Here is a 57,671-nt window from a genome sequence, read left to right on the forward strand (position 1 = left end):
AATCAGGAAAATCTCTTCCTATTTTAGAAAGAAAAGACGCATAAGGTTCACTTACAGCAGGACCTTTTAAGACCAGATCTACTCCGTCTGGATTAACAATTGGAACCGCAGAAAGCGTAATTTGATTAAAAAGAGCTCTTGCTTCCTGCCCGTTCAACGCCTGATCGTAATGAAGAGCAGCTAAATAATCTTCAACAAACTGTAGAAGAACATTTGTCGTAATCCATTCATTGGCATGAAAAGACGCATTAATATGAACTTTTCTTTCTCCGTTTCCAATTAAAATATGAGGAATCGGCTTTCCAAGCACGCTGCACCCTATCCATTCAAGAGAACCATAGGGATAGTACGTTAAAAGTGTTTGGATATCTTGTATTGTTCGCGTGTAATCGTAGGGCTTTTGGATATCTACAATTTGCATAATCTTCACTCCTTTACACTATGTATATGTAAAGATTGAAAAGATGCATGATAAAAAAGCACTTTGACTAAATGTCAAAGCGCTTTTTTATCTCAGTTAGATTCTTGCTTATTATTCAAAATAAGATTTAACTAACCAAGCTCCTCCAATAATTCCCGCATCGTTTCCTAAAGTAGCGATTGCTAGTTCAGCACCTTGCGCTACGCGAGGAAATGCAAAACGTTTGAAATAATCTCTTACCGGTGCAAGTAATACCTCGCCTGCACGAGACACACCGCCGCCTAGAACGATCTTCTCAGGGTTTAATGCATTAGCAGAGTTTGCTAGTGCTAGACCTAAATGAAAAGCAACTTTATCTACAACATGCATAGCTAACTCGTCTTTTGAACGAGCTGCATCAAATACATCTTTAGAGGTAACTTGTCCATTTTGTTCTAACACTGTGCGAAGCTCACTTGGTTTGTCCGTTTCCGTTAATTCTTCCATTGTTAAACGTACAATTCCAGTTGCTGAAGCAATTGTTTCTAAACAGCCGGTTTTGCCGCAGTTACACGGTGCCCCGCCTTCAGGAATAGAAGTAATGTGCCCGATCTCACCAGCGGCTCCATTTACGCCTTGTACAATTTCACCGTTTGCAATGACGCCACCGCCAACGCCTGTGCCAAGCGTAACGCAAAGTAAATCTTTTGCTCCGTCTCCAGCACCCTTCCACATTTCTCCAATCGCTGCAATGTTTGCATCATTGTCTACTACAACAGGAAGAGAAGTTTCTACTTCCAAGATATCTTTGATAGGGAATTTTTCCCAACCTAAATTGACAGCTACTTCAATCGAACCGTTTGCAAAGTTGACAGGCCCCGGTGCACCAATACCAATTCCTACTAACCTTGATTTTACTTCTCCAAGATCGTTTAACTTTTTATCAATTGCTTTTGCAATATCCGTTGGAATTTTACGGCCTTGCTCGCTCACATCCGTATTAATTTCCCACTTGTGAATGATTTCTCCATAATGATTAATAAAGGCCATTTTTATTGTTGTACCGCCTAAATCAACTCCAACTAACCATTTGTCATCCATGTTCATTCATCCTTTTTCTCTTTTTGTTGTTTTAACTCTCGACGAAGCAAAAGAATTGCCATTTGGTAATCACGTACATCAATCAAGTTAGACTGATATAACTCTTTTACTTCCGCTTCCATCAGCTCTAAATCAGCAATACGATTGCCCACGTATATAAAAATGCCGAAGGACTTTAATAATTGTTGTACATCATATAACGTATTCATTCTGTCACCTTTATCCTATTTTCTAGGTGATATGATTCATTTATTTTGAGATAACTCAACAGTCATTCAGTCATAAACAGCGGCCGTATTTAACGCCCACTGCTAGGTCTACATATTAATATTCTAGTAAACGTTCTCACAATAGTAAAGTATAAAATATTAAATTCGTCATTCAACAGTTTTAATTTCCTAGCTCTCGCTTCAGCTTTTCGTATTTTTCATTTTGCGGTTCAAGCGCAATTGCTTTATCGATATTTTGTGTGGCCGCTGGAATATCATTCAGTTTCATATTCACCAGAGCTAAATTGTAATACGCCTCATGAAAAGTTGAATCATACTTTACAGCCTGATTCAATTGCTGTTTAGCTTCTTTATAATTTTCAAGATAAAATTCTGCGTTAGCACTGACGAAATACACGTTACTATTTCCTGTTCCTTTTTCAACAAAAAGCTTAATGGCATCTTTTGCTTCTTCATACTGCTTCTGCTGAAGATACGTAGCCGCTACGCTGAGTGCATAGGGCTCATCTTGATAAACAGAACGCTCATGATATCCATAAAAAAGCAGACTTCCTACTAATAAAAGCGTGCAAATGAAAGCCGGAATCTGAATATACAGCTTTTTTTGTTTCGGTAAACTGACGATGCTCGCAGCTAAAAATCCGCCAACCAAACCGCCAATATGCCCTGCATTATCGACGTTCGGCGCAACAAATCCAAAAATCAAGTTAATCACAATGATTACAATGAAACTCGATCCTATTGTTCGAAAAAAGAAACGTGGATTTGTTCTTGCTAAAAACAGTAAAGCTCCAAAGCAACCGAAAATGGCCCCTGAGGCTCCTGCGGAAATAGACGTATTCCATATAAAACTTCCTAGAGATCCTGCAAACCCGGCAAATATATAAATAAAGACAAAACGCCCGCTGCCATATATCCTCTCTACAAGCGTTCCTAAATAATACAGGGCTACACTATTCATAAGCAAATGCAGAAATCCTATATGCAAAATTATAGGTGTAAAAAAACGCCACCATTCGCCTTCAATAATTAAGGGGTTGTATTTAGCTCCGTATTGAATCAGAGTGAGCGTATTTTGTGTACTGCTCTTCCACTCCAGAAACAGAAACATTAAGATTTGCAGCGCCAAAAATATATATGTAAAAATAGGCTTCCCGTATCCAGCTATTTGCTGTTCTTCGCTTTGTTTTTTCTGTACAAAAAGCACAATTTTATGTTTCCACTGTTCTATTCGCTGTGCTTCTTCTTGGGAAGAGAAATTGTCTGCGCTTTCTAATGTAAGACCCAACCGTTCGAATAGAGGTTCATAAGCGCTTGCTTTCTCTGCCGTTAATTGTTCAACGTAACTATTCACTTTAGAGGGACTTGGCGCACTTTCTAAGGACTGCTCTGTATAAAAAGGATCAAAATCAGCAAAGTAAATCGTGTTAAGAGTAAGCGTTGATTTACCTCTCTGCTTTCGCACATTTTCAGCTCTTTGTAATGCATACAATACATCTTTTTGCTGCTCAACGGCTGATTTAAAATTCCGGCGGACTATGCGGACAATTGACTTATCTTTGCGATGCGAAGATTGAAACCATAGCTCTGAAGCATCAGCTTTCATCGAAATCAACTCATATGAAGAATGGCCAAGCAATTGCTGTGCCAGCTGCAAATAATAAAAATCTTGCCTAGACAAATAGTCACCTCCTCATGCTCTCTATATGTAAAGATGGCAGAAAGCCAGGAAAAAAGCAACGATTTTCCCTTTTTCTTTTTCTACAAAAAAACACCTTACGGGTCGGGACTGACCCCATGGAGTGAGACAAATAAAAAACACCTTTAAGTTAAAAAACGGGTATGTAGTACCTAACAATAACTTGGAGGTGTTTTTTCTATGGGGACAAGAGTAAGCTATCCAGTAGAAGTTAAATTACAAGCAATTGAAATGAGATTGGCAGGAATCCCCGTCAAAGAAGTGATGGAAACGTTACAGATTCGCAATCGTACGCAGCTTCAAACATGGATGAGATGGCATAAAAATGGAGAAGCCTATCGTTTAGCACAGCCCGTTGGGCAAAGCTACACCCATCAAAAGGGGTCCCATTCTCAAGATGCTTTATCAACGTTAAAAGCTGAAAATCAATATTTAAAGCAACAGAATGACGTGTTAAAAAAGTACAAAGAATTGGAAAGGGAGTGGTACGAGAAGTTGTATTGAATGTAGTGGAAGAATTAAAAAAGCAGTTGCCGATCTCTCAAATCTGTCAGTGCCTAGGGGTTCCTCGATCTACTTATTATCGTTGGCAGAAAAATGAGCAACGAGAAGAAATGAAGAGAAAAAAACGAATCGAACGAAAAATTGGTGAACAGTGCCGCAACCATAAATTTCGATATGGATATCGAAAAATTACAGCGTTACTCAATCAAACCATGCATATCAACCATAAAACCGTGCAGCGTGTTATGCAGAAATACAGTTGGCAATGCCGAGTAAAAAGAAAAAAACGGAAACAAACAGGACAACCTTATCAGGTTGTAGAAAACGTGTTAAACCGTAATTTCCGAGCAGAGCGCCCTCTTCAAAAGCTGGTTACGGATATTACCTACTTGCCTTTTGGACCCAAACAGTTGTATCTTTCAAGTGTTCAAGATTTATTTAATGGAGAAATTATTGCGTATTCCATTGGTGATTGCCAAAACGTAGAATTTGTTTTAGATACATTAAGTCAACTCCCTCCTTTGCCTGAAGGATGTACGTTGCATAGCGACCAAGGTTCGGTTTACACGTCCTATGCGTATCAACAAAAAGTCAAAGAAAGAGGCATCATCATGAGTATGTCCCGTAAAGGGACACCAGCTGATAATGCCTCCATTGAATCGTTTCATTCCATCCTAAAGTCTGAAACGTTTTACCTCGACGAGTTAACATGTACTACGACTGCCATCGTAGAACAAACCGTCGAAAACTATATTACTTATTATAACCATATCCGTATTCAAACAAAACTAAACAACCAGTCACCGGTACAATACCGAAAACTGGCTGTTTAAAAGGTGTTTTGATCCCTGTCTCGAAATCAGGGGTCAGTCCCGTCTGTAAGGTGTTTTTTTATGTATCTTTCGCTCTCAGCGGAAGACCTGCTTCATTAAACGATCCCGAACAAATGGCAAATTAAAAAATGAACGAACAGCTAGACTGCGGATAAATGAATTTCCAAACAGCGAATTTAAAACACGGTATCTCATTTGATAGCCCAGCGTTCCAACAACTAAAAGCGTAAGTACCAATACAATATGTCTCATTTTCAAGCCTCCTTACGTTTACTTTGCTCCTATGACGAACATTTTATGCTCTTATATAGGTAAAAGCAGGATAAGGGTTCCGCCTGTAAAAGCAGCAAGCAAAATAGCGGCAAGATTTACAACATCATTGTTAAAGAAAGTTATTCCTTTCTCTTTTATCGTTGGCTTACGGCAATGATCTTTCCGTTCCGTTTCAATACCGCAGCTTTGACAGCGAAAGCGAACTTGCACACTTGCTCCAAGAAGAGTGTCTATAGCGTTTCCAATAAAACCAAAGCACCCGACTAGCAATATACTACTTAGCGATACGGATGGAAAAGCAAAATAACAAGCGGCAGCAATAAGAAAAGCTCCGGCTGCTCCGGCTGCTGTACCTAAAAGTGAAACGGCTCCTGAGGTACCCGCTTCTACTCTCTTTAATGTCCAAAGGTAAAACGGCTGCTTCTTACTAAGAGACCCTATTTCAGATGCCCATGTGTCCGCATTAGCAGCTGAGATACTGATCATAAACATCCACATGTAAACAGGAAAAGCTGTTGCAGCATATAACAAACCGCAAGCAGCAGCTACACCTCCATTAGCAAGGACTTGAATATAATCTCGCCTGTCGTGCTTCTCTAGCTTTTCTTCTAATGCGCGTTTTTTTTCTTTTTTGTACTTACTACACAACGTAGAAGTGCTAAAAAATAAGAGTAAGAGTAAAAAACCTTGCAGCGAAAAACCGATATAAACGCTCGCTCCTACGATAAAAGACATGCAGGCTCCCGATACTGTCAGTGCTTTTGCTATGTAGCCTGCTCCTGCCATGAGTAATATTACAATTATCATGACAGCATCAAACGGATTCACAGCAAATAAGCTCCTTCTCTGTCAAAATATATTCAACGGGAATATCATGAGATTCATATGGGACCTCTGAAACGACTTGACAATCAAACGCAAGGCTTAGCTTCTGTCCGCTATAATCTGTTAGATAACGATCGTAATAGCCGCCTCCATAGCCGATACGATATCCATTTTTGCTATATACCACGCCAGGCACAAGGAGTAAATCAATTGAAGATTTTGAAACGGGAACAGTTTCTTCAACAATTGGCTCCGCTAACCCGTAGTACACTGTTTCAAGCTGTGAAAAATTCATGATCTCGTAGAAAACCATTTGAGATGTTGTGGGGTTGCATTTTGGAACAGCTACTTTCTTTCCATCTTTCCAAGCACGTTCAATGATGGCTTTCGTATTAACTTCTTTATTTCTTGAAACCGTAGCTGCAATGACTCTAGCTTCTTTCCATAAACAAGTTTCATACAGTGCATTTGCTATGCTTGTTGAATGTGCCTCGTGCTGATCTTCAGAAATTAAATTAAGAACGCGCTTCATCTCTTTGCGCAGATGAGATTTCATTTGAATTCCCCCTATAAAAAAAACAGCAGGATTGTACTCCTACTGCTTACTTTGTTTCGCGATGAAGTGTAACTTTTTTAAGTCTTGGGCTGTATTTTTTTAACTCAAGACGATCTGGGTTATTACGCTTGTTTTTAGTTGTAATGTAATTACGGTCACCAGTTTCAGTGCAAGCTAATGTAACGTTTACGCGCATCTATTTTCCCTCCAAACATTATAAACATAAATCAGACTTTAATATAATATCATTTTTCGAAAGGAAATGCCAGTCTGTTTTTTTGAAGAAAGTCATTTAATTTCATTTCTTCACTTTTTCTTTCCTCTTAGAGCCCTGAGCTCCTTCTCTCCTACGCCTTATCTATAGATGAAGTGTCTTGAAATAAGCGGAACTCTTTTTACGAGAGGCGCACTTCCTTTCTTTTAAATAAAATCCATTATTTACACTCTTTGATACTCTTGTATTTTTTCTACAAAATATGCCGACAGCTTCTTGGCAGTCTGAGTGTTTAACGCCTCTGAATAAATATTTAATACAGGCAAGTGACCATCGGGCAAAATAAGCGTCCATTCATGGGGATCATGGTAAATCTTTAAGCCATCAATGACATACACTTGTTTACCGATTGCTTCTTCTAATAGTTTCTTCATGACTTGTTCTTGAATTTCTAGCGGACATGAAATATACCGCCAGTTCATATAAGCGTGCGGGACATATTGAATCATTTCAGAAATTTTTCGCTGTTGCACCATAATTAATTCGATCAGCTGACATAAAGCATACATGGCATCTAACTGAAATTGAACGGGCCCCAAAAGACTAAGTAAATCACGTTTTTTTGCTTTTGTCCTCATAAATGATTGATTGAGAGATTGAGCAAATGTTTCTAGTGTGGATGAATAGTGTATAGGAATAGGAACGAATGCTACTTTTTTTGTCATGTATACGCTATAAATATAAAGCGACATAATTTCTGAGTCATTTACGCTGCAGCCTTTTTCATCATATAGAGCAAATGTTTCTCCATCTTCTTTAATCTGAATACAAAAAGACAGCTTATTTCGTTTAATTATTCGTTTGATTTCTTCTGCTTTCTCCCATTTGTTTAAAAATAAAACATGGACACGAAGACGCTTACATAATAGTTCGACAACTTCCTGTATAAGCGGCGAACAAATCACGCCAATCCGCATATTGTCTTCTAATAAAGCATACTGATTAATTGATTTTACTAAAGCAGCACAATATTCTCCCCTGATATTTCCTATGCTTGTTTCTTTAAATGAAACAGAAGTCGTTACGTTTGCTTTTTTAGCTTGAAGGTACATCCGCTCAATCTTTTTTTCAATAAGCTGATTAACTAATTGCCCTTTATTATCATATATTTCTAAAAACAGGCCGCTGTTTTTGCTATCCACACCAATATAAATACCAATGCTCGCTTGTGAAGTCATCATGTAATATCGAAATACCGGAAGAGCTTCTTTTTTAATATCATACACAGCTGAATGATTACTTCGTAAAAAAGAAAAGCATTCTTTGCGAAGCTGAGTGGCTTCTCCGTCATCATCGCTTGCTAGACAGAACGACCCTTGATGTTTGCATACAAGTAATAACGCATTGTATAGTCTTTCTCGATCAACAGATGAATGTACATACAGGCGACCGTTTTTGAAGATAGAAACATCTGGCTTTACAGAAAGTTGGGGTAGCACTTGATTTCCAGCTACTGTATCTTGGACATACGTAGTCATTGCTTGAACATTTACATAGGGACCTATCGTAGCGTTGTATAAAAACGATTCTGCCCCCACCGTTACGTTTTGAAGCAAAATCGTTTTATCGATTGCAGCATGTGCTTCTATGATGCTATTGGTTCCAATAATCGTGTAAGGACCAATTGAAGCACCTTTTTTAATCACCACATTTTCTCCTACGTAAACCGGATCGTAAACAGTCACCCCTTCTTCTATGAGCGCGTCATCTGAGACAATACTTTCCTGTCTATTGCCAAACCACTTGCTCCACAAATCATAGTGTGCTTGACGATAATGGTGGATTTGCCCAATATCAATCCAATAATCTTCCGTTACAAAGCTGCACACAGTATGATTATATTCCAAAAGAAGCGGGATAATGTCAAAGCTAAAATCTGTAGGACCATAAGAATTCACGTAATCAAGAACGGATTTTTTGATCACATACACTCCCGTATTAATCAATCGGCTATTGGCCTGTTCGTAGGTCGGTTTCTCTACAAACCCAGTGACTCGATACCCTTCATCTATCGTCACCACTCCATAGCCCCGCACGTCGTTTACTTCTTTTGTAACAATGGTCATTTCGCTTTTTTGTTCATAATGAAAATGAATAACGTCTTGAAGATTAATTTCTGTTAAGGCATCTCCACTAATAATAATACAGTCTTCCTCAATAAAGGCCTCTGCTCGCTTAATTCCGCCCGCCGTTCCAAGAGGCTCTTTTTCGATAAAATAAGTAAGCGTCACTCCCCACTGAGAGCCATCCCCAAAGTATTCAATAATTTGTTCATGCCTATACTGCAGCGTAATCCCAATCTCTGTAATTCCATGTTTCTTAAGCAGTTCAATGCTATATTCCATCACAGGTTTATCGTAAAGCGGTAGCATAGGCTTTGGAATCGTATAGGTCAAGGGCTGCAGTCTTGTTCCTTTACCGCCAGCAAGTATAATGGCTTTCAATTTTTTGCCTCCCTTCTTTTTTTATCCTGGCAAATCTGATGTTGAAACAGCTTACTTGTATCAATAGCGATTTTTTCCCAGCTAAACATAGTTGTTGCTTTTCTATACCCATTTTCGCTGATTTTTGCAGCCGTTTTTTCATTTTTTAACAAAAATTCAATACAGTTGATTAATTCGAGCGTATCTCCTCGGGCAAACGTCAGGCCCGTGTCAAAATGTGAAACAATATCGCTTAGACCTCCTGTATCGGCAACGATAGTTGGCTTCTTGGCTACCATCCCCTCTAAAGCCACAATTCCAAAAGGTTCATATAAACTTGGAAAAACAACCATTTTGCAAGCTTGAAGAAGCTGATTTCGTTCGTTATCGGTAATGTATCCAATAAAATACACGTATTTGTCTAGTTGCTTTTCACTTACCTGTGTTCGAAACTCATGAAGTAAAGGCCCTTTTCCTGCTACAACGAATTGAACATCTATTTGTTTTTTCTTAAATAGTTCCGCTGCTTCAATAAATAGCTGAAATCCTTTTTCATATACAATTCGTCCAATTGAAAAAATAATAGGGGCCTTTCTAAAATTATATTTCTTTTGTAAACTTTCTTTTAACCGCTCATTTACTGCGTCGACTACCAGCTGCTTGTCAATTCCATTTGGAAATATAGCAATTTTATCTTGCTCTACGTGAAATAAAGTGATTAATTCCTTCTTCATATAGTCGCTGCAGACAATGATTGAGCTTGATTGTCGAATCAGCTCCTCTTCTTGCAAGTGAATTTTTTGCTGCATGTCATTATGAATACCATTATTGCGCCCATGTTCTGTCGCATGAATGGTCGTAATTAGCGGTCTATCCGTTTTATCTGCTAAACATTTTGCAGCGGATGCAACAAGCCAGTCATGAGCATGAATAACGTCAAAAGACAGCTTGTAGCCTAATTGCAGTCCTCTAAGAGCCATAGCCACGTTCAAGCTGTTTACCCATGTCAAAAAATCCGGATGATGAGGCTGCAGGCTTTTAACTCGGTAAACGTGAACACCGTATAAACGCTCATATTCCGGCAGCCCCTCTACATACGTTGTTAATACACTAACGTGATGGCCTGCCTTTGCTAACGCTCTGGATAAATCAAATACATGTCGTGCAAGTCCTCCGATAACTAGAGGAGGGAATTCCCATGCAAGCATTAAAATGGAGAGACCGCCTTTATATTGATTTACTGATAAAGCCGCTGGCTCTATCTCTTTTGTAGGGTATAAAAAAGAACTGCCTGAAAGAAAACTGTTTTCGCTATCCATCCTTGGATTCTCTTCGTGACAGAGAAAATCAAATAGTTTTACTTGCCTTTCGTATTCATCTTTGACTTTTTCAAAATTATAAAGCCAATCGCTGCTACTTAAAAGAAGCCACTGTCGGTAGATAGTATTCACCACGCTAGGATGTTTAGAATCGATAACATCTAGCATCGCCTCTGACTTCTGTACGGTTGAAATAAACAATTGATTGTTCTCACTGACAAATTCGGCGCTTTTTGTTGCACCGTAGAGTGCAAGAGTTTCGTTTTGATGAAACTCTATATCCCTCGCGTAATCTAAAGGATATTGAAATGTACCGCTTGCTGCTTGCATTCGCTGAAAGCCAAGCGTGTCCTTAGCCTTCAAATCCAAAAAAACGCTCGCTTTATTGATTGTTCCTTCCTCAACTTGTTTTCCTTGCTTAGGATATGGAAACAAGATAATGCCAGCAGGCGACTTTTTTAGTTCATCTGTTGATGACTTCACAAAGGTATAGCGCATTTCATGAGAATTTAGGAGCATATCTACTTGATGAGTATACTCTCCTTGCTGTATAAAAAAACCGACGGGCTTTTTTTCAAAAAACTGTTGAAAAACACGTATTGCTTCTGTAATTTGGAGATTTAATGTTTGTTCGGTTTTAAGGGTGGAAACGAACGCGTTCGTTACGGTAGTAGGAATACACTCCATCATGTCATGCTGAAAAAAATATTTGCAGGCTGAGAACAAGCTCCCGTTCCACTTTTTAAAAAAAGTGAGTGCTCTCTGATGCTGCCGGCTTGAAAACTGGTGTAAATACCGCGCGTAACGAGTGTTAAACTCCTCGTCGTTTAATGCGTTCAAAAACACACAAGACATCACAGCTGTTGCACCTATCAATTTCTTAGACTCAATTTGATCTAAAAAAGGGATGAACTCGTTCGTTACTTGTTCAAACAGCAGATACTCACTCTCTGTTTGAAGTACATGTAGCAAGGGATAATGCATATAAGTTAAAAGAATACAGTCATCACTATTCATATTGCTTCTTCACCTGCTCCAAGTCATTTGAATATAAGGAATATGTGCTAAATTCATTTTGAACACCCTGGTGAACTTTTACAGGTTCGTACATCCAGCTCAACGAAGTTACATTCACTTGTTCATATTTTTCTTTCATCAAATAAACCGGATTGGAACGAAGAAGGGAAAAAAAACTTCCTTCTTTATCTTGAATACCAATATCTATTACATACGTGCGCTCACTTTCCAAGCTGTTCATAAACATGAAGTCTTGCTTAGGAGTAAGACCCTTCATATAATAGCGGTTTGATTCATGGCCGTTAAAATGAAGACCTGTTATATCATACGTACACATAGCTAGGTTCAATTCTTCCCACCGTGTCGAAAACATACTTTCTACCATCTCTCGAATATGCTCAGAAAACGACCAGTGAACATAAATACGAGATGAGTCAAGCTGAGTAGCTATACACACATTTAAGTTTTGAATAAGATTAGCAGCCACTGTTTTATCACTTCGTTTCTTAGAATGTTTTTTCTACATATAAATGCCGTATAAACTTATTAACATCTTACCATTCAGAAAAAGTTGCCACAATAAACGCAATTTGTCGATTTGTGTTAAAAATTCAGGTTAACATAGTAATTATAATTTACTAACAAAAAAACCTCTTCGCTTATTAGAAGAGGTTTTTCTACTATTCGTTTAAGTCGTAGCGTTTGCCTTTTACAAGGTAAAATACGCTTTCTGCTACGTTAGTGGTATGATCAGCCATACGCTCTAAATAGCGGGCTACAAATAAAAGCTGCGTAATTTGGTTCATAGCCTCCTGCTTTTCTTTAGCAAGACTTAAAAGTTCTTTGATTGTTATTCCGTAGAGCTCATCCACTTGATCGTCCATTTCCGCTACTTTTTTAGCCAGCACAAGATCTTCCTCGTGATAAGCTTTTAACGAAAGGCTCAACATTTCAATCGAAATATCGTGCATTTTCTTTACGTGTTCTAACGGCTTAATTAATTCTTCGTTTCCAATTCGTATAGCTGATTTTGCTACGTTAACCGCAAAATCTGCCATACGCTCAACATCCGAAGCAATTTTAATTGCCACAATGATACGTCTTAAATCGATAGCCACGGGCTGCTGCTTTGCAATCAGTAAGATAGCTAGGTCATTAATTTCTTCTTCTAAGTCATCCACGTATGAATCGCCGTCGATAATTTCTAGCGCCAGCTCAACGTTGCTTGTTTGCAACGCTTCAATTGATTTTGATAGCGCCTCATGCGTTAAACGCCCTATTTCTAATAATTTTTCACGTAATATCTTTAAATCACCATGAAACTTTTCGCGTACAACCACTCATCCCATCTCCTTGTATGTCTTAACCGAAACGACCTGTAATATAATCTTCTGTGCGTTTATCAGATGGCATTGAGAAGATTTTATCTGTTTCTGCGTACTCTACCACTTCTCCATTTAAGAAAAATGCTGTTTTATCTGAAATACGTGCCGCTTGCTGCATATTATGTGTAACAATAATAATGCTGAAGTCTTTCTTTAATTCTTGTACTAACTCTTCTACTTTTAATGTTGAAATTGGATCGAGTGCAGAAGTAGGCTCATCCATTAAAATAACGTCGGGTTCAATAGCCAAGCAGCGCGCAATACAGATACGCTGCTGTTGTCCACCTGACAACCCATTCGCATTTTGATTCAAACGATCTTTAACTTCGTCCCAAATAGCTGCTCCTCGTAAACTTTTTTCAACAATTTCATCTAGTTTTTTCTTATTGCGAACGCCATGAATTCTTGGGCCGTACGCAATATTATCATAAATAGATTTTGGGAACGGATTTGGCTTTTGAAAAACCATTCCTACTTGCGTGCGCAGCTCTTCCACGTGGTACGATTTATCAAAAATATTTTTCCCTCTATACTCAATTTCACCTGATGTACGGACAATTGGAGTCATTTCTACCATACGATTTAACGTTTTAATATATGTTGATTTTCCGCAGCCTGATGGACCGATGATCGCAGTAACTTCGTTAGCATGAATGTCTAAATCAATATTTTTTAAGGCATGTGTGTTGCCATACCATAAATTCAAACCTTTTGTTTTATATACAATTTCTTTTGTTTGCGGAGTATTTACTTTTTCTTTGTTAGTCAATTCCATTGTTATTGCCATTGGATAATCCTCCTTCATCGTCTTTAACCGTTTTGAGCACAATAAAAGTCTCTCTATGTCTATTTAATATCTATTGTTTACTATCAGTGTAAATAAATACGAGAAGCCGAAACGCTTCCCCTTATTTTGATCATTTCTATTAACCCTTACACTTACAGAATAATAGCCGACTATTAATTGTGTTTTAACTCAATGTAAAGCTTTTGTAAACGAAGGTCTATCTGCGTGTTTTTTAGGTAAAAAACTAGTTCTTACGACCCTTAAATTCAATAAAAAACCATATATGTAAAGATTTCTAATAAAAAAAGAAGAGGTAGAGACATAACTAAATTAATTCAATCTAAAGATGGGTAAATTGGATAAATAAGCTAGTAAGAACCACTTCCGACCCCGCTGTTGATTTTCGTGAAAGGCTTCGCTTTTCCTGGAGGAGTCTTCACCTTGCTCTCCAATCAACCGCTAAAAGGGCCTATCTACACGAAATCTACGTTCACTCTACCAATAAAAAAATCCGAACGAAGCTGATTCTTAATCAACTTCGTTCGGATCTTACTTTAACTAATATGCTTTTATTCCAGCCTCTTTAATTGGCGTCGTTTGCAATGACAGCCTGTTGATTCTCTTCTTGGTCTTTTACTTCTTGTTCACCTTTTTTCTTTAAATCAAAATACGTATCGAGCGCAGAACGAGCAAGCTCTTTTGTAATGGTATTTGGTGCACTTGGCACAAATGCCGATGGTACCACGACAGCTACTGCAATTTCAGGATCATTCGCCGGAGCAAAGGCCACAAAGTTTGAATTATTAACTTTAATCGGGTCCTTTCCGCTTGGGTTTTTCTCATAGGCTTGTGCCGTTCCTGATTTACCAGCAGGATTATAGTTCGCTGTATGGAAAGCTGCATACCCTGTACCGCCTTGTTCTTGCGTAACGCGTTTAAAACCATTTTGAACATCTTTAATGTATTCTTCTTTCATCGTGATACGATTTAACACATCAGGTTCAAATGAATGCTGCGTACCGCCAATTTCATCGGTTTTAATCGTTGGTTTTCGGATTTCTTTTACTAGCTGCGGCTTAATGCGATACCCTCCATTAGCTATTGCAGAAGTATATTGAACAAGCTGCAGCGGCGTGTACGTATCATACTGACCAATTCCTAAATCAAGCGCCGTACCTGGAACATCGCTTCCGCCTTGGACACCTGTTGATTCGTTATCAAGGTCTATGCCTGTTGATACGCCTAAGCCGAACTGACTGTAGTAAGAACGCAGTTCGCTGAATGTATCAGGTTTAATCGGTAAAGTCATGTTTTTATGATACTGTAACCCAGCCATAGCCATTACCGTTTTAAACATAAATACGTTGGATGAATATTTTAACGCAGCTGAATACGTTAAGGGTCCTAGCCCTTCAGCCTCAGCTGATTTTTTAACCGGTGTTCCTTTAATTTTTAAGGGTTCATCAACGAACACTGTGTTTGGCTTAATAGCTCCTGAATCTAAGCCGGCTAAAACCGTTGCTCCTTTTACAACAGAGCCCATTGTATAAGATGTTGAAATATTTCCTAATGCAAAATCTTCTATTTTAGGCGCTCCAGTCTTCTTATCAATGGTGTATTTTTTACCTGCCATTGTTAAAATTTCTCCCGTGTGAGGATCCATCATAATAACAAAAGCACGGTCTAAAAATTGCGTTCCTTTCATTTGCTTTTTGGCTAAAAGTTGGTCCGTAATTTGTTTTTCTACCGCTTTTTGAAGCTCCATATCAATAGTTAAAACCAAATCACTGCCGCGTTCACCTTTAGACACTTGAATTGTATCAAGGAGATTTCCTTTTTTATCTGTTACATATTGAACTTTTTCTTTTTGACCGCTGAGCTGAGCTTCGTATTGCTTCTCTAAATAGCTCGTCCCAACTTGGTCATTTCGGCTATAGCCTCTTGACAAGTAATACTGTACTTTATCTTTAGGCAGTCCTTCGTTGGCAGATGATACATTTCCAAGCAAAGTACGGAGAGTACTGTTTTCTGGGTATGAGCGATCCCAATACGTTGTTGTATCAACACCTGGAAGCTCATCTAAGTGCTCACTTACAACGGCATACTCTTCATTTGTCACACCGCTCTTAACAATTTGCGGGGTGTTAGAGTAACCTGCCTCCATTTGGCGCTTAATAGCCAGAACTTCTAAATCACTCTTTAGAGTTTCTAAATCTTTTTTAGAGATGCGGTCTAACTGACGTTGATACAGTTCGTCATCAGTCATTTCACCATCTTGAACTTTTTTGCGATCAGCTTGCGTAATTTTCTGTTCCGCTTCTTTAGGATGAAGCATAATCCAATAATCCTTCATATCGCGTTCTGTAATTTTTACCACATTTTTAGCATCTTTATTCTTTTTATTTTCTGGAATATCAATCACATTTGTGGTGTAAGGAACATCGATCATAGTGGCTAACTTTTTAGCGATGCGCAGCCTTTCTTCAGCTGTATTTCCTTGAAAACGAGTATATGTAATCGTATTTAAAGAGGTATTATCTACAATTACGCGGTTATAACGGTCGTACATTTTCCCTCGAGGAACAGGCGTACTGACCGTAACGTCCTGTGTTTTTTCGACTTCTCGTTCGTAATTCTCACCGTATACAATTTGAACAAGTCCCAACCGCAAAATTAATACGGAAAATAGGGCAAATACGGTCAAGAAAAGTAAGTTCACACGAAAAGGCACGTGACTTTTTCTTCTTTTTTTCTTTTTCATACCAACACCTACACTTTATAAAACATATATACCATAACACCATAAAATCAGCCATTTAGCAAATAAATAGACACCTGGCAGGTGCCTATTTACACAACGTATTTATTCTAAAAGAAAAGCGCAGCATTTTCCATAGTACAAATGAAGGAGCTGACAACACTCTAAGCTGGAGACTCTCCGTCTCCTTCATTTAATACCGGAGGCGTAACAGTCGTTTCTTTTTTGTGAAGAGGCTGTGAGATATGTCTCACACAAAAATAAATGATCGTATGCCCTGCTCCAACAATAGCTAATAAAATGGGAATACTTTTTGCTTCATCAAAAAATAGTACAGCTATTAAAAATAAAGATATGGAAACGACGCGCCCGATATTCAGAAATACTTCTCTGACAACAATGTATTCAATTCTTTTTGAAACAACGTCTTTTGCTCGTCCAATCACATCGTATGTTAGAGAAATAAATGGAACCAACAAAATAGGATAGGCAATGGCAATACAAACAGCATATATAATTAACTTTGGATACGATAAGTTAAAGATAAGCAAAAAGACTGCTCCATAGAGAAGGAGGCCTCCTGTGAAGATAAACCGAAGGCGATTTTTTTGCTTAATAAACCTTGAGGCAACATAGTATCCTACAAACGCAACCGCTGAATTCACCAGTCCATATGTTCCTAAAGCTAATTCACTTCCCGTCGTAATAAACACCATGACGGATACAACAAAAATGAACGTACCTTCACGCAACCCTTGAAAGAAATGAGCCTGCAATATTCGATTCCAGTCTTTATTGACTTTTCGTTCAGCCCATACTTCTTTAAATTTGTATACTCCTTCCGCTGCGCGTCTTGTAATAAAAAAACTAAGCACAACGGCACCGATAAACAATAGCAACGATACACCAAACACAATTTTATACCCAAGTGATTCATACAAAGCGGAGATAACGAAGCCCGCTCCTAAAGGACCAATCATCCCTGCAAAAGAGTTTAAAATCCCTAAAAATCCGTTAAAAAAGTCTCTTGTATCAGGTTCTGTAATTTCAAAAGTTAGCACATTAAAAGCTAGCCAATAAAAGCCGTATCCTATACCCAGCAGTCCACCAAGCAATACTAAATACTCCGCTGCGTTAGCTCCACTGATTAATACAGCGATATAAAAAACAGCTAAAAAAGATACACCTAACCTTAAAACCACAACCCGGTCAATTCGTTTGGCCCATTTACCTGCTAAAATAAACGTAAGCGGCTGAAGCACCACTACCGCTAAATTATAAATAGCGAGATCCGAAAATTCGCCTGATTGTTTCCACAAATAAATGTTAACAAACGAATTGGAAATTGAAATAGCCAAGGCATAAAGACCGCCTATAATTAAAAGCAAAAGTAAATCTTTACTAACTTCTACATCTCCAACTACTTTTTTTAATAAAGGCATATCAAAAAACTCCTTTTCTCTTCTACACCTAGTGTGTGAAAAAGAAAAGGAGATATGTAAAAGAATTGGAAAACAAAAAAGCCAGTAAAGGTAATAATTACTTTACTGGCTCTTAAATACGTCTTCAGCTTATTTTGCAGCGTCGTAACGTTTAGCAACTTCGTCCCATTTTACAACATTAAAGAATGCTGAAATGTAATCTGGACGGCGGTTTTGGTAATTTAGGTAGTAAGCATGCTCCCAAACGTCTAGACCAAGAATTGGCGTTTTGCCTTCCATTAATGGGCTATCTTGGTTTGGTGTGCTTGTTACTTCTAATTCACCGTTGTTTACAACTAACCAAGCCCAGCCAGAACCGAAGCGAGTTTTAGCTGCATTTGCAAATTCTTCTTTGAATTGATCAAAGCTTCCGAATTTGCTAGCGATAGCGTCTGCTAATTCACCAGTTGGAGCACCGCCGCCGTTAGGGCAAAGGATTGTCCAAAATAATGAGTGGTTCGCATGACCGCCGCCGTTATTGCGTACTGCTGTACGGATATCTTCAGGAACAGCATCTAAATTTGAAATTAACTCTTCAATACTTTTGCTTTCTAGATCCGCTTTGCCTTCAACAGCAGCGTTTAGATTTGTAACATATGTGTTGTGATGTTTTGTGTGGTGAATATTCATTGTTTCTTTGTCGATATGTGGTTCCAGTGCATCGTATGCATAAGGTAGTTCTGGTAATGTGTAAGCCATGAATAATTCCTCCTTCAAAATATGTAAGCATTTTGGCGCAAAAGCACCATATACGTTTAGATTAGCAAATTTACCCTACTGTTTCAAATAAAAAGTTCCTAATCCATGATTTATATTTACCTAATTCCCATTCGCTATTCTTTTAAACATAAAAAAAGCTTCTTTTTCTCAAAAGAAGCTTTGAATAGACAATAGTATGGCGGAGGAAGAGGGATTCGAACCCCCGCGGGCTTTAACACCCCTGTCGGTTTTCAAGACCGATCCCTTCAGCCGGACTTGGGTATTCCTCCAACCCTATAAATGGTGGACCCTGCAGGACTCGAACCTGCGACCGGACGGTTATGAGCCGTCTGCTCTAACCAGCTGAGCTAAGGGTCCACATGGCTCCACAGGTAGGACTCGAACCTACGACCGATCGGTTAACAGCCGATAGCTCTACCACTGAGCTACTGTGGAACAATATGAGTTATGTATGTCACAAACGTAAATTGGAAAATAGCGGCGGAGGGGATCGAACCCCCGACCTCACGGGTATGAACCGTACGCTCTAGCCAGCTGAGCTACACCGCCATGGCTCCACAGGTAGGACTCGAACCTACGACCGATCGGTTAACAGCCGATAGCTCTACCACTGAGCTACTGTGGAACAATATAACATTTACTAGCGACATTAAAAATTTAACATGTTTCTAGCCTAAAGTCAATATATTATTTTAAAACAGCGTATAAAAAATAGGCAATCATCAGAAGTTGAATAAATCCTTTTGAAATAGCGCCACTAAAAAAGCCAATAACCGAACCTACTCCAATTTTTACTGCGTTACTAATTGTGGTCCGATGAACAATCAGTTCTCCTACAATCGCTCCGATAAACGGACCTAAAATAATTCCAAATCCCGGAATAACAAACGGACCCACAAGCAGCCCAACTGTACTTCCCCAAACACCTGCTTTAGTGCCTCCGAATTTTTTCACACCAATAATATTAGCTATATAGTCTGCTAAAAAAAGTGCGACAACTAACAATCCTTGTATCACCCAAAATAACCAGCTATAGGAGCTAAAATCATAAAATAAACCGTATATAACAAATCCTAGAGCTACAAATAGCACGCTTGGAATGATGGGATAAACCAACCCAACAAACGATACAACAAAGCTAATGATAATTAATGCCCAACATAAAATAGCCATGCCTGCACCTATCCTTTTTATTATTACTATTTATCATACAATAACCACTCCTATAAAGAAAGACCTTGCACCACTAGACCTTCCTTTATTTTACTTTCAAATACGATTTTCGAGTGTACCTCTGCAATATTAACAGCACGGTCCAGCTGCCCGTAATATCCCCAAAAACAATGACGGCAAAACCTGTACATACACGCATAAGATGTGCTTGTGACAAAACGCTCCACCGCATCATTGTAATTGGTAACGATTTCTAAAATCTATTGTAAACCTTAAATTTTCGCTATAAAATAAGATATAATTAGAATCTTCACTAAAAGGAGGCTTTACAATGAGCATGCTGAAAAAGATGGCATGGAGTTTTACTTCCTTCAAAAAAATAAGGTCGCTTCGTTTTGAGCATACGAATAAAACAATTGGCTTTGTGCTGTTTTTAACATTTATTTCTTTGCTGCCTACATTTTTCTTTATGACTTTGACGATTGTAAACGGCTATCATATCGCTACTACAGATCTTCCGAAATCTGTTTCTTCTTTTTCTATTTCAAACTCACAGCTTACGTCAAGTCAACCTTTCACAAAAAAAGTAAACGGTACCGCTTTTATCTTAAACCCCTCACAGTCTATTGAACGGTTTCATTCCCCTGCTCATGCCATTGGTTTTTTAAAGGATGGAATTTACATCACGACTAATTCACAAACACAAACTTATTCATATGAGTTGCTAAACTGGCATCATAAAGATAAAAATGAACTGCTAAACTTGCTGCACGAACAAAAATTTTCTTTATACATACTTGTCCCTATCGCTATGCTTTTACTGTACGTATTAACATCTGGACTAAACTTCCTTTCTATTACCTGCCTTGCTTATCTTGGAAAACTGATTGGACTCATTGCTAAAAAGCAGCTTCCTTTCAAGCAGCTATGGGCACTGAGCGCTTATAGTACGGTAGCCTTCACGCTGCTGTATACGCTTTTTGAAGCTTTTTCTTTGTCTCTAGCAACACATAGCTCTCTTTACTGGATAGGAACATTCTTTATTTACTTGTTGCTCGTCACAAGGGTTCCTATAAGAAAAAAGGTAAAACCTAATAAAGATGCTGGGACCCACGTATTTTAGTTGATAGAAAATCCAACTCGATCGGATTTTTTTATTGATATGGTGAACGCAGTTTTCATGTATGCGGCTGCTTATATATGGTGATTTTTGAAAAAACCACAGGCTCCTGAGGGGGAAACGGAACAGGTAAGACCCAGCAGGAGCGTATGCGACGAGGAAGATCACCGCCCGTGGAAAGCGACGTCTGGCACAGAAATCAACAGCGATATCAACAACGATCCATACTAAATCATTTATTTCATTTGCTCGCCTTTGGATTGGCGTGATGTAGTTAAGTCTCAGCCTCTTTATTTCGGTACAACTTTTCTTCTTCCCATTGCACAAGGAAGAATTTTCAACTGATACAAAACCCATAAACCTCCTGCTGTGAGCAGAATAAAGCTGTAAACAAACATCAGCCTTTCAGTATGCATCCATACTTCAAAAACAACAGGTCCCAACGCTACCCCTAAAAATCTCACCGTTCCATAAATGGATACAATAAACCCTCTTTCTTCGTCTGAAGCCGCTGAAGTAATCATCATATTAATACACGGAAGAACAAATCCTAAGCCGCCAAAGGCGACTGTCAAACAAAACATCAGCACAGGAAGCGTATAAATAATCGTTAATACTCCAAACATCAGGAATAAAAGAGTTATCCCTACTATCATTAATTTTTTCATGAGCTCTACATCTGTTTTGATGCGTTGCCCGGTCCAATAAGAAACGAGCGTCATCGCACCAAGAGGAAATAAAAAAGCGGTTCCTTTAAAAAAACCGTCTATATGATACGTTTCCTCTATTAGAAAAGATAAGTAATATAAAATGCCAAATAATAAAAACAACCCCAATCCCCCGACAAAGAATAAAGGAAAAAGCGATTTTCTTTTATCATAGACAATCCCAATGGCTCTCTTTAAATATTCTTGAACAGATACTGAATCCGAACCTGTTTTCCCTTCTCTCACATACATTAATATACCTACTAAAGCAGCACCTGCAGCTAAAGGATAGACAAAAAACGCGGCATACCATACGACGAGTGCTGCCGATGCTCCAATTATCGGCGCAACCACTTTTCCAACTCCGTTATACACTTCTAAAATCCCGAGGACTTTTGCTCTTTTTTCCCCTGTAAATACATCTCCAGTTAATGCCATTGCCAACGTTGTAGTACCTGCAGCTCCAATCCCTTGAATGACTCTGCCTGCCATCAACACAGCAAAGCTTCCAGAAGAGAATGAAGCACTACTAGCAGCGATGACACTACCTATTATCATCATGACGAGTGAATATATGATTAACTTTTTACGCCCATACCGGTCTGATAAAATCCCTACAGCAGGAATACACAATGCGGCTGGAATCGAAAATGCACTCAGTATCAAACTGGTTTTAACTCCGCTTAAGTGAAGTGACTTTTGAATGCTTGGCAGCAGAGGAATGAGCATGGAATTTCCCAGCACCATGATTAAAGGCAATAAGCCTAATGAAACAATCATTAATTTTTCTTTCAATTTTCGTTCTCCAATCATATTTAAGTAAGACAAGCATAGGCTTTACACATAAGCAAAAGAATGAAGGAGGAGCATAATGAAAAAGCTATGTGCATTAGCCGCTTTCGCTTTTATCGGATATATTTGTCACTACGACATTAAATACGGGACCATTCCCACTGCTACTGAAGCAGTTCAAGTCAGCAAAGCGCAGCCTGCAGAAACAAAAGCCGCCAGCTCTTCTTCCACCTATACAAAAATAAAAATTAAGCCAGGCGATACAGTTTTGTCCGTCATTGAGGAGCTTACAAAAAAATCGATACCGGTTTCTATGAACCAAATGATTAGAGACTTCAAAAAGTTAAATAACGGTACAGCGCCTGAGGATATTCAAATTGGAAAAACGTATAAGTTCCCTATTTACAAGTAATGACAGCATTCTTCTTGTCAAGATGGGATAGTCATTGTTAAAATAGCTAAGGTAGTACTTTCTACTAGTTATTTTGTTCATAAAGAGTTATTCTATTAATGAATTCAAATTCTTGATTTCATTTTGAAGGAGAGATTATCACGTGAGTGAAATTATACATCGTACAAAAACACGCCCGGTTAAAGTTGGAGATTTAACAATCGGAGGCAGCAACGAGTTAGTTATTCAAAGTATGACAACCACTAAGACACATGATGTTGAAGCAACGGTTGCAGAAATTAAACGTTTAGAAGAAGCAGGATGCCAAGTTGTTCGTGTTGCTTGTCCAGACGAGCGCGCAGCAGATGCAATCCCTGAAATCAAAAAACGCATTAACATTCCATTAGTTGTGGATATTCATTTTGACTACCGCTTAGCATTAAAAGCAATTGAAGGCGGAGCGGATAAAATCCGTATCAACCCTGGTAATATCGGTCGCCGTGAAAAAGTGGAAGCTGTTGTAAATGCTGCAAAAGCTAAAAATATTCCAATTCGTATTGGAGTTAACGCTGGTTCACTTGAAAAACGTATTTTAGATAAATACGGCTATCCGACAGCAGATGGCATGGTAGAAAGTGCACTTCATCACATTAAAATTTTAGAAGACCTTGATTTCCATGACATCATCGTTTCAATGAAAGCATCGGATGTTAACTTAGCAATTGAAGCTTATGAAAAAGCTGCTCAAGCATTTGACTACCCTCTTCACTTAGGAATTACAGAATCGGGTACATTATTTGCAGGAACTGTAAAAAGTGCAGCAGGTCTTGGCGCTATTTTATCTAAAGGAATCGGAAATACATTACGTATTTCTTTAAGTGCGGATCCTGTAGAAGAAGTAAAAGTTGCGCGCGAATTGCTAAAATCATTCGGTTTAGCTTCCAATGCTGCCACTCTTATTTCTTGCCCAACTTGCGGACGTATTGAAATTGATTTAATCAGCATTGCTAATGAAGTTGAAGAGTATATTTCAACTGTAAAAGCACCGATTAAAGTAGCGGTACTTGGCTGCGCTGTAAACGGTCCTGGTGAAGCTCGTGAAGCTGATATCGGGATTGCGGGAGCACGCGGTGAAGGTCTGCTATTCCGCAAAGGTGAAATCGTACGCAAAGTTCCTGAAGAAACAATGGTTGAGGAACTAAAAAAAGAAATTGATAAAATTGCTGCTGAATATCACGCAAAGCAACAAGCTGAAAAAGCTGCGGCTAAATCATAACTAAAAAAAGCGAGGCGCATATGCGCCTCGCTTTTTTTTATGAAAAGAACGGTAATATAAACGTACCGACAATAATCGATACAACTCCGATCCCTATTGCCCATGCTCCTAGCGTAAGTGCTCCTTTTCGGCGTGCGATAAACCCTAGAATAATCCCAGCGGCACCAAGAATAATTGGTAAAAAGAATAGTGAAAGAATCGAAAGCACGAGTGCGAAACGACCGTATCCCGTTCCTTCTCCTCGTCCAGCGACTTCATGATTGCGATCGCGATCAATATCTATAACTTCACGCTCTGCATGAGGCTCTCCTACTCGGTAAGGAACGCCCACTTCAGCTGCAGTTTCTTCCATGAAATCAGCTTCATATACATCTTTTCTACGCCTTTGTTCTTCATTCTCCATGCTTAATCCCTCGCTTTCGTAAATAAGGAGCATTTATAGTATCTGAATGCGAGAAAAAATTATAAGTGTCAATCTTATACAGCTACTCATTCTCTTATAAGAAATAGGTACAGACGCAATCACCAGGCCGCGCAGTGATCATTACGTTTTGTCAAAGGCATATAAAAAGTATTACTGTTTCTCTTTGGGCTTTATGTTACACTAGACAAGAATAATCAAGCACCTAGGTAGAATAAACGTATTAAAGGAGTGCACGTAGTTGACGAAAAAGTTTGGAATTGACATTGATGGAACTGTTACTTCTCCTGAAACTTTTGTTCCTCATTTAAATAAAGCCTTTAACTTAAATTTAACACTTGAAGACATTACAGAATATGATTTCAGCCCTTTTGTAAATGTATCACCTGCAGAACTGGGGAAATGGTTTAAAGCAAATGAACGCTCTATTTACGAAACCTCTCCACTTGCAGACGATGCAAAAGCGGTTTTGCAAAAATGGCATCAAAAGCACGAATTATTCTTTATTAGTGCAAGGCACGATAAGCTATTGGACGTCACGGAAGAATGGTTTCAAAAAAATGAACTATCGTTTCATCACATTGAGTTAGTCGGTTCTCATTTTAAAGTTGAGACAGCAAAACGATATGATGTTGATATCTTTTTTGAAGACAAACATGATAATGCTTGTGAAATCAGTGAAGAATGCAATATCCCTGTTATCTTATTTGATACTCCTTATAATCGCTTACCTGTTCCAAAAGGAGTGGTTCGCGTATACAATTGGCTAGAAGCAGATCAGTGGGTAGCCAGCTGGTTAAAAGAACAGCAAAAATAAAAAAGAGAGGTGCATAACGCCCTCTCTTTTTTATTGATTACATTCTATACATTGACCGTAAATTTCAAATTTATGGCCTGTAATATTGTACCCTCGCAAATCCTCGTCTACATACTCCATCGGACAAGCTTCAATTTCTTTTGTTTTCCCACAATCTAAACAAATGAAGTGGTGATGATGATGGGCGGTCGCACATTTAAATCGAAAGTGCTTTTCGCTCGAAAGCTCCGTCATTTCAAGTACGCCTAACTCCACAAACAATGATAAATTACGGTAAATTGTATCAAAACTCAGACCAGGATAATCAGGCTTCATGTATTCTAATACATCTTTTGCCGTTAAGTACTTATTTGATTTTGAAAACAGGGCAAGCATTTCTTCACGCTTTCCTGTATGTTTATATCCTTGATCTTTTAATAAATGAATGGCTTCAGTTAAATTCATTTTTGTTTCCCCTTCCGTCCTTTATTAATCATAATAGATATGATTAAAATAACAACAGCAATGACAACAATTGTACCGCCTGGTGCTAAATCCAAGTAGTACGCTGAAAATAATCCGCCTAAAACAGATATTTCACCAAAAATCACCGAAAGCAAAATCGTTTGTTTAAAGCCTCTAGCTAAGCGAATGCTTGCTGCTACAGGAAGAGTCATAAGAGATGACACTAATAAGATACCGACGATACGCATCGATACAGCAATGACAAGAGCAACCATCACAATAAATAAAAAGTGCATCCACTTCGATTTAATCCCAGAAGCAGAAGCGTGCTCCTCGTCAAAAGATAAAATAAACAATTCTTTATATAAGAAAAAGACAATAGCTATAACAAATACGGCTATGACAACAACTGTCCAAAGATCCGAACGACTCACCGCACTTACGCTTCCAAACAAATAGTTCATTAAATCATTATTAAAACCGTCCGCCAGCGAGATACAAATTGCACTAATACCAATTCCGCCCGATAAAATAATCGGAATGGCCAGCTCTTGGTAATGCTTGTAGACGCTTCGAAGTTTTTCAATAAAAAGAGCGCCTGTAACGGAAGATACCATCCCTAAATAGACGGGGTTCACTCCTTGCATAAACCCTATTTTCTGACTAAGAAGCAAGCTCGCAGAAATCCCCGCTAGCGTTACATGACTTAACGCGTCTGCAATTAAAGAAAGACGTCTTACTACGATGAACGTGCCCAATAAAGGAGCTAAGACGCCAATAATCATACCGGTTAAAAATGCATTTCGTAAAAACTCAAATTGAAATAAACTGCTTATCATACGTGCTGCCCTCCATGATGATGATCATGGGTTAACACATGAACATTATGACCATAAAACATAGATACGTCATGTTCACAAAGCTGTTCGAATTCTTTGGCATCCCCATGAAAGTGTAGAAATTTATTTAAACAAGCAACGTGGGTTACTTTTTCTGAGACAGTGCCAATATCGTGAGTAACAAGCACAAGCGTAATGCCTTTTTCTTTATTTAACTTTTCAAGAAGCTCATAAAAGGTGTACACATTTTGTGCATCCACTCCGACTGTTGGCTCATCTAAAATTAACAGCTCGGGTTCACTTACAAGCGCGCGCGCAATAAAAATTCGCTGCTGCTGACCACCGGATAGTTCTCCTATGTTTCGATTTAAAAATTCGCTCATCCCCACTGCTTCTACCGCTTCTTTCACTTTTTGTTTATGAGAAGCATTCATAAAGCGAAACAAACCTAATTTTGAAGTAAGACCCGTGGAAACCACTTCAAAAACGGTAGCAGGAAAGCCGCTGTTGAAACTATTCGCTTTTTGCGATACATATCCAATTTTACTTCGTTCTTTAAACCTTCTCTGATCTTTTCCAAATAAACGAATTGCCCCTTGAGATGGTTTTTGCAAACCAAGCAAACATTTGATTAGCGTTGATTTCCCAGAACCATTTGGACCAACGAGACCCAAAAAAGCTCCTTTTGGAATTGAAAAACTTATATCTTCTAATACATTCACTCCATCATATTGAAATGATAAATGATCAATTTCAATGATATCAGGTGTATTCATATGCGCCTCACCATTCTTTTTTTATATTTCTCCATACAAAAGAGGGCACGGTTTCTATCGTATACTCCGTTACCCATTTACTTTCTCAGAATCATTACGATTTAGTCATTAATGTAGTATACAGGATTGTCTTTTATTTGTAAACTAAGCCGGTTCACTCTTTCGCTTTCTTGCCTCCGTAAGTTCATCCGACTCGAAATGTTGTTTTATTACACAATATAGTCACATCTTTCTTTTTTATTCATAAACTATATATGACGAGGAGGTAATCATATGAAAATTGTACAGCAGATTGTCAATAAGAAAGTAAACAACATTACCCCGAAAGAGCTTTTAAAGTATAGCAAACAATACAACATCCCCATTACAGATCAGCAGGCACAAACCCTTGTATCCGTCATTAGACAGCAGCCCGTAAATATTTATAACCTTGAAGAGCGCCGAAATTTAATCAAACAAATTGCTCAAGTAACAGACCGTGAAACTGCTAGACGAGTGAATGAATTATTTCAGCAGTTAATGTAAAAGAAGAGGTCATGTCTATAGACATGACCTCTTTCAACCACATATGAAATTACATAAGCTTTTGTTTTAGCTCTGAATCAAAGCTTTGTGCACGAATCATATCAATTTCCAACTGATATGGCGCTTTTTTATTTTTCTTATCTTCTCCTACATAAGGAGTTTCTAGAATTTTAGGAACTTCTGTAAACGCTGGGTGATGAACAATATAATTCAGTGCACCAAATCCGATTTCACCAAATCCAATATTTTCATGGCGGTCTTTTCGAGCGCCGCATACATTTTTACTATCATTGATGTGAAGCACTTTAATTCGCTGTATTCCTACGGTTTTGTCAAATTCATTTAATACACCGTCAAAGTCTTGAACGATATCATAACCAGCATCATGTACGTGACATGTGTCAAAACAAACAGAGAGCTTTTCATTGTGCGTCACGCCATCAATAATTTGGGCAATTTCTTCAAAGCTTCTTCCACACTCTGTTCCTTTTCCAGCCATTGTCTCAAGCGCAATTTGAACTTCTTGATCAGCCGTCAACACTTCGTTTAGACCTTTGATAATTTGCTGAATACCGGCATCTGCTCCAGCGCCCACGTGAGCTCCTGGGTGAAGAACAATTTGCTTTGCGCCAAGAGCATGGGTGCGCTGAATTTCAGACGTTAAGAAATCTACTCCAAGCTCAAATGTTTCGGGCTTTGTTGTATTTCCTAGATTAATGATATAGGGAGCATGTACAACAATATCTGTCATTCCATGCTCTTTCATATGCAAAAGACCAGCTTCAATATTAAGCTCTTCAATCTTTTTGCGACGAGTATTTTGTGGAGCGCCTGTATAGATCATAAACGTATTTGCTCCGTAAGAAGCTGCCTCTTCACTCGCTCCTAAAAGCATTTTTTTGCCGCTCATTGATACGTGAGAACCAATTTTCAACATTACTTTTTACACCTCTAACCTATTGCGATTAACGATTGTTGCGTCTTTCACTACGCTTTTTCTTTTGCACATACTTTGTAATTTCACGAGCACGTTTTTTCTTGTAGCCAGGCTTTACTTTCTTCGGCTTTTGAATGAAGCGATGTGCCTCTTCTCCCACTTCATCCGCTTTCTTCACACGCTTTTTACGACGGTTACGGTCATCGATGGAAACCCATTCTTGCTTTTGAAGATCTTTGTTTACAAACTCGATTCCCATTTTCTCCAGCTTATTTACTGCATCTTCATCTTCCACATCGAAGATGGTAGCAGCAATTCCAGAATGACCGGCACGAGCTGTACGTCCTACGCGGTGAATGTAGAAATCTAGATCTGAAGGAAGCTCAAAGTTAATGACGTGTGAAATCCCTTCAATATCAATACCGCGAGCTGCTAAATCTGTCGCTACTACGTATTGAAATTCTAAATTATTAATTTGCTTCATCATTTTCTTACGGTCACGAGGAGATAAGTCTCCGTGAATTCTTCCTACCTTTAAGCCTTTAGACAGTAGGTCATCTGCTACTTCGTCCGCCATTTTCTTTGTATTTGTAAAGACGATAGCTAAATAAGGATTATACGAAATAAGCATATCATGCAGGAGCTTAAACTTGTTACGATGACGCAGTGGAACTAATACATGCTCTAATTTAGCTGCTGCTGCTTGCTTCGGCGAAACATGCGTAAATTTTGGATTTTCCATGTATTTTTTTAAGAATGGCTTTAATTTTTCAGGAATAGTTGCTGAAAAAACAAGCATCTGTAATTTTTCAGGCATGTTGCTTGCCAAACGGTCCACATCTTCTAAAAATCCCATATCAAGCATTAAATCAGCTTCGTCTACTACTAACGCCTTTGTTGTATACACAACTAACGCTTTTTCATTTACTAAATCAAACAAACGAGCCGGTGTTCCTACAACAACTTGAGGCTGCTTCTTTAATTTGTCGATTGTACGCTGCTTATCTGTACCGCCGATAAAACATTTTGCTGAAATTTCTTCTCCTTCAGCACTGTGTTTTGTTAGCTTTAATACTTCTTGATAAATTTGAGAAGCAAGCTCACGAGTTGGAGCGGTGATTACAACTTGTACTTCTTCTTTTTTAGGGTCTACCTTTTCAAGTAAAGGCAATAAATAAGCGTGTGTTTTGCCGGTCCCTGTTTGCGACTGACCAATTACACTTTCCCCTTTTAAAACGGAAGGAATTAAGCGCTCCTGAATCTCTGTAGGCTGATAAAAACCTAATTGTTTAATTGCTTCTATTAAAAATGGTTGAAACTCAAAACGTTCAAAGTTTGTTTTTTCCATAATAGTCTCCTTTTTTACATTCACGTTCATCTTTTAAGGCACAATATATGATTATAATCGATTTTTCCTTCTGTGACTACTTCTCATTCATATTACTAAAACTTATTACCTGTTTCAAAAACATTTTATCGCGAGTTGCATACGATAGTAAAAGAAAATCTACTTTACTAAAGGAGGTGCGTCCTTTGCTACAGCGAAGACCACCATTTCCACCCGGTATGCAAAGAAGAATGATGCCAGGAATGCCACCACAAAACGGCTTTGGGCAACAACCTGGTAACTTTGGCCAATTTAATCCATTACAGCAGTTTCGTAACTTTGCCCAGCAAACAAATGCTCAACAATCATTTTACCCGAATCAGCAAGGCCTGAACCGTGGAGGAGGTAACTTCTTAACTCGCCTATTCCGAAGAGGCGGAAATAGAAACATACCATTTCAACAAGCGGCTGCGGCTGCTCCTCGAGGTTCTTTGTTTTCTAGCCTTTCAGGAGCCCAAGGTGCTGCAGGAGCGACTAACTCTTCTTCCCTGCTTGGAGGTTTGCAAGGATTAACGAACCCTGCTAACTTGAGCTCCATGATGGGGAATGTTCAGCGAGTACTAAAAGCAGCGGAAACGATGGGACCTATGATTCAACAATACGGACCTCTTGTCAAAAATGCTCCTTCTCTATGGAAAATCTATCAGGCCTTGCGCTCAAGTGATGACACAGATGAAGTACTCGAAGCAGAAGGAACAGAGGTTTCTGAAACTGATGAAAGCAAAGACAGTAAGGTTTTATCAGCAGGCGCAGAAAGCACGGATTCATCCGATGATGAGCTGGATTTCTTTGAAGAAGAAATTGAACATTCATCCAGAGATCGGGTGTCTAAACCAAAACTTTATATTTGATAAATCTGCTGATTCCTTAAGGAAATACAGTGAGTAAAAAAAGAATATCTTTGTATTCTTCCTTTCTCTTTTATATAATAGAAGCGAGTTGAATTGCTCGTCAGGATTATGATGAGGAGGAAATTGAAATGAAAGTTATTAAAATTGCACCGCGCGGCTATTGTTATGGTGTAGTAGACGCAATGGTCATTGCACGAAACGCCGCTTTAGATAAATCATTGCCTCGACCAATCTATATCTTAGGAATGATTGTTCATAATAAACACGTTACAGATGCGTTTGAAGAGGACGGCATTATCACACTGGACGGTGCTAATCGCCTGGAAATCTTAGACCAGATAAATGAAGGAACCGTTATTTTTACTGCACACGGAGTATCTCCAGAAGTAAAAGAACGAGCAAAAGAAAAAGGCTTAACAACAATCGATGCTACATGTCCGGATGTTACAAAAACCCATGACCTTATTCGCCAAAAAGAAAAAGAAGGTTATGACGTTATTTATATCGGAAAACGAAATCACCCTGAGCCAGAAGGTGCACTTGGTATCGCGCCAGATATCGTTCATTTAATTGAAAAAGCAGAAGACGTAGCCCATTTAAATATTCAACGCGAGAAAATTATTGTAACAAATCAGACAACAATGAGTCAGTGGGACGTTGCAGAAGTAATGGAAAAGGTAAAAGAAAAATATCCGCACGCTGAAGTTCACAAAGAAATTTGTTTAGCTACACAAGTTCGCCAAGAAGCTGTAGCCGAGCAAGCAGGTGAAGCAGATGTTACAATTGTAGTAGGAGATCCTAAAAGTAACAATTCAAACCGTTTAGCTCAAGTATCAATGGAGATTGCCGGCACTGAGGCATATCGTATCGGTGACATCTCAGAGCTTCAGATCGAATGGTTGATGAACGCGAAAACCGTAGCTGTTACGGCAGGCGCATCTACCCCTACTCCAATCACAAAAGAGGTCATCAATTTTCTAGATCAGTTCGATCCGAAAGATGAAACAACTTGGACACGTGAAAAAAGCGTACCTCTTTCGAAGATTTTACCAAAAGTTCGAACAAAAAAATCGTCTTAATAGACGCAAAAGAAGGTGTTGACATTCGTCAACACCTTCTTTATTACATAAACGTAAATGGGTTTGTGTCTACTTTTGAATCAAATACTTCACACTCAAAGTTTTTCGCATCAAAAAGACTGGTTAATACACGCGTTACACCTTGTCTCATAACTTTTTCAACATGATGACCAGGATCTACAACGTTTAATCCCATTGCCATTGCATCATGCGCAACGTGGAAATACAAATCACCTGTTACATAGGCATCTGCTCCGCTAAATTTTGCGTTTGTAATATATTTGTTTCCATCTCCGCCAAGAACAGCTACTTTTTTCACTGTGGCATCCATAGACCCTACTACTCTAACACCATCCACATCCAATGCTTGTTTAACATGAGCGGCAAACTGTTTTAACGTCATCTCTTCTTTTAACTTCCCAATTCGTCCAAGTCCAAGCGTCTCGCCCGTTTGTTCCACTGGATAAATGTCATAGGCTACTTCTTCGTAAGGATGAGCACTGAGCATGGCACGAATAATTTTATTTTGTTGACCTGCTTCAAAAATAGTTTCAACTTTTGTTTCATTTACACGTTCTAACTCTCCTTTTGAGCCAATGTATGGATTGGCTTCTGAAGAAGGTTTAAATGTGCCTTCCCCTTCAGTTGAAAACGTACAGTCGCTGTAAAGACCCACATGTCCAGCTCCCGCATCACAAATAGCTGTGCGCACTGCTTCAGCATGATTTGAAGGAACAAATACAGCCAGCTTTTTCAGCTGAATAGACGTTGTCGGAACCAGCACTTTTGTCTCTTGTAGCCCCAATGCTTCGGCTAACAGGTCATTTACTCCGCCTTTAGCTATATCTAAATTTGTATGAGCAGCATATACAGCAATATCATGTTTGATGCATTTCTCTAAAATACGCCCTTCAGGACGATCTGTAACCACTTGTTTTAGAGGTCTAAAAATAGGAGGATGATGAGCAATAATCAAATCCACTTGTTTTTCAATCGCTTCGTCTACGACCGTTTCAAGAACATCTAACGTTATCATTACTTTTTTTACAGGCTTGTTTAACGTTCCAATCTGCAAACCAATTTTATCTCCTTCAACCGCTAAATGCTTGGGAGAAAATGATTCAAATGCTTCAATTACTTGAAATCCGTTAGGGATTTTACTCATTTTAACGCCTCCTCAATTAATGAGATGTCTTGGGTAAGTTTTTGAAGTTTTGCTTTGCTTTCCTCGGACTGAGCCTGCTCCATTTGGCTGACAATTTGTTTAAGATGATTTAGCTCATACGCCCACTTTGTCATAAAAGCAGCAGAGCGCTTTTCTTTTAAAATAGGGCCCATTAACACACCGGCTTCCACTTCACCGTTATAAGGAGCTAAGGCGTTTCCAGGTTCAGCGACGATGACTTCATACATACGACCGTCTTCTTCGATGATTTTTTCATCAATGATTTCCCAGCTGTGTTGAATCAGCCAGCTGCGAATATGATGTGAACCAATATTCGGCTGAAGTACAAGCCTTTTTACTCCTTCTAACTTCGCTTTTCCTTCTTCTAAAATCATCGTAATAAGCGTTCCGCCCATTCCGCAGATTGTAATACAGTCTACTTCATTCGGTGATATTACTTCTAGGCCGTTTCCTTTTCGAACGTCAATAACGTCCGTTAAGCTTGTTTTTTTCACCTGCTGAATAGCAGATTGAAGAGGACCTTCTGTAATTTCTCCTGCTACGGCACCGCTAATATATCCATTTAAATAAGCAAAACACGGCAAGTATGCATGATCTGAGCCAATGTCTGCTATCTTTGCTCCCAAAGGAATCGACTTTACTACTTCTTCAAGTCTTATTGATAAGTTTAATTCATTCATTTTGTCACCTATTCTCTATGTGATTACTGTTCATTATTTTAACATAGATAGCTGCATGATTCCTATTTCTCTTCATGTTTTCCTTTTAGCTGAATGCTTATAAAAAATCACAAAAAAAAAGCCTGCTTTATAAATGAGCGGCTTTCCAGAAAATCATGTTTCTGAACTCTATTTAATTTCTGATACCCATTTAGCCATTTCCTTCGCTTTTTCTGGAGGAACCAGCCCGGCCGGCATGTTTCCTTTACCGTTTACAACAATATCTGCAATTTCGTCTTGAGAAACTTTTTTCCCAATTCCTTTTAACGAAGGACCTACTCCACCTTGATACTGATCACCGTGACAACCAATACAAGTTTTTTGATAAATTTCTTCTGGTTTAGCTGAAGCCTGCTGTTCCGCGCCACCGCCTTCTTTTTCAGCCGCGATTTCTTTTGCATTGTTCAATCCGTTGAACGAAAGCGTTAACATTAAAGCAATCCCAATTACCGCAATTAATAAAAATGGTATTAGCGGATTTCGCTTCACTCACTATACCCCCTTTATGTATTCCCATCCCTAGAAATAACAAAATAGTATAAGCACTTTTATTTTACTTGAAAATGCTCATAAGTGAAAGGGTTTTATTTACATAATTAACTAATTTCTTATTGCGTATCTTAACAGCCAATTTGTCTTGCAATAACCGAGCGCTGAATTTCTGAAGTTCCTTCTCCAATTTCTAAAAGCTTGGCATCTCGTAAATACCGCTCCACGTGATACTCCTTCATGTAGCCGTATCCTCCATGAATCTGAACAGCTTGACTGGCTACTTCCATACAAATTTCAGAAGCATACAGTTTACACATAGCAGCTTCTTTCGTAAATGGCTTTCCTTGGTCTTTTAACCACGCTGCTTTATACACCATATTTCTTGCTAACTCAATTTTCATTGCCATATCAGCTAATTTAAACTGAATCGCTTGAAACGATGAAATAGCTTTCCCAAATTGCTTTCTTTCCTGCGCATATGACAGTGCTTTTTCATAAGCCGCTTGAGCGATTCCAACGGCCATTGCGCCAATTCCAATTCTTCCTCCGTCAAGCGTCATTAGAAATTGTTTAAAGCCTTCTCCTCTTACACCGAGTAAATTCTCTTCAGGCACTTCAACATCCTCTAAAACGAGTTCAGTTGTATTTGAAGCATGTAGACCCATTTTCTCGTAATTGTCTATTACAGTAAAACCTCGAGCTTCTGTAGGCACGATAATAGCTGAAATTTCTTTTTTCCCTTCTGTACGATTTGTAACAGCCGTTAAAGCTAAAAACTTTGCATAGCTGGCATTCGTAATATAGCATTTACTTCCATTAATCCTAAATGTTCCATCCTTCAACACTGCTTCTGTCTCCGTGCCCCCCGCGTCACTTCCTGCGTTCGGTTCGGTTAAACCAAACGCTCCAAAAGATTCCCCGGAGCATAAAGCAGGTAGGTACTGTTCTTTTTGCTCCTTTGTTCCGAATAAATAAATAGGTGCGCCCCCGAGCGAAACATGAGCTGAGTATGTAATTCCTGTAGAGCCACAAGCTTTACTTAATTCCTCTACGACAATAGCAAAACTAACCGTATCTGCTCCTCCGCCTCCATACTCTTCAGGAAAAGGAAGACCCATTACACCAAGCTCACTTAACTTTTTAAAAACATCAAGCGGAAATTGCTTACTTCGATCGCGCTCTAGTGCATTCGGTGCTACTTCCGCCTCTGAAAACTCTCTCAGCGTCCGTTGAATCATCTTTTGTTCATTGGTTAATTCAAAATTCATTTTTATTCCCCCTAAAAAAATGTATACGCTTACATTATTTAATTATAATTCATTTTTGTAAATTTTCTCAACTTTTAAAACGTTTTAATTTTTTCGTGTTATAATATAAGAGTACTAATCAAAGCATGAATAAAATGATAGCGATTCCATTTTTCGGATGTTTAAAAGGAATTTGAACAGCTTACGCTCTGTGACAAAAGAATACAAAGGAGCATTTGCAAAACGAAGGACAATTCAGTAAAATATATGAAAGAAGAAAAGTTGGTAAAAAAATCAATATACTTCTTCAAAATGCGTTTTTATGAAATTTATTCCATAAAAAAATAGATAGCCCCTTTCCTCTAGGAAAGAAGCTATCTCATAAGCGTTATTTACGCTTTTATCTATTCTAAGAAATCTTTTAAACGTTTGCTTCGGCTAGGGTGACGAAGCTTACGAAGCGCTTTAGCTTCAATTTGACGAATACGCTCACGCGTTACGCCAAATACTTTTCCTACTTCTTCAAGCGTACGCGTACGTCCATCGTCCAGACCAAAGCGGAGTCTAAGAACATTTTCTTCGCGATCTGTTAACGTATCAAGGACGTCTTCTAACTGCTCTTTTAATAATTCATATGCAGCATGTTCAGAAGGTGATGTTGCATCCTGGTCTTCAATGAAGTCACCTAAATGAGAATCATCTTCCTCACCAATTGGTGTTTCAAGAGAAACCGGTTCTTGAGCAATTTTTAAGATTTCACGAACTTTTTCAGGTGTTAAGTCCATATCTTCTGCAATTTCTTCAGGAGATGGTTCGCGACCTAAATCTTGTAGAAGCTGACGTTGAACACGAATTAGCTTGTTAATCGTTTCAACCATATGAACGGGAATACGAATCGTTCTTGCTTGGTCAGCAATTGCACGAGTAATAGCTTGACGAATCCACCATGTCGCATACGTACTGAATTTATAACCTTTGCGATAATCGAATTTTTCTACCGCTTTAATAAGACCCATGTTTCCTTCTTGAATTAAATCAAGAAACAGCATACCGCGTCCAACATAGCGTTTTGCAATACTTACAACAAGACGTAAGTTTGCTTCAGCAAGACGACGTTTCGCTTCTTCATCGCCTTCTTCAATACGTTTTGCTAAATTGATTTCTTCCTCTGCTGACAATAGGTCAACGCGTCCGATTTCTTTTAAGTACATACGAACTGGATCATTAATTTTCACACCAGGAGGTACACTTAAATCATTTAAATCAAACTCTTCTTCTTTTGACAGTTCTTGAATATCGGGATCGGCATCGTCATCATTTGCTTCAGATTCACTCATTACTTCAACACCTTGTTCTCCAAGGTATTCATAATATTCATCCATTTGATCGGATTCAATTTCGAAGTTAGACATACGCTCTGCAATTTCTTCGTATGTGAGTACACCACGTTTTTTTCCGATTTCGGTCAATTGATCTTTTACTTGTTCAATTGTTAAATCTGAATCAAGTTGTTTTGATTGAGCTGATTTTTCAGCCATCAGATCCCCTCCTTCCAAAATTTTAAGGAAAACCTTCTAAAAGTGGGACTAATACGCAATATCGTTTATTTTAACGTTTTTTTCAACTGTAAAATTTCCATTGCTATTGTCGCAGCTTTTAAATAATCTTTTTGACGCTCTGCTTCTTGCTTTTCTGCTTCTTTTTTTTCTATCGCTACCCTTTGTGGGTAAATCAATATCGTTTGGATATAATCATTCAAAGCTTGCTCCGACAATTCATCATTGATTGACATCATCGCCAATTCTGAAGCTAGACTAGACAACGAAGACTCGGGCAACCGCTCGATAAATCCGCTCGGATTAGGCTCGTGTCCTTCCTCGTAATAAGCATACAAATATAGAACAAGCGCACGATGTTCCTCGACATTGAACTGACCTTGAAGTCGGTCTTGAATTCTAAATGCTACATCCTTATCTTTCAACATATGAGCAATCAAAAAACGTTCTGCATTTTGATAAGCCGGTAATAAGCTTCTCTTTACGACTGGTTGTCTATTTATATTATTTCGATTTGGAGAATCATTATCCTTTTTCTTTTTTTCAGTTCGATACACTTGATACTGCTGTTCTTTAAGCGCATCTAATGAAATGGAAAACTCTTGTGCCAATTGGCGTAAATAATGATCTCGCTCTACGGCTTTCGTAAGGAGACTTATTTCTTTCAAAACGTCTTCAATGTATTGCATACGTTCAGATTCATTTTGTAGATTTCGTTTTCGGCGAAGATACCTCATTTGAAATGCCATAAAGGTCAAGCTGCTATTAATAACATCATTTTGAAACTTCTCTGCCCCGTATTCTTTAATATAATCATCCGGGTCATAACCATCCGGCATCACAGCAATCTTAACGGTACAACCCACATTTGTTAAGATAGCAGTTGCTTTGTGCGCTGCTTCAATTCCGGCAGAATCTGCATCGTAGCAAATGATAACGGACTCTACATTTCGGCGAATAATCTTGGCTTGTTCTTCTGTCAAGGCAGTTCCCATTGTTGCAATTGCGTTCGGGCAACCCGCTTTAACAGCCGAAATAACATCTGCAAATCCTTCAAATAAAATAACCTGCTGATTTTTGCGTATATGTTTTTTAGCGCGGTGAAAGTTGTAGAGTGTGCGACTTTTGTTAAAAATAGAAGTTTCGGGACTGTTTAAATATTTAGGCTGCCCTTTTATCTCTTTTAGCAGGCGCCCTGAAAATGCAATTGTTTTGCCTTGCAAGTCAGCAATAGGAAACATAATTCGATCACGAAAACGATCAAAGTACGTTTCATCTTGGTTGCGTTTAATGATTAAACCTGCATGTTCCATCTCTTGCGGATTAAACCCACGTTTTGTTAAGAACTTACTTACAAATTCCCACGAATCTAAAGCAAAACCTATCTCAAATTCATCGATAATTTCTCGTGAAAACCCTCGATTTATTAAATAATCATAAGCATCTTGGCCTTCTTTTGTATTTACCAATAAATGATGGTAAAATTTCTTTAAAAGCTCGTGTGCTTCAATCATTTTATTGCTAGGCTTTTGATTATCTTCTTCATGAGGATGTATCTCATGTTCGAAAGGAATATCTCCTTTTTCAGCAAGCTGCTGAGCTGCTTCCGTGAAGGACAGTCCTTCTAATTCCATTATGAATGAAAATGAATTCCCTCCTGCACCGCATCCAAAGCAATGATAAATTTGTTTATCAGGCGATACTGAAAAAGACGGTGTGCTTTCCCCATGAAACGGACAGAGTCCAAAATAATTGCGCCCTTGTTTTTTTAGTTGTACATAATCGCTTATGACGTCGACAATATCTACTGAATGCCGAATACGGTCGATTACTTCATCAGGAATTCGATTTGCCATAGTAACAGCTCCGTATTTCATATAATATTCTTCACTAAGTGCTAAATTCCTGCAAGTTTCGACAACATTTTTTCAAAAGCTTGAATGAAATGCTGACGATCTTCTTCACTAAATGCCTTTGGGCCTTTAGTATGACGGCCTGACCGTCGCTCTTTTGCAGAAACATAGCGAAAGAAAAGCACCGTATTCATTTCGTCGTCATTATAGTACTTTCCACGAGGAGACAGTGCGTAAACCCCTCGACTTACTAACATGCTTGCTAAGCCAGTATCTTGAGTTACGACAATATCCTGCTTGACTGCGTGATTTAAAATATATAAATCTGCGGCTTCCTTTTCTGCATCCACATAGACCCATTTTCCTGGTGTAGGATTTGTTTGCATGTGAGCATATGAAGCAACAAATACAAGCTCGATGTCATATGTATGTGTAAGTTCAACGATTTCTGCTTTAACAGGGCATGCATCAGCATCGACAAAAACTTTACTTTTTCTTTTGCTATAACTCTGTATTCTACATCCCTCCAGAGATTCCTTCTAACAATTTGTTATTTCCTGTAGATGGCATTTGTCGAATACTTTTTTCGATTTTGACTTGACTTTTATATAAATAGTTTATTCGTTCTTAACAAAGTCTAAACCTAAAACTATTCTTTTTTATCACAATTTTTTATTATAATATAAACAACCTATATTTTCTATACCAAAGTCACTTGTTTTTAAAAGTTCTGTCATATTCATCTTTGGTATATTTTCTTAGGCTTACAGCATACAAACATAAGCAAGCAATCTCCTTTCTGTCACGCACAGAGGAGATCCATCGTTTATTTCTTTTTGATGGTATTGAGAATGATACCAGCTGTTTCTTCTACGGCTCTGTTGGATACGTCCACCACTTCACAGCCAATCTTATCTACAATCCCTTGGAAAAATTCAAGTTCTTCTTTAATACGGCCAATATTAGCATAAATTGCTTTATCGTTTAGTCCAAGAGACTTTAAACGCTCTTTACGAATATCGTTTAATTTTTCAGGACTAATAGTAAGCCCTATACACTTCTCAGGTGATACATGAAACAGCTCTTCTGGTGGATCTACCTCAGGTACAATTGGAACGTTAGCTACTTTCAAACGCTTGTGTGCTAAAAATTGAGAAAGAGGTGTTTTAGATGTTCTTGATACTCCGATTAATACGATATCCGCTCTAAGAATGCCTCTCGGATCACGCCCATCATCATATTTCACTGCAAATTCAATCGCTTCTACTTTCTTAAAATAATCTTCGTCTAATTTTCTAGCCATTCCTGGCTCATAGCGAGGAGAAAGTTGATAAGAAGATTGAATTTTATCAATTAAAGGTCCAATAATATCAAATACCTCTACACCGTTCTTGAACGCTTCTTGAATTAAAAATTCTCTCATTTCGGGCTTTACTAGCGTAAAGCCAATAATAGCGTTGTTCATCTTCGCTACTGAAACCACTTCTGAAAGTGTTGCGATGTCCTCTACGTAAGGTACTCTTTTAATTACAAAGTCCGTCATATTGAACTGACTTGATGCAGCCTTTACAACTAGTTCAGCTGTCTCACCTACAGAATCCGAAATGACATAAAGACATGGGTTGTTCATATTTTGTGCATCCCCTTTTAATCCTTTTTCACTTATAATACTTCATCATTTGCTAATGCTACTAGTAATTTTGTAATATTTGTTTTGGTAATGCGTCCCACCACTTCAAAATTGCCGTCTCCCTCTTTAATAACGGGCATAGCATCAATCTGTTTTTCAATTAAGATCTTAGCAATATCAATTAACAAATCTTCGCGATAGCAATATGTAATGTTGGGCATTCTCGTCATGATAATATGAACAGGAATAGATGTGAGCTCTTGCTTTCCGATACTCGCGCGCAATAAATCTTTACGCGACAGTACTCCCACTAGCTGGGATTTCTCATCCACTACAAAAAGGGTCCCCACGTCTTCTAGAAACATTGTACAAATAGCATCATATACCGACACATTTTCGTTCACGACTACCGGGATAGACTGATATTCTTGCACCTGTATTTTTTTTATTTTATCTGTAAGAAGCTGTGCTCCTGTTTTACCTGTGTAAAAGTAACCTACGCGCGGTCGCGCTTCTAAATAACCGGCCATTGTTAAAATAGCCAAGTCCGGTCTTAGCGTTGCCCTCGTAAGGCTAAGCTGATCTGCAATATGCTCACCTGTAATAGGGCCTTCGTCTTTGACAATTTGCAAAATTTGTTCTTGTCGTTTGTTCAGTTCGATTGTACTCACCACCTAATCATTAAATGTGACATACTATTTATAAAACATTATATACTTTTTAAGCAAAAGTAAAAGCTATAACTTATTAATTTTAGCATTTTATCTTTTTAGAATGCCGTTTATTTTACCACGGCTTCTCAAAAAAAGCAGGCATTACGCTTACAATAAGCGAAGCTACCCCTTCGCTCCACAGTAAAAAGGGTGTCCCCTACACACTACGAGGCACCCTAGCGACAGCAATTCCTTGCATATCACTGATTATCTTTTCTACTTCTCATCAGAGAGCGATTGTTTTAAAGACTCCATCTGATTCAAAAACCGCTTTGTTTTTAAAAACAATCCTGAATATTCTTCGTAATATTGATCAATTACGAACTTTAATTGTTTTTTTGTTTCGGGCTTAACAGAAATAGAACCTAACCGCTTTAAATCAATGTAATAAAATAGCCTTAATAGTTTAACCGTCATCGGACTAATTTTCAAATGATAAGGATCTTTTTCTAAGCATCGATGACAAATAAACCCACCTTCTCGAATGGAAAAATGAAAAGTTCCTTCACCTTGGTGGCAGACTGCACATTCATTTAATGTAGGATGAAGACCTAGAACGTTTAACATTTTCATTTCATAAATAAATGTTAAGATCTCTGCATCATACTCTTCGTTCATATAATGAATGGTTTGGTGCAGCAGTTCAAATAGAAATGGATTTGGCTTATTGTTCTCAGTAGCTTTATCCGTTAATTCAAGAATATAAGAAGCATACGCTGTTGTGAAGATATCTTCGCGTATGCTTCTCATAGATGAGATAACTTCTCCTTGATGGAGAGTACCCATTCCTGAACCTGCTTGTATAAAAAAGTATCCATACGTAAATAATTGTGTGACGGAAGCTAAGCGACTACTGGGCTTTTTTGCCCCTCTTGCCATGAGACCCACTTTTCCGAGTTCACGTGAATAAATGGTGACAATTTTATTTGATTCACCGTAATCATTCGTTCGAATCACAATTCCTTCACACTTTTTAAACAATCATCATCACCGCCATCTTACAGAAGGCTAAGACAAGGGAGAATTGAGACTTTCGCTGTTGTCCTCATATGTTTCGGGTCTTTCTTTCACTTCATTTTCAAGTTCCTTAAAAATGAGATAAGTATCAATGCTACCTGTTTGTGAAAAAATGTTCCAAGTAAAATTCAACATAGAACTCCCACCTTTCTAACCATAAAGATCAGATACATATTTCAATTCCTTATGTTTAGAATAGCCTTCCGACGTAAAATCATGTAACACAATTTTTTACAAATTACCTTCTTTTATGAAGAGATATAAATCGACGCAAACAAGAACTCAAATGATTAATATTCGTCTTCTCTAAATCCAAAGTCACGGAGATGCGACGCTCGGTTTCGCCAATCTTTTTGCACTTTTACCCATAGTTCTAAAAATACTTTTGAACCTAAAAGGGCTTCAATGTCTGCTCTTGCTTTTCTTCCTACCTCTTTTAACATCTTTCCTTGCTTTCCAATTACGATGCCTTTTTGTGAATCTCTTTCGACGATAATTGTAGCGCCCACGTAAACAGCACCATTATCTCGTCTTTGCATAGAATCCATCACAACGGCAATAGAATGAGGTATTTCTTCCCTCGTTGCATGCAGTACTTTTTCACGAATTAATTCCGTAATAATAAAGCGCTCCGGGTGATCAGTTACTTGATCTGCCGGATAATATTGCGGACCTTCCGGCAATCGCTGCTTAATTTGATCAAGCAAACGCTCCACGTTATTTCCTTGTAAAGCTGAAATTGGCACAATTTCAGCAAAAGGATATAAGTCTTTATAATTCGTGATAATTGAAAACAATTCGTCTGGATGAATTTCATCAATTTTATTAATCACAAGGAAAACAGGCGTTTTTGTGTCCTTTAAACGCTCGATAATAAATTCATCGCCTCGACCTAAGCCTTCTGTTGCGTTAATCATAAATAAAATTAAATCTACTTCTTTAAGCGTATTTTGCGCTACCTTCATCATAAAGTCGCCTAATTTATGCTTTGGTTTATGAATTCCTGGTGTATCAATAAACACAATCTGCGCCTGATCTTCCGTGTACACACCCTGAATTTTATTTCTAGTTGTTTGCGGTTTGTCACTCATAATCGCGATCTTTTGACCAATTACTCGGTTCAAAAAAGTTGATTTCCCTACGTTTGGTCTTCCAATAATTGAAACAAAACCTGACTTAAATTCATTATTACTCATGTAAATCCTCCGATGAAAATGCTCCTGGAAGTAATTCTTCCACAGTTAATTCTTGTATGTCATTTTTTAAATTGGTTAATATAACTTTCATTTCTTTTGGACAAAGCTCAGAGATTACTTGTCTGCATGCTCCACACGGAGAAACAGGACGATCAGTATCAGCTACTACAGCAAGTGCTGCATACTCTTTATCTCCTTCTGAATAGGCTTTAAATAAAGCCGTACGCTCAGCACAATTGCACATGCTATAAGCTGCATTTTCAATATTGCAGCCGCGATAAACCTTTCCATCCTTCGTCAATAAAGCTGCACCAACTTTAAATTTTGAATACGGTACATAAGCCATTTCACGAGCTTTTTTCGCCTCATCAATCAGTCCGGTCTTATCCATTTATCCGCTCTCCTTTTGCGCTTCTACATGTCTTTTAACTTGTCCTTTTTTATTATACCACGGGGGTGTAAAGAACCAAAAAGAATCCTTTTTAAAACAAATACTTTAAGAAAATAATTCCTCCTATAAGGACAGCAAAACACGCATAGACCAACACCGCGGCTGCGGCTGCATCTTTTGCGTGTTTTGCTAGTATGTGATATTCAGGAGAAACTAAATCGACAACTTTTTCAACCGCTGTATTCATTAACTCCAAGCTGAACATGCCTGCAATCAGAAGCAGCACAACCGTCCATTCACCAGCTGTAATTGACAGCACGGCGCCTAAGAAAAGGACGATGAAAGAAGCTGCTACGTGAATTTGCATATTTCTCTGTGTTTTACAAACATAAATAAACCCTTCTATTGCATAGCCAAAGCTACTGACAACTTTAGCTATCCCTTTTTTATCGCGAGAGTCCATATTGTTCTAAAATATCTTTTTGACGTGTAAACATCTCTTTTTCATCTTCTGATGTTTCATGGTCATATCCAAGCAAGTGCAAGAAACCGTGAACCGTTAAGAATCCTAGCTCTCTCATAAACGAGTGATTGTATTCTTCTGCTTGCTCATGAGCTTTTGGAATCGAAATGACAATGTCCCCTAGGACTCTTGGCATCTCATCTCCGATAATTTGCATTTCATCTTCGCCCATTTCTTCTAGCGCAAACGATATTACATCCGTTGGCTGATTTTTATGGCGGTATTGATGATTGATTTCTTGAATTCGATCATTATCCACAAATGTAACGGATACTTCTGCATCCTCTTGCAGATTTTCATATATAGCAGCGGCTTCAAGCAGCTTTTCAAGCTCTTTTTGCTGTTCTTCACTTACTTCGTTTGTTTCATCAATAAAATCAATAACTAAACTCATACCTTCACCTTCTCTTTTTTTATCTCTGGATATTCGATTCGGGAATGAAAAATCCCATTTAAAGTTTCACATAGTGCTTGACGAATTAACTCTAGCTCTTTGAGCGTTACGTTACACTCGCTAAGCTGTTCATCCTGCAAGCGATCTTTAATAATATTTCGAACCAAGTTCTCAATTTTTTCCGGAGTGGGATTGGACATTGACCTTACGGCTGCTTCTACACTATCAGCTATGCAAATAACCGCTGCTTCTTTCGACTGAGGCTTTGGTCCAGGATAGCGATATTCTTTTTCATCAATTTTTTCTTCTGTTTGTTCAAGTGCCTTATGATAGAAAAACTTAAGAAGAGTTGTTCCGTGATGCTGCTCTGCAATATCTACAATCTCTTTTGGAAACTTGTGATTCCGCAAAATGGTAGCTCCATCTGTAGCATGTGCGATTATAATATTTTTACTAGTCTTAGGACTTAGTTTATCATGCGGATTAGTAATATTCATTTGATTTTCAATAAAATACTGCGGTCGCTTCGTTTTACCAATATCGTGGTAATAAGCCCCGACTCTCGCTAATAAACCGTTAGCTCCTATCGTTTCGCACGCCGCTTCAGATAAGTTTGCCACCATTACGCTGTGATGGTATGTTCCAGGTGTTTCGGTTAAGATTTTGCGTAATAGCGGATGAGTAGGACTCGATAATTCAATCAGCTTTATCGTAGATAAAATGCCAAATCCACTTTCAAAAAACGGCAGCAAACCTATAGTTAAAACGGAAGCAATAACACCAGATGCAATTGACATCATGCTGTAATAGCCAAGCTCTACAGTGCCGATTTGGCCATTTTTAATAAAAATAATAGCAAAGCTGATAATTACGTTTACCATAGCCACAAATAGACCTGCCTGCAAAATCCGTGAACGTCTGTGCTGCCTGCTTAAAAATAAAATAGCAGCAATATTGCTAATTAAAAAGTAGATCCCAATGTTCATATTAAACGAGGTTGTCAATTCACCATTAAAAATAATGCTTCCACAAATAGCAAATACAATGCTTGATAAAATAGCAATGCGTTCATCCATTAAAATTCGAATCAGCAAACCTCCCACCGCAACAGGAGCTAAGAAACCAATTTCTGATAAATCAATTTGCTGAAACAAGCTTAAGATTTTCATGAGGCCAATCGTAATGGCTGCTACCAATACATACAACAGCAAGGGCTGATATGTCTTGGTGTGAAATTCACGCAAATAGTAAATGAGGCCCGCTATCATCATTACAATCAGCAAAGCTAACCCCGCAAAAGGCTGAATAGATCCCTTATTATTCAACAATCCCGCGAGCTGGAGCTGACGATATATATCAGGATTAATAAGCTGATTTTCTTCTACAATAATCTGGCCTTGTTTGATTCGGACAGGCTCCACTTTTTCCACAGCTGCTTGACGGTTTTCAGCTGTTTTTTGTGGATCATAAATCACGTTTGGAATGATAGCGAATTTAGCAATTGCGTTCATTGAATCCTTTAGAGAATTGCTGACATTGGTGTAAACAAGCTGACTTTCTACTTGATCTTTTTTCTCTTCTACATCGCTAATCTTCACTTGATCTTTCATCACATGATGAACGGCCGTGACTACAGCATCTTTCGCAATCGATAAATCACTGTTAGAAGACTGAAGCAGCTGCTTAATGGTATCTTTTGGCAAGTTTTTTTGAATGTCTTCAGGAAGCTTGTCCTCTAGCATTTTTTGTTTGGTTTTTAATACGGCATCGATACTGTCATCTTCATGATCTTCTTTTTCATATTCTGTATTAACTTCCATCATCGCATCAAAAATAGATGCAACAAGATCGACTTGGTTCTGTGCGTATTCTGTTTTTTGTGTATACACATCTTCAACGGCTTGTTCTGCCTCTGCCCGTTTTTTCTCTGTGCTCTCTTTATCTTCAATGGTAACGGGTGAGTAAATGGTTTGCGGGGAAATAGATAGTAATCTGAGATCTAATTCCTGCGGCTTTACATTGCTATACATAGACGCAAACATCATTACACCTAACAAGGCATATAACCCAATTTGAATTAACCGTAATCGCTCGATCTGTGCCATTGTTTGCTTGATTATCCGAAACGTTGACACAAACGTACCCCCTTTTACAAAAAATAGACCCTATTAAGAAAGGGTCTTTTGGTCAGCTTGTTCGTACGCTTGAACGATGCGTCCCACAAGTGGATGGCGCACAACATCTGACTGTTCTAGATGAATAAACGAAATACCTTTAACATTGGTCAGGATTTTCGAGACAGCCGCTAGACCAGACTGAGCTCCTTTTGGTAAATCAATTTGTGAAATATCTCCTGTAATCACCATTTTAGACCCAAATCCTAGTCGTGTTAAAAACATCTTCATTTGCGCCATCGTGGTGTTTTGCGCTTCGTCTAAGATAACAAACGCATCATCTAGTGTACGACCTCGCATATAAGCAAGGGGTGCTATTTCAATAACTCCGCGTTCGATTAGGCGCTGCGTATGTTCTGTTCCTAATACATCATGTAATGCATCGTACAGAGGCCGCAAGTACGGATCTACTTTTTCTTTCAGATCTCCTGGCAAGAAGCCAAGACTTTCACCTGCTTCAACAGCAGGACGTGTTAAAATAATACGCTGCACGTGACCATTTTTAAGAGCATTAACGGCCATGACAACGGCTAAATACGTTTTACCGGTACCAGCAGGCCCAATTCCAAATACCAAATCATTTTTCTTAATAGCCGAAATGTATTGACTTTGTCCTAATGTCTTAACACGAATAGTCTTACCTTTTACATTTTTACCAATCTCTTCTTCATATACATCTTCAAAAAACTCGAGAGAATTTTTCTTAGCTAATTGAATCGCATATACAACATCTCGTTCAGATATGGAAATATTTTTTCGGATAATGTTCAGTAACTTTTTAAGCATTTCTTCCACTAGCTGAACATTTTCTGTACTTCCGGAGACTACAACAGTCTCACCTCTTGAAATGATAGAGACCTGCATTTCTTCTTCAATTCGCTTTAAATTCGCATCTTGTACGCCAAATAATGAAATGGCTTCGTTTGAATCATCAAGTTGTACGTTAATTGTTACTAGCTGTTCTGACATTCATCAATCTCCTTGAATAATTGGTTGAGTGTTCGCAATATTTTCTATAACTTGGTAATGTATTGATAATCTAACTTTACCATTGTCCTGTTCTTGGTGCAAAACTTTTTCACCTTTTATTTTAGCATCCTCACCTAAAGTTGATAGTAATTTTTTTCGACCGATTTCCAAAGCTTTTTCCACCGCCTCTTGTTTAGAATAGACGCGCTGCGAGTTCTGTTCTTCTCGTACAGCAACTTTCTCATACGACAGAGGTAACTTCCATTTTAAAAAATAGAGTGGATGCTCCACTTTTTCTGTCACCTTTGAGCTGTATTTTTCTTTGTTAAAAGCCCAAAGAGGCATTTTAAAAGCTTGAAAATCTAAATAGTGCTTCGTATATCCATTACCCGTTAATACCTGAAAATCAGTTTTTAAAGGCACTTCCACCTCAGACTTATACCATGTTTCACCGTAGACTTTCCCTTTAGCAGCTACTACTTTTTTATTTTTTTCGTTTCCAATAATACCGGAAACTAAGACCTCGCCTTCATTGACAAAATCATTAACCTTGACTAAAGGTTGTCCTTTTTCGACAAACAAATTCGTAATAATGGCTTTCTTTTTAGCAATTAAATGTTGGTAAGGTGTTTTTTGCTGAGGCTTGGGCTCATTTTTTTCAACCACTTGGAAGTGATAAGAAGTGCCGCGCACTTCTACTCCCACCCAGGTAATATTGTTCATATTATCCGTTAAATAGCGCTGGATTTTTTCAGGACTCTCTAACAGAAATTGAAACTCTCCTCTTTTTACACCTATTTTGGCGAGCTGCTTAGTCATTTGATGTTCTGTTTGTGGTTCTGCACCGCTAATTTCCACTTTCCACACCATGTTGGAAAGCAAACCAAGAATAATAAAAAAAGAAAGAAAACCTAAAGCAAATCCACTATTTTTGATCACTCGTTTTGTTAAAAAAGGAAAACCTCTGCCTCTTATAAAGTAAATTTTACAATCTGCGTTGCGAATTAGTATACGAATTTTCTTTACATCTTTCAATAATATCGTTGCTGTCGCTAGCTGACCGTCAACTTTATGGACATTCGAAATCATAATCTGTTGTCTCACACAATTATTTAAGAAACGTTCAATTCCTTTTCCAACAATTCGAATACGTACGGTACCAATAACAAAGTTTGTCCATCCATTCTTCATTTTTTTCCTCCTTGTGTTATTGTTCTAAATAAAGAACTTGATTGATTTTACCTTCTAAAACCAGTTCTTCTGGCAGTATTACTTTAATGACCAGTCCTTCACCTCGAATTAACATTTGTCCCTGTTTTAGTAACACGCGTATTTCAGTATCAGAAAAGGCTAATAAACCTTTATGGTTTTCAATATAAATGTGTATTTGTCCAACTAACGTAATACGGGGAAGATCCATTAATACATCAGCGGGTAGTTCCATTGTTTTTGTCATCCATCTTTTCATTTGGTGTCTCCACTTTTTGCTCATAAAAAGAACCCCCTTTCATCTCATGTTTATGAGAAAGGGGGTTAATGTATCACATCTATTTATCGTTTATATTTACGTTGTTTCGATTTTGGCGGCCCTAGAATTTCGGACCATACCACTCCTTGAACAGCTTCTTTACGAGAAATGGGCTTGAAAACGTTTTTCTCACCCGTGATTTTTGGTTTGTCAACCGTGATTTTCTTTTGAATAGACGGTTCATGATACGGACGATTTTTTAGCTCTTCCAATTTTTCTTGCAAAGGATTTGTTTCTGCTGAAGGAACAGTTTCCGGCTCCATACGAGCTGTTTTTGGCTCTTCTTTGACAGGTCGATATCTAGGTCTTTCCCGCCTTGAAGGATTGTTTACAGGAGGCATAGGAGCTCTTTTAGAACGCTGCTGTTCTTCCTCTTTTGACTGAGCCATAAAACGCTGCACAACGTTAAAAATAATCCCTCCAATGATGACAAAAATGAAAGCATTATTAATAATTAGTTTAATAAGCGTTTCAACGATATTCATTAGGAGAAAACCTCCTTGTTAAGCTCATTCATTATTTCTCATCGTCTTCTTTAGACATTTTTCCAATTGAATCACGCATATCCGTATCAGCAGTCAAGTTTTGAATGTTCATATAATCCATGACGCCAATATTGCCAGAGCGCAGTGCTTCTGCCATCGCTAACGGCACTTCTGCTTCTGCTTCTACTACTTTTGCACGCATTTCTTCTACTTTTGCACGCATTTCTTGTTCTTGAGCAACGGCCATGGCACGACGTTCTTCGGCTTTTGCTTGTGCAATATTTTTATCTGCTTCCGCTTGGTCTGTTTGAAGAACTGCCCCAATATTTTTACCAATATCGATGTCAGCAATATCAATGGATAAAATTTCAAACGCTGTTCCTGAATCCAACCCTTTTCCTAACACCGTTTGAGAAATCATATCAGGATTTTCCAATACTTTTTTGTGATCTTTTTGCGAACCGATTGTAGAAACAATCCCCTCGCCAACACGGGCAATAATCGTTTCTTCTCCAGCTCCCCCTACTAGTCGATCAATGTTTGCACGAACGGTAATTCGGGCTTTTGCTTTGACTTCGATTCCATCCATAGCCACCCCTGCAATAAAAGGTGTTTCAATAACTTTTGGATTAACGCTCATTTGTACAGCTTCTAGCACATCACGGCCCGCTAAGTCGATCGCTGCTCCGCGCTCAAATGTTAACTCAATATTTGCTCGGTGCGCTGCAATCAACGCATTTACCACGCGATCAACGTTACCGCCTGCTAAATAGTGGCTTTCTAATTGATTAATGGTAATGCCTAAACCTGCTTTACTTGCTTTAATTAACGGGTTCACAACGCGAGATGGTATCACTCGACGAAGTCTCATTCCGACCAGTGTGAAAATACTAATACGAACGCCTGCTGCTAATGCTGAAATCCATAGCATAATCGGTACAAAAGTGAAAAAAACAGCTAAAGCAATAATTGCTAGACCAATAACTACAAAAAACAATACGCTACCTACTTCCATTAATTAAGATCCTCCTTTTTCAAAGGCTCTGTAAGCTTCCGCACCACAACCCTTGATCCCTCTACTTTTATAATATTTACTAACACATCTTTGTCTAAATATCCGCCTTCAGTGACTACATCCACATACTCTTCATCGATGAGCACGGTACCTGAAGGACGCAGCGGTGTTGTTGTTTTACCTTGTTTTCCTATTAATTCATAACGATTTTGATTCGACACATAGCCAGATTCAGTATTAAGTGAATCATTAAGCACCATTTTTTTGAAAGGTGTAAGCTTTCTTTTAAAAAATTTCATCATCACAAACGCACCTCCCAGTGCCACCACTATTGCAATTACAAGAGAAATTCCCATTTCGACATTATTATCTGTTGACATAAAAAAACTTAAAATGATAGCTCCAAGTCCTAGTAGTCCTAAAACTCCGCCTGGTACTACAATCTCTAACAGAAGCAATATAATTCCTGCTATAAATAAAACGAGCGCTTCCATGCCAGCTAATCCTGCTACCATATGACCATAAAAAAATAAAAGAAGTGAAGCTATTCCAATAGAGCCCGCAATACCAAATGAAGGCGTAAACAATTCAATTACAATTCCTAAAGCACCAATAGATAATAAAATGGGAACAACAAGCGGATGGGTAAGAAAACGAGCAATTTGTTCACTTACACTCATTTTCGCATACGTCAGTTTAGCATCTTCATAGCCAAGTACGCTTAGGAGATCGTCTAAATTTTTTACAGTCCCTTCTGAATAACCAACTTGCTCGGCTTGCTTCGGAGTGAGCGTCAGCAATTCGTTTCCTTTTAAGTTGAGCTCAGGTATTACCATCTTGGTATTTGCCATCGCTTCTGCATATTTAGGGTTTCGGTTATTTTGTTCTGCTGCGCTCTTCATAGCCGATAACCAGTAGGACTGAGCTTTTTTTCCTGCGGCATTTCCCTGTTGGTCAATCACAGCTGCCGATCCCATTGTAGAACCGGGTGTCATATAAATTTGATCGGCGTTAAGTGCAATATACGCTCCGGCTGATAATGCTTTTTTATCGACAAAAGCAGCGGTAGGAATAGGTGTTGAGGTTAAGCTTTTAGCTATTTCAGAAGCTGCATCTACAGCTCCTCCAGGAGTATCTATGTCCAATATAATCAAATCTGCACCGTCATTTTCCGCATCTTCAATGGATCTGTTTAGAAAAGAAAGCAGTCCATTTTCTACCGTTTTATTGACAGGAATAACGTGTACACGCTTCACGTCAGCGGTGCTAATAGTGGGGAATAACCCAGTGGCTAAGATAAGAAAGCACATGAAAGAAAATAAGGTTTTCACCGAATACACTTCCCTCCTTCCATAGATAGTATGAGCATGTATCTGTATATACGAATAACTTTAACAATAGTTTCAAATTTTTTAAAATTTATCTATGTTATTCTTTGCACAAGAAAAACAAAACATACGTTCGGTTATTATCCATATAAAAAACACCTTACACAAGGTAAGGTGTTTTTTATGATAAGTGTTGAAGGACAAGCTTATTAACAAGAGAGCCATCCGCTTTGCCTTTTACTTTCGGCATAAGCGCTCCCATAACTTTCCCCATATCAGCTTTAGAGGAAGACTGCGTTTCTTCAATCGTCGTTTTAATAATTTCAGATAACTCTTCTTCAGTTAGCTGTTTAGGAGCGTAAACTTCTAAAACCGCTAATTCAGAATGAATTTTATCAACAAGATCTTGACGACCTGCTTTCTCAAATTCATGGAGGGAGTCTTTACGTTGTTTGAATTCGCGAGAAATAACCGTCAACTCGTCTGCTTCAGTTAGGTCGGTTCCTAACTTAATGGCTTCGTTTTGAAGAGATGCTTTGACCATACGAATGACCCCAAGCTTCTCTTTCTCTTTGTTTTTCATCGCTTGTTTCATATCACTATTTAAACGCTCGAGAAGACTCATAAATCCACCCTCTTATTAGAACTTGCGTTTTCTAGCAGCTTCAGATTTCTTCTTACGCTTTACGCTAGGCTTTTCATAGAATTCGCGCTTTCTTGCTTCTTGTAACGTACCAGTTTTTGAAACTGAACGTTTGAAGCGACGAAGAGCATCTTCAAGCGATTCGTTTTTACGAACAACTGTTCTTGACATTCTAATTCCCTCCCTCCGAACAAAACCACTAACATCATAATGAAATGACATGTTAGACATGTCTTTTGCAATTATAATATAATGATTCCTTAAGGTCAACCGCTTTACATAAAGTAATGCAGTTATTACCCCTTTATTTTATGAACTTTCTTGATAAAACATTACTCGTTCAGCTTTTTTACACGTATGAAAAAAGCTGCGTATACACGCAGCTTTCCAATAAGTGTTATGAGCTCATTTTCACCTGATCTTGAAGATGAACCTCATCTAGCAGGCGAACAAACTCACCTTCATTATAAGGATATCCAGCTTTTGAAATTTTCACTTTTACAAGCTTTCCAACCATTTCTTCAGACGCTTTAAACACAACCTTTAAGTAGTTATCAGTATACCCTACATATAAACCACTTTCAGGATCTTCTTTATATTTTTCTTCCGGAATTACTTCTAGTACTTCTCCTTCAAACGTTGAAGCATATTCTTTTGCCAATTGATTTGAAAGTTCGATTAAACGATGCACACGTTGATTTTTTACTTCTTCATCAATTTGGTCGGTCATACGAGCCGCTGGCGTACCTGTACGTTTAGAATACGGGAATACATGAAGCTCTGAAAAACCGTGCTCTTTAATAAAGTTATACGTCTCCATAAACTCTTCTTCTGTTTCACCTGGGAAACCAACAATAACATCTGATGTAATCGCTAATCCAGGAAGAGCTTCTTTCAGACGGTTTAAGCGCTCACCAAAGAACTCCATTGTATACTTACGACGCATGCGCTTCAATACCGTATTTGAACCTGATTGAAGAGGAATATGCAAATGACGTACAACCATTTCTGATTGATCTAGTACCTCAATCACTTCGTCCGTAATTTGACTTGCTTCAATTGACGAAATACGAATGCGTTTTAATCCTTTTACTTGAGACTCTAAATCACGAAGAAGCTGGGCAAGATTGTAATCTTTCATGTCTTCTCCGTATCCGCCAGTGTGAATACCTGTTAACACGATTTCTTTATAGCCCGCATCCACTAGCTGCTGTGCTTGTGCTACTACTTCTTTAGGATCACGAGATCGCATTAAACCGCGCGCCCATGGAATAATACAGAATGTACAAAAGTTGTTACAGCCTTCTTGAATCTTTAACGAAGCACGCGTACGGTCTGTAAAAGCCGGTACATCTAGCTCTTCATATACGCGTGTTTTCATAATGTTTCCTACGCCGTTAATCGGCTGACGCTCTTTTTTAAATTGTTCAATATAATCAAGCATCTTAACGCGATCTTGTGTACCTACTACGATATCAACACCAGGAATGGCCATAATTTCAGCTGGCGAAGTTTGAGCATAACACCCAGTTACACAAATAACCGCATCTGGATTTTTCCGCACAGCTCTGCGAATAACTTGACGGCTTTTTTTATCTCCTGTATTTGTTACCGTACATGTATTAATTACATATACATCGGCAGTTTGTTCATATTCAACACGCTCATAGCCTTGGCCTTTGAACAATTGCCAAATTGCTTCTGTTTCATAGTGATTTACTTTACACCCTAGCGTGTGAAAAGCAACTGTTGACATAATCGTCACCTCATTAACTCAGTTTGATAAGATATAGCAGACAGCGCATATAAAGGAGCTGTTTCTGCTCGTAAAATTCGCGGACCAAATCCGCTTATTGTAAATTCATTTTCTTCTAATACTTCTACTTCCTGCTCGGTCAAACCACCCTCGGGGCCTACAACCACAAGCACGGAATGGCCGGGTTTTAAAGCCGAAAGAACAGCGTGCAGATGAGATGTTTCTCCTTGCTTTGCTCTTTCTTCATAGGCTACAACTTTATGAGTATAGTCACCGCTAATTTCTACTAGTTTTTTAAAAGAAATTGGGGCTTCTACTGCTGGTACAATCGTACGATGAGATTGTTCTGCAGCCTCTTTAGCAATCTTGTTCCAGCGATCTACTTTTTTTTGACTCTTTTTATCATCCCATTTAACAACTGAACGAGCCGCAATAAAAGGGATAAACTTATACGCCCCAAGTTCTGTCCCTTTTTGGATAATAAGCTCGAGCTTATCCCCTTTAGGCAGACCGTTCACAATTGTAACATGGACTGGAAGCTCTTTTTCTTCGCTTATCCATTCTATAATAGATGCTTTCACTTCGTTAGCGGAAATATTTTCAATTTCACACAAAGCAGCTTGCCCCTTTTCATTACAGGCAATAAACTGTGATCCTTCATTCATTCTCATGACGCGTGAGATATGATGGGCATCATCTTGTGTCACTATGACACTTTGCTCTTGAAATTGATCATTTGGCAGAAAATAACGTTGCATCTTGACACCTTCTCACTTGTTAAGCTTGTTTTTGCGCAATAATTGCTACCCAGTCTTCCATAAGCGTTACTTCTTGAATAACAAAGCCCGCTCCCGTTAACGCTTTTTTGACATCTTCTTTTTTCGCACTAATAATACCTGATGTAATGAACATGCCTCCTGGCTTTAATACCTTTGCAGCATCGTCTACAAAACGAACGATTACTTCAGCTAGAATATTCGCCACAACAATGTCAACCGGTCCTTCTATACCTTGCAATAAGTTGTTTTGACCTACTGTTACGACGTTCCCAACTTGATTCAGTTCAATATTTTCGCGAGCAGAACGCACGGCTACTTCATCAAGGTCTAGAGCTTGTACATTACTTGCTCCTAACAGAGCTGCGCCAATGCTTAGCACTCCTGAACCTGTACCCACGTCAATAACACTATCTCCTGCTTTCACTGTTCTTTCCAATGCTTGAAGAGACATAACCGTTGTTGGATGCGTACCTGTCCCAAAAGCCATTCCGGGATCAAGCTCGATAATCAATTCATCTGTGCTTACTTTTTCATAGTTTTCCCAAGTTGGTACAATCGTAAAACGCTCTGAAATTTTCACGGGATGATAATATTTTTTCCAAGCAGTGGCCCACTCTTCCTCGTTCACTTCACTGATCGTAACTTTGTTAGCTCCTAAATCAAAGTCGTAAACAAGCAGTCCATTAATTTCTTTTTTGATACCATCCACAGTTTCTGCTAAAAAGCTGTTAACTGGAAGATATGCTTTAATCACTACACCTTCTTCTGGGTAGTCTTCTACGTTTAAATCGTAGATTTCACCAAAAGTTGTATCTCTGTCTTTCACTAAATCAGCAGGATCTTCAATGACTACCCCGCTAGCTCCTGATTCATGTAAAATATGAGAGATGGGTTCAATTGCTTCTTGCGCTGTATGAATACAAATTTCAGACCATTTCATTGCTACCAACTTCATCCTTTCTGCCTTCAGTAATATAGGATTTTAAATATGAACATGACAGATGACAGGTTGGCAAAGTACCTTTACCAACCTGTCTCTGTTTACTATGAAAGACAATTATTCTCCTTTAATTGCTCGTTTTACTTTTGCAAAAAAGGAATCATGCTGCTCATCAACGGCTTCTTGACCGCTCAGTTCAGCGAACTCACGCAATAATTGTTTTTGTTTTTCTGATATTTTTGTTGGAGTTACAACTCGAACGTGAATATGCTGATCTCCTTGACCATATCCTCGTACGTTTGCCACACCTTTTCCTTTTAAACGGAATTTCGTTCCCGTTTGTGTACCAGCAGGAATCTTCAGCTTCACCTTGCCGTGTAGAGTTGGTACTTCTACTTCATCACCTAGCGCTGCCTGAGCAAACGTTAAAGGCATTTCGCAGTAGATATCGTCTCCATCACGTTCAAAGAATTCATGAGTGCGCACGTGGAACACTACGTATAAATCTCCCGGAGGACCACCATTTACCCCTGGTTCTCCTTGAGCACTTACGCGCAGCTGTTGACCATCATCTACACCAGCTGGAATTTTAACATTAATCTTACGTCGTTTTGTTACTTTACCGTCACCGTGGCACGTTGCACATTTGTCTTTAATGATTTTTCCCGTACCATTACAATGATGACATGCACGTCGATTTACCACGCGGCCAAACGGCGTGTTTTGTTCAACGTTTAACTGACCTGAACCATTACAGTGCGAACATGTATCGACTTTTGTTCCAGGTTTTGCACCTGAACCGTGACATGTTTCACACGTTTCTTCACGTGGAATTTCAATTGTTGTTTCTTTTCCGAAAACAGCTTCTTCAAAAGAAAGTGTCATCGTGTATTGTAAATCGGCACCTTGTCTCGGAGCATTAGGGTCACGTCTGCGACCACCACCACCAAAGATCGAGCTGAAAATATCTTCAAAGCCGAAGCCGCCAAAGTCTGAGCCGCCTCCACCAAAGCCGCC

61 protein-coding genes and 5 tRNA genes (2 of these 66 only partly in view) are annotated in these 57,671 nt (G+C 38.5%); 8 read left to right on the top strand and 58 right to left on the bottom strand.

Features of this window, described 5'->3' with window-relative positions:
* From LJC66_RS22855 to LJC66_RS22870, 4 genes are all read right to left on the bottom strand, one after another.
* Window positions 1–421: the 5' end (the start) of a M14 family metallopeptidase gene (locus tag LJC66_RS22855; protein ID WP_230933596.1), read on the bottom strand. It extends 482 nt beyond the left edge of the window; 421 of the gene's 903 nt are visible here — the first part of the coding sequence; it begins with the start codon at window positions 419–421; its stop codon lies beyond the left edge, outside the window.
* Between the two features lie 111 nt (window positions 422–532).
* Window positions 533–1,501, bottom strand: a complete 969-nt coding sequence (locus LJC66_RS22860; RefSeq protein ID WP_013059183.1) for an ROK family glucokinase — start codon at window positions 1,499–1,501, stop codon at window positions 533–535.
* A 2-nt stretch (window positions 1,502–1,503) separates the two neighbouring features.
* Entirely contained in the window at window positions 1,504–1,710 is a 207-nt protein-coding gene (locus LJC66_RS22865; RefSeq protein WP_195695901.1) for a YqgQ family protein, read from the bottom strand.
* Between the two features lie 181 nt (window positions 1,711–1,891).
* On the bottom strand, window positions 1,892–3,412 hold the full coding sequence (locus tag LJC66_RS22870; protein WP_230933597.1) for a rhomboid family intramembrane serine protease: 1,521 nt from the start codon (window positions 3,410–3,412) through the stop codon (window positions 1,892–1,894).
* A 198-nt stretch (window positions 3,413–3,610) separates the two neighbouring features.
* Here LJC66_RS22870 and LJC66_RS22875 point away from each other — a divergent pair.
* A protein-coding gene (locus LJC66_RS22875) for an IS3 family transposase (protein WP_230933598.1) occupies window positions 3,611–4,767 on the top strand; the annotation gives its coding sequence in 2 pieces (ribosomal slippage) (window positions 3,611–3,884 and window positions 3,884–4,767; 1,158 coding nt in all).
* Between the two features lie 75 nt (window positions 4,768–4,842).
* Here LJC66_RS22875 and LJC66_RS22880 read toward each other — a convergent pair.
* The 19 genes from LJC66_RS22880 to LJC66_RS27870 form a co-directional block, all read right to left on the bottom strand.
* On the bottom strand, window positions 4,843–5,019 hold the full coding sequence (locus LJC66_RS22880) for a hypothetical protein (protein WP_013059186.1): 177 nt from the start codon (window positions 5,017–5,019) through the stop codon (window positions 4,843–4,845).
* Between the two features lie 51 nt (window positions 5,020–5,070).
* On the bottom strand, window positions 5,071–5,868 hold the full coding sequence (locus LJC66_RS22885) for a DUF92 domain-containing protein (protein ID WP_230933599.1): 798 nt from the start codon (window positions 5,866–5,868) through the stop codon (window positions 5,071–5,073).
* Window positions 5,855–6,421 (bottom strand): 5-formyltetrahydrofolate cyclo-ligase, encoded by a 567-nt coding sequence (locus tag LJC66_RS22890; protein WP_195695898.1) that lies wholly within the window; start codon window positions 6,419–6,421, stop codon window positions 5,855–5,857. The genes LJC66_RS22885 and LJC66_RS22890 overlap by 14 nt, the downstream gene beginning before the upstream one ends.
* Before the next feature lie 46 nt (window positions 6,422–6,467).
* The gene (rpmG, locus tag LJC66_RS22895; protein ID WP_013059189.1) at window positions 6,468–6,617 is read right to left on the bottom strand and encodes a 50S ribosomal protein L33; all 150 of its coding nucleotides are present in this window, start codon (window positions 6,615–6,617) and stop codon (window positions 6,468–6,470) included.
* Between the two features lie 242 nt (window positions 6,618–6,859).
* Window positions 6,860–9,139, bottom strand: coding sequence for a sugar phosphate nucleotidyltransferase (locus LJC66_RS22900; RefSeq protein WP_230933600.1), 2,280 nt, complete (start codon window positions 9,137–9,139; stop codon window positions 6,860–6,862).
* Window positions 9,136–11,454: a glycosyltransferase gene (locus tag LJC66_RS22905; RefSeq protein ID WP_230933601.1), complete on the bottom strand. Its 2,319-nt coding sequence runs from the start codon at window positions 11,452–11,454 to the stop codon at window positions 9,136–9,138. Before LJC66_RS22905 ends, LJC66_RS22900 begins: the two co-directional genes overlap by 4 nt.
* Window positions 11,447–11,941 (bottom strand): DUF4912 domain-containing protein, encoded by a 495-nt coding sequence (locus tag LJC66_RS22910; protein ID WP_025750525.1) that lies wholly within the window; start codon window positions 11,939–11,941, stop codon window positions 11,447–11,449. The genes LJC66_RS22905 and LJC66_RS22910 overlap by 8 nt, the downstream gene beginning before the upstream one ends.
* Before the next feature lie 193 nt (window positions 11,942–12,134).
* Complete coding sequence (gene phoU, locus LJC66_RS22915; RefSeq protein ID WP_013059193.1) at window positions 12,135–12,794, bottom strand: phosphate signaling complex protein PhoU; 660 nt, start codon at window positions 12,792–12,794, stop codon at window positions 12,135–12,137.
* Window positions 12,795–12,816: 22 nt separating this feature from the next.
* Complete coding sequence (gene pstB, locus LJC66_RS22920) at window positions 12,817–13,614, bottom strand: phosphate ABC transporter ATP-binding protein PstB (protein WP_370506071.1); 798 nt, start codon at window positions 13,612–13,614, stop codon at window positions 12,817–12,819.
* A 595-nt stretch (window positions 13,615–14,209) separates the two neighbouring features.
* Window positions 14,210–16,387, bottom strand: coding sequence for a peptidoglycan D,D-transpeptidase FtsI family protein (locus LJC66_RS22925; protein WP_230933602.1), 2,178 nt, complete (start codon window positions 16,385–16,387; stop codon window positions 14,210–14,212).
* Window positions 16,388–16,548: 161 nt separating this feature from the next.
* Window positions 16,549–17,826, bottom strand: coding sequence for an MFS transporter (locus LJC66_RS22930; RefSeq protein WP_050689133.1), 1,278 nt, complete (start codon window positions 17,824–17,826; stop codon window positions 16,549–16,551).
* A 129-nt stretch (window positions 17,827–17,955) separates the two neighbouring features.
* Window positions 17,956–18,564 (bottom strand): superoxide dismutase, encoded by a 609-nt coding sequence (gene sodA / locus LJC66_RS22935; protein ID WP_230933603.1) that lies wholly within the window; start codon window positions 18,562–18,564, stop codon window positions 17,956–17,958.
* A gap of 197 nt (window positions 18,565–18,761) precedes the next feature.
* Window positions 18,762–18,854: transfer RNA gene (locus tag LJC66_RS22940), tRNA-Ser, on the bottom strand.
* 11 nt (window positions 18,855–18,865) lie between these two features.
* Window positions 18,866–18,942, bottom strand: a tRNA-Ile gene (locus tag LJC66_RS22945).
* Between the two features lie 3 nt (window positions 18,943–18,945).
* Window positions 18,946–19,020: transfer RNA gene (locus LJC66_RS22950), tRNA-Asn, on the bottom strand.
* A 40-nt stretch (window positions 19,021–19,060) separates the two neighbouring features.
* Window positions 19,061–19,134 (bottom strand) — tRNA-Met (locus tag LJC66_RS22955).
* A 1-nt stretch (window position 19,135) separates the two neighbouring features.
* Window positions 19,136–19,210 (bottom strand) — tRNA-Asn (locus LJC66_RS22960).
* 62 nt (window positions 19,211–19,272) lie between these two features.
* Window positions 19,273–19,758 carry a DUF456 domain-containing protein gene (locus LJC66_RS22965; RefSeq protein WP_013059199.1) on the bottom strand — a complete coding sequence of 162 codons (486 nt, stop codon included), beginning with the start codon at window positions 19,756–19,758 and terminating at the stop codon, window positions 19,273–19,275.
* An 85-nt stretch (window positions 19,759–19,843) separates the two neighbouring features.
* Complete coding sequence (locus tag LJC66_RS27870; protein WP_269067684.1) at window positions 19,844–19,975, bottom strand: hypothetical protein; 132 nt, start codon at window positions 19,973–19,975, stop codon at window positions 19,844–19,846.
* Window positions 19,976–20,089: 114 nt separating this feature from the next.
* Here LJC66_RS27870 and LJC66_RS22970 point away from each other — a divergent pair, with 114 nt between their 5' ends.
* Window positions 20,090–20,881, top strand: coding sequence for a DUF1189 domain-containing protein (locus LJC66_RS22970; protein ID WP_230933604.1), 792 nt, complete (start codon window positions 20,090–20,092; stop codon window positions 20,879–20,881).
* A 287-nt stretch (window positions 20,882–21,168) separates the two neighbouring features.
* On the opposite strand, the gene LJC66_RS22975 is transcribed toward LJC66_RS22970, so the two are convergent.
* Window positions 21,169–22,380: an MFS transporter gene (locus LJC66_RS22975; protein ID WP_230933605.1), complete on the bottom strand. Its 1,212-nt coding sequence runs from the start codon at window positions 22,378–22,380 to the stop codon at window positions 21,169–21,171.
* Window positions 22,381–22,456: 76 nt separating this feature from the next.
* On the opposite strand from LJC66_RS22975, the gene LJC66_RS22980 reads away from it, so the two are divergent.
* Together LJC66_RS22980 and ispG are read left to right on the top strand one after the other, a co-directional pair.
* Entirely contained in the window at window positions 22,457–22,789 is a 333-nt protein-coding gene (locus LJC66_RS22980; protein WP_195695893.1) for a hypothetical protein, read from the top strand.
* Between the two features lie 151 nt (window positions 22,790–22,940).
* Window positions 22,941–24,044 (top strand): flavodoxin-dependent (E)-4-hydroxy-3-methylbut-2-enyl-diphosphate synthase, encoded by a 1,104-nt coding sequence (gene ispG, locus LJC66_RS22985; protein ID WP_230933738.1) that lies wholly within the window; start codon window positions 22,941–22,943, stop codon window positions 24,042–24,044.
* Window positions 24,045–24,081: 37 nt separating this feature from the next.
* On the opposite strand, the gene LJC66_RS22990 is transcribed toward ispG, so the two are convergent.
* Complete coding sequence (locus LJC66_RS22990; RefSeq protein WP_050688510.1) at window positions 24,082–24,447, bottom strand: G protein-coupled receptor family protein; 366 nt, start codon at window positions 24,445–24,447, stop codon at window positions 24,082–24,084.
* A gap of 259 nt (window positions 24,448–24,706) precedes the next feature.
* Here LJC66_RS22990 and LJC66_RS22995 point away from each other — a divergent pair, with 259 nt between their 5' ends.
* Entirely contained in the window at window positions 24,707–25,282 is a 576-nt protein-coding gene (locus tag LJC66_RS22995) for a 5' nucleotidase, NT5C type (protein WP_013085038.1), read from the top strand.
* Window positions 25,283–25,312: 30 nt separating this feature from the next.
* Here LJC66_RS22995 and LJC66_RS23000 read toward each other — a convergent pair whose 3' ends face one another.
* Genes LJC66_RS23000 through LJC66_RS23010 form a run of 3 tightly spaced genes read right to left on the bottom strand, consistent with a single transcriptional unit; the run spans window position 25,313 to window position 27,341 of the window.
* A complete protein-coding gene (locus LJC66_RS23000; RefSeq protein WP_013059207.1) occupies window positions 25,313–25,726 on the bottom strand; it encodes a Fur family transcriptional regulator in 414 nt (137 codons plus the stop codon).
* A complete protein-coding gene (locus LJC66_RS23005; protein ID WP_013059208.1) occupies window positions 25,723–26,565 on the bottom strand; it encodes a metal ABC transporter permease in 843 nt (280 codons plus the stop codon). The genes LJC66_RS23000 and LJC66_RS23005 overlap by 4 nt, the downstream gene beginning before the upstream one ends.
* Window positions 26,562–27,341, bottom strand: a complete 780-nt coding sequence (locus tag LJC66_RS23010; protein ID WP_230933606.1) for a metal ABC transporter ATP-binding protein — start codon at window positions 27,339–27,341, stop codon at window positions 26,562–26,564. Before LJC66_RS23010 ends, LJC66_RS23005 begins: the two co-directional genes overlap by 4 nt.
* 273 nt (window positions 27,342–27,614) lie before the next feature.
* On the opposite strand from LJC66_RS23010, the gene LJC66_RS23015 reads away from it, so the two are divergent.
* Window positions 27,615–27,866 carry a DUF2624 domain-containing protein gene (locus LJC66_RS23015; protein ID WP_230933607.1) on the top strand — a complete coding sequence of 84 codons (252 nt, stop codon included), beginning with the start codon at window positions 27,615–27,617 and terminating at the stop codon, window positions 27,864–27,866.
* A 49-nt stretch (window positions 27,867–27,915) separates the two neighbouring features.
* Here the strand turns inward: LJC66_RS23015 and LJC66_RS23020 are convergent, their stop codons facing one another.
* Entirely contained in the window at window positions 27,916–28,803 is an 888-nt protein-coding gene (locus LJC66_RS23020) for a deoxyribonuclease IV (protein WP_098599864.1), read from the bottom strand.
* A 28-nt stretch (window positions 28,804–28,831) separates the two neighbouring features.
* Complete coding sequence (locus LJC66_RS23025; RefSeq protein ID WP_013059212.1) at window positions 28,832–30,151, bottom strand: DEAD/DEAH box helicase; 1,320 nt, start codon at window positions 30,149–30,151, stop codon at window positions 28,832–28,834.
* 176 nt (window positions 30,152–30,327) lie between these two features.
* Here LJC66_RS23025 and LJC66_RS23030 point away from each other — a divergent pair, with 176 nt between their 5' ends.
* On the top strand, window positions 30,328–31,041 hold the full coding sequence (locus tag LJC66_RS23030; RefSeq protein ID WP_230933608.1) for a YqfQ family protein: 714 nt from the start codon (window positions 30,328–30,330) through the stop codon (window positions 31,039–31,041).
* 128 nt (window positions 31,042–31,169) lie between these two features.
* Entirely contained in the window at window positions 31,170–32,120 is a 951-nt protein-coding gene (locus tag LJC66_RS23035; protein WP_114896763.1) for a 4-hydroxy-3-methylbut-2-enyl diphosphate reductase, read from the top strand.
* A 43-nt stretch (window positions 32,121–32,163) separates the two neighbouring features.
* Here LJC66_RS23035 and LJC66_RS23040 read toward each other — a convergent pair whose 3' ends face one another.
* The 28 genes from LJC66_RS23040 to dnaJ form a co-directional block, all read right to left on the bottom strand.
* Complete coding sequence (locus LJC66_RS23040; protein ID WP_230933609.1) at window positions 32,164–33,285, bottom strand: Nif3-like dinuclear metal center hexameric protein; 1,122 nt, start codon at window positions 33,283–33,285, stop codon at window positions 32,164–32,166.
* Window positions 33,282–33,986: a tRNA (adenine(22)-N(1))-methyltransferase gene (locus tag LJC66_RS23045; protein WP_230933610.1), complete on the bottom strand. Its 705-nt coding sequence runs from the start codon at window positions 33,984–33,986 to the stop codon at window positions 33,282–33,284. The genes LJC66_RS23040 and LJC66_RS23045 overlap by 4 nt, the downstream gene beginning before the upstream one ends.
* Before the next feature lie 168 nt (window positions 33,987–34,154).
* Window positions 34,155–34,514 carry a cytochrome c550 gene (cccA, locus tag LJC66_RS23050; RefSeq protein ID WP_013085044.1) on the bottom strand — a complete coding sequence of 120 codons (360 nt, stop codon included), beginning with the start codon at window positions 34,512–34,514 and terminating at the stop codon, window positions 34,155–34,157.
* A gap of 131 nt (window positions 34,515–34,645) precedes the next feature.
* Complete coding sequence (locus LJC66_RS23055) at window positions 34,646–35,785, bottom strand: acyl-CoA dehydrogenase family protein (protein WP_013059218.1); 1,140 nt, start codon at window positions 35,783–35,785, stop codon at window positions 34,646–34,648.
* 383 nt (window positions 35,786–36,168) lie between these two features.
* The gene (gene rpoD / locus LJC66_RS23060) at window positions 36,169–37,302 is read right to left on the bottom strand and encodes an RNA polymerase sigma factor RpoD (protein ID WP_014458197.1); all 1,134 of its coding nucleotides are present in this window, start codon (window positions 37,300–37,302) and stop codon (window positions 36,169–36,171) included.
* Window positions 37,303–37,367: 65 nt separating this feature from the next.
* On the bottom strand, window positions 37,368–39,176 hold the full coding sequence (gene dnaG / locus LJC66_RS23065; RefSeq protein WP_016765586.1) for a DNA primase: 1,809 nt from the start codon (window positions 39,174–39,176) through the stop codon (window positions 37,368–37,370).
* 41 nt (window positions 39,177–39,217) lie between these two features.
* A complete protein-coding gene (locus tag LJC66_RS23070; RefSeq protein WP_080564741.1) occupies window positions 39,218–39,688 on the bottom strand; it encodes a YaiI/YqxD family protein in 471 nt (156 codons plus the stop codon).
* 311 nt (window positions 39,689–39,999) lie between these two features.
* Window positions 40,000–40,803, bottom strand: coding sequence for a pyruvate, water dikinase regulatory protein (locus LJC66_RS23075; protein ID WP_230933611.1), 804 nt, complete (start codon window positions 40,801–40,803; stop codon window positions 40,000–40,002).
* Between the two features lie 32 nt (window positions 40,804–40,835).
* Window positions 40,836–41,474 (bottom strand): transcriptional regulator CcpN, encoded by a 639-nt coding sequence (ccpN, locus tag LJC66_RS23080; RefSeq protein WP_025750542.1) that lies wholly within the window; start codon window positions 41,472–41,474, stop codon window positions 40,836–40,838.
* Between the two features lie 258 nt (window positions 41,475–41,732).
* Window positions 41,733–42,497, bottom strand: coding sequence for a DNA repair protein RecO (gene recO, locus LJC66_RS23085; RefSeq protein ID WP_013059224.1), 765 nt, complete (start codon window positions 42,495–42,497; stop codon window positions 41,733–41,735).
* A gap of 27 nt (window positions 42,498–42,524) precedes the next feature.
* Window positions 42,525–42,668: a YqzL family protein gene (locus LJC66_RS23090; RefSeq protein ID WP_014458193.1), complete on the bottom strand. Its 144-nt coding sequence runs from the start codon at window positions 42,666–42,668 to the stop codon at window positions 42,525–42,527.
* 155 nt (window positions 42,669–42,823) lie between these two features.
* On the bottom strand, window positions 42,824–43,729 hold the full coding sequence (era, locus tag LJC66_RS23095; RefSeq protein WP_013059225.1) for a GTPase Era: 906 nt from the start codon (window positions 43,727–43,729) through the stop codon (window positions 42,824–42,826).
* Entirely contained in the window at window positions 43,722–44,120 is a 399-nt protein-coding gene (locus tag LJC66_RS23100) for a cytidine deaminase (protein ID WP_013059226.1), read from the bottom strand. Before LJC66_RS23100 ends, era begins: the two co-directional genes overlap by 8 nt.
* A 91-nt stretch (window positions 44,121–44,211) precedes the next feature.
* A complete protein-coding gene (locus LJC66_RS23105; protein ID WP_025750543.1) occupies window positions 44,212–44,583 on the bottom strand; it encodes a diacylglycerol kinase family protein in 372 nt (123 codons plus the stop codon).
* A complete protein-coding gene (ybeY, locus tag LJC66_RS23110) occupies window positions 44,567–45,037 on the bottom strand; it encodes an rRNA maturation RNase YbeY (RefSeq protein ID WP_025750544.1) in 471 nt (156 codons plus the stop codon). The genes LJC66_RS23105 and ybeY overlap by 17 nt, the downstream gene beginning before the upstream one ends.
* Entirely contained in the window at window positions 45,034–47,142 is a 2,109-nt protein-coding gene (locus LJC66_RS23115; protein ID WP_374199262.1) for an HD family phosphohydrolase, read from the bottom strand. Before LJC66_RS23115 ends, ybeY begins: the two co-directional genes overlap by 4 nt.
* A gap of 63 nt (window positions 47,143–47,205) precedes the next feature.
* Window positions 47,206–48,180, bottom strand: a complete 975-nt coding sequence (locus LJC66_RS23120; RefSeq protein WP_028410624.1) for a PhoH family protein — start codon at window positions 48,178–48,180, stop codon at window positions 47,206–47,208.
* Window positions 48,181–48,183: 3 nt separating this feature from the next.
* Complete coding sequence (gene yqfD / locus LJC66_RS23125; protein ID WP_230933612.1) at window positions 48,184–49,371, bottom strand: sporulation protein YqfD; 1,188 nt, start codon at window positions 49,369–49,371, stop codon at window positions 48,184–48,186.
* 16 nt (window positions 49,372–49,387) lie between these two features.
* Window positions 49,388–49,672, bottom strand: coding sequence for a sporulation protein YqfC (yqfC, locus tag LJC66_RS23130; protein ID WP_013059232.1), 285 nt, complete (start codon window positions 49,670–49,672; stop codon window positions 49,388–49,390).
* Window positions 49,673–49,731: 59 nt separating this feature from the next.
* A complete protein-coding gene (locus LJC66_RS23135) occupies window positions 49,732–50,193 on the bottom strand; it encodes a hypothetical protein (RefSeq protein WP_028410622.1) in 462 nt (153 codons plus the stop codon).
* A 31-nt stretch (window positions 50,194–50,224) separates the two neighbouring features.
* A complete protein-coding gene (gene floA, locus LJC66_RS23140; RefSeq protein WP_013059234.1) occupies window positions 50,225–51,208 on the bottom strand; it encodes a flotillin-like protein FloA in 984 nt (327 codons plus the stop codon).
* Window positions 51,208–52,539 carry an NfeD family protein gene (locus LJC66_RS23145; protein WP_050688516.1) on the bottom strand — a complete coding sequence of 444 codons (1,332 nt, stop codon included), beginning with the start codon at window positions 52,537–52,539 and terminating at the stop codon, window positions 51,208–51,210. The genes floA and LJC66_RS23145 overlap by 1 nt, the downstream gene beginning before the upstream one ends.
* Window positions 52,540–52,717: 178 nt before the next feature.
* On the bottom strand, window positions 52,718–53,161 hold the full coding sequence (locus LJC66_RS23150; protein ID WP_013059236.1) for a GatB/YqeY domain-containing protein: 444 nt from the start codon (window positions 53,159–53,161) through the stop codon (window positions 52,718–52,720).
* Between the two features lie 15 nt (window positions 53,162–53,176).
* Window positions 53,177–53,350, bottom strand: a complete 174-nt coding sequence (gene rpsU, locus LJC66_RS23155) for a 30S ribosomal protein S21 (protein ID WP_013059237.1) — start codon at window positions 53,348–53,350, stop codon at window positions 53,177–53,179.
* A 226-nt stretch (window positions 53,351–53,576) separates the two neighbouring features.
* The gene (gene mtaB / locus LJC66_RS23160) at window positions 53,577–54,935 is read right to left on the bottom strand and encodes a tRNA (N(6)-L-threonylcarbamoyladenosine(37)-C(2))-methylthiotransferase MtaB (protein WP_230933613.1); all 1,359 of its coding nucleotides are present in this window, start codon (window positions 54,933–54,935) and stop codon (window positions 53,577–53,579) included.
* Between the two features lie 5 nt (window positions 54,936–54,940).
* Entirely contained in the window at window positions 54,941–55,693 is a 753-nt protein-coding gene (locus tag LJC66_RS23165; protein WP_230933614.1) for a 16S rRNA (uracil(1498)-N(3))-methyltransferase, read from the bottom strand.
* A gap of 19 nt (window positions 55,694–55,712) precedes the next feature.
* Window positions 55,713–56,654: a 50S ribosomal protein L11 methyltransferase gene (gene prmA, locus LJC66_RS23170; RefSeq protein ID WP_230933740.1), complete on the bottom strand. Its 942-nt coding sequence runs from the start codon at window positions 56,652–56,654 to the stop codon at window positions 55,713–55,715.
* 117 nt (window positions 56,655–56,771) lie between these two features.
* Window positions 56,772–57,671 carry the 3' portion of a molecular chaperone DnaJ gene (dnaJ, locus tag LJC66_RS23175; RefSeq protein WP_013059241.1) on the bottom strand. It continues 231 nt past the right edge of the window, so only the last 900 of its 1,131 coding nucleotides appear in the window; the start codon falls outside the window, past its right edge; its stop codon occupies window positions 56,772–56,774.

Origin of the sequence: Priestia sp. TSO9, from assembly GCF_021029645.1 — a bacterium.
In the GTDB taxonomy this organism is placed as follows: Bacteria; Bacillota; Bacilli; order Bacillales; family Bacillaceae_H; genus Priestia; species Priestia megaterium_E.

Excerpts from the sequence above, each read along its gene's own strand:
- LJC66_RS23045 (WP_230933610.1), bottom strand. The coding sequence starts at position 33,986 with ATGAATGAATTAAACTTATCAATAAGACTTGAAGAAGTAGTAAAGTCG.
- LJC66_RS23165 (WP_230933614.1), bottom strand. The coding sequence starts at position 55,693 with ATGCAACGTTATTTTCTGCCAAATGATCAATTTCAAGAGCAAAGTGTC.
- LJC66_RS23020 (WP_098599864.1), bottom strand. The coding sequence starts at position 28,803 with ATGTTGAAAATTGGTTCTCACGTATCAATGAGCGGCAAAAAAATGCTT.
- LJC66_RS22970 (WP_230933604.1), top strand. The coding sequence starts at position 20,090 with ATGAGCATGCTGAAAAAGATGGCATGGAGTTTTACTTCCTTCAAAAAA.
- LJC66_RS22990 (WP_050688510.1), bottom strand. The coding sequence starts at position 24,447 with ATGGAGAATGAAGAACAAAGGCGTAGAAAAGATGTATATGAAGCTGAT.
- LJC66_RS22865 (WP_195695901.1), bottom strand. The coding sequence starts at position 1,710 with ATGAATACGTTATATGATGTACAACAATTATTAAAGTCCTTCGGCATT.
- yqfD (WP_230933612.1), bottom strand. The coding sequence starts at position 49,371 with ATGAAGAATGGATGGACAAACTTTGTTATTGGTACCGTACGTATTCGA.
- LJC66_RS23040 (WP_230933609.1), bottom strand. The coding sequence starts at position 33,285 with ATGAGTAAAATCCCTAACGGATTTCAAGTAATTGAAGCATTTGAATCA.
- LJC66_RS23005 (WP_013059208.1), bottom strand. The coding sequence starts at position 26,565 with ATGATAAGCAGTTTATTTCAATTTGAGTTTTTACGAAATGCATTTTTA.
- mtaB (WP_230933613.1), bottom strand. The coding sequence starts at position 54,935 with ATGTCAACAGTTGCTTTTCACACGCTAGGGTGTAAAGTAAATCACTAT.
- LJC66_RS22880 (WP_013059186.1), bottom strand. The coding sequence starts at position 5,019 with ATGAGACATATTGTATTGGTACTTACGCTTTTAGTTGTTGGAACGCTG.
- prmA (WP_230933740.1), bottom strand. The coding sequence starts at position 56,654 with ATGAAATGGTCTGAAATTTGTATTCATACAGCGCAAGAAGCAATTGAA.
- sodA (WP_230933603.1), bottom strand. The coding sequence starts at position 18,564 with ATGGCTTACACATTACCAGAACTACCTTATGCATACGATGCACTGGAA.
- LJC66_RS23115 (WP_374199262.1), bottom strand. The coding sequence starts at position 47,142 with ATGGCACAGATCGAGCGATTACGGTTAATTCAAATTGGGTTATATGCC.
- LJC66_RS22925 (WP_230933602.1), bottom strand. The coding sequence starts at position 16,387 with ATGAAAAAGAAAAAAAGAAGAAAAAGTCACGTGCCTTTTCGTGTGAAC.
- LJC66_RS22860 (WP_013059183.1), bottom strand. The coding sequence starts at position 1,501 with ATGGATGACAAATGGTTAGTTGGAGTTGATTTAGGCGGTACAACAATA.
- LJC66_RS23025 (WP_013059212.1), bottom strand. The coding sequence starts at position 30,151 with ATGGAAAAAACAAACTTTGAACGTTTTGAGTTTCAACCATTTTTAATA.
- LJC66_RS23015 (WP_230933607.1), top strand. The coding sequence starts at position 27,615 with ATGAAAATTGTACAGCAGATTGTCAATAAGAAAGTAAACAACATTACC.
- LJC66_RS23105 (WP_025750543.1), bottom strand. The coding sequence starts at position 44,583 with ATGGACTCTCGCGATAAAAAAGGGATAGCTAAAGTTGTCAGTAGCTTT.
- LJC66_RS22905 (WP_230933601.1), bottom strand. The coding sequence starts at position 11,454 with ATGAATAGTGATGACTGTATTCTTTTAACTTATATGCATTATCCCTTG.
- LJC66_RS23075 (WP_230933611.1), bottom strand. The coding sequence starts at position 40,803 with ATGAACAACCCATGTCTTTATGTCATTTCGGATTCTGTAGGTGAGACA.
- LJC66_RS22930 (WP_050689133.1), bottom strand. The coding sequence starts at position 17,826 with ATGCCTTTATTAAAAAAAGTAGTTGGAGATGTAGAAGTTAGTAAAGAT.
- LJC66_RS23090 (WP_014458193.1), bottom strand. The coding sequence starts at position 42,668 with ATGTTGAATTTTACTTGGAACATTTTTTCACAAACAGGTAGCATTGAT.
- LJC66_RS23100 (WP_013059226.1), bottom strand. The coding sequence starts at position 44,120 with ATGGATAAGACCGGACTGATTGATGAGGCGAAAAAAGCTCGTGAAATG.
- LJC66_RS23055 (WP_013059218.1), bottom strand. The coding sequence starts at position 35,785 with ATGAATTTTGAATTAACCAATGAACAAAAGATGATTCAACGGACGCTG.
- LJC66_RS23035 (WP_114896763.1), top strand. The coding sequence starts at position 31,170 with ATGAAAGTTATTAAAATTGCACCGCGCGGCTATTGTTATGGTGTAGTA.
- LJC66_RS22890 (WP_195695898.1), bottom strand. The coding sequence starts at position 6,421 with ATGAAATCTCATCTGCGCAAAGAGATGAAGCGCGTTCTTAATTTAATT.
- LJC66_RS23120 (WP_028410624.1), bottom strand. The coding sequence starts at position 48,180 with ATGTCAGAACAGCTAGTAACAATTAACGTACAACTTGATGATTCAAAC.
- yqfC (WP_013059232.1), bottom strand. The coding sequence starts at position 49,672 with ATGAGCAAAAAGTGGAGACACCAAATGAAAAGATGGATGACAAAAACA.
- LJC66_RS23150 (WP_013059236.1), bottom strand. The coding sequence starts at position 53,161 with ATGAGTCTTCTCGAGCGTTTAAATAGTGATATGAAACAAGCGATGAAA.
- era (WP_013059225.1), bottom strand. The coding sequence starts at position 43,729 with ATGAGTAATAATGAATTTAAGTCAGGTTTTGTTTCAATTATTGGAAGA.
- LJC66_RS23010 (WP_230933606.1), bottom strand. The coding sequence starts at position 27,341 with ATGAATACACCTGATATCATTGAAATTGATCATTTATCATTTCAATAT.
- ybeY (WP_025750544.1), bottom strand. The coding sequence starts at position 45,037 with ATGAGTTTAGTTATTGATTTTATTGATGAAACAAACGAAGTAAGTGAA.
- dnaG (WP_016765586.1), bottom strand. The coding sequence starts at position 39,176 with ATGGCAAATCGAATTCCTGATGAAGTAATCGACCGTATTCGGCATTCA.
- rpoD (WP_014458197.1), bottom strand. The coding sequence starts at position 37,302 with ATGGCTGAAAAATCAGCTCAATCAAAACAACTTGATTCAGATTTAACA.
- LJC66_RS23135 (WP_028410622.1), bottom strand. The coding sequence starts at position 50,193 with ATGAATATCGTTGAAACGCTTATTAAACTAATTATTAATAATGCTTTC.
- rpsU (WP_013059237.1), bottom strand. The coding sequence starts at position 53,350 with ATGTCAAGAACAGTTGTTCGTAAAAACGAATCGCTTGAAGATGCTCTT.
- LJC66_RS22965 (WP_013059199.1), bottom strand. The coding sequence starts at position 19,758 with ATGGCTATTTTATGTTGGGCATTAATTATCATTAGCTTTGTTGTATCG.
- LJC66_RS22980 (WP_195695893.1), top strand. The coding sequence starts at position 22,457 with ATGAAAAAGCTATGTGCATTAGCCGCTTTCGCTTTTATCGGATATATT.
- pstB (WP_370506071.1), bottom strand. The coding sequence starts at position 13,614 with ATGGAATTGACTAACAAAGAAAAAGTAAATACTCCGCAAACAAAAGAA.
- rpmG (WP_013059189.1), bottom strand. The coding sequence starts at position 6,617 with ATGCGCGTAAACGTTACATTAGCTTGCACTGAAACTGGTGACCGTAAT.
- LJC66_RS23000 (WP_013059207.1), bottom strand. The coding sequence starts at position 25,726 with ATGAATTTAACTGAAGCCATTCATTTATTAAAAGATCAAGGATATAAA.
- floA (WP_013059234.1), bottom strand. The coding sequence starts at position 51,208 with ATGGAAGTAGGTAGCGTATTGTTTTTTGTAGTTATTGGTCTAGCAATT.